This window comes from Bradyrhizobium sp. ORS 375 (assembly GCF_000239775.1).
GTDB lineage: Bacteria > Pseudomonadota > Alphaproteobacteria > Rhizobiales > Xanthobacteraceae > Bradyrhizobium.
Genome location: NZ_CAFI01000483.1, coordinates 1 through 49,596 on the forward strand (window position 1 = coordinate 1; position 49,596 = coordinate 49,596).

Below are 49,596 nucleotides of genomic sequence, written 5' to 3' on the forward strand. Positions count from 1 at the left end.
GATCCCGCGCTTCACAGCGCAAAGACCATGGTGTTACCTTTGAAACATTGTCCGCCGAAGTCTTCTCGTCCGATCCCAGAACCAAAAGCCGAAGCTCTCAATCCCGAGACCCGCAAGGACTCCGCCGTCCACGTTTCTCTTTCTTCATCTTCACTTGTCAAACAGCCCGCACTTGTTAGTTCGCGAACTCAGTCGCTCCGAACTAATTAGTGCACCTTCTTCGGTCTCTTTCGCCGTCGAAGTCTCCGTTGCCGGGGCGCTTCAAATAGCTGATTTTTCGAGACCGTCAAGAGCTTTTCTGAAGAAAAACTCAAGAGCCAGTCGGAAGAAGAAACATCAAGGAAAACAACGTTGGTCCCGGAAGTTCGGGGGCCTCAGTCATCAGTGATGTCCGGCTGGCGTGGTGGTGAGATAGTGCGATGCCGCATCCCGTGCAAGAACTTTTTGCGACGGCTGTGAAGAAATGTGGACAGCGTCCTCGCACCCCGCTTTGCGCGCCGTCACATGCCGCATCCGTTCCATTTTGGAACGGACCGCGCGCGCAAGCTCAGAAATTGCTCGCCTTCGATTGCACCAGCGCACGATACGAGTGCGGCATGCGCATGCAGACGAGATCTTTTCGCCGCGCGACGTTGGTCGGATAGACGCTGTCGAGATTGCTGGTGTCGATCTCGAGCGTCGCAATCCCCTCACCGCGATCGACAATCGCCTCGCGGCGCGGAAACGCAAACGTATCCGGACCGAACACGCCGCTGAGCCCGCGATCCTCATTCGAGGCGTCGCACACATTCGCGAATGCGAAGTAGGCGTTGTTCTCACCGCCGCGAACACGGAAGTGATGCCAGTGATGCGCATCAGCCCCGGTCGGGATCGGTGACGGCTGCGCGACCTCGGTCCCGGCGTGCGCCGCACTGAAGGTGCCCTTCACCGCCGAGGGACACACGATCAGATCGCAACCGCGCAAGGCGAGCACCCGGCCCGCCTCTGGAAACGCCGCATCGTGGCCGATCAGGATGCCGATCCGACCCATCGGGGTATCGACGACCGTCCATTCGTCTCCCGCCGTGGCCCAGCTGCGCTCGGCCGTCGTGAGATGCGTCTTGCGGTAGGTGGTGATTTTACCGTCGGGCGTGACCAGGACGGCTGAATTATAGATGGTGTTCCCGTCTCGTTCTGCAAGGCCGCAGACCAGCGTCAGCCCCTGCCCCGCGGCGATCTCGGTCAGCGCCCCTGTGATGCGGCCGGGGACCGGCTCGGCGGCTTCGGCCGGATCGGTCAGCCCCGTTGCCGCAAGTTCCGGGAAGACTACCAGCTCGGCGCCCTCTCCCTTCGCCGCAGCCGTCAGTTCGGCCATACGGGCGAGATTGGCCGCGACGTCGGCGCTCGGCGCGAACTGCGCCACGCTGACGCGGGAGCGTTTGCCCACCGGCCACGGTTCGTGGCCGTACAGGCCGAAGAAATCGCGCGGGTTCCAGCTGTAGGTATTGGTGAGCAGCTCAGGATAGAGCTCCGGCCGGCGCTGCGCGAACACCGGCTCGCCGAGCACCTTGCGTGCCCGAGCCCATGCGAGATCGATCTCGGCGAAGGCAACGCCGTCGCCCTTGTCGATCACGGCCGGCAGGCTGCCATCAGGCGCGATGACGCAGCTGCCGCCGGAGAACTGCACGGTGCGCTCCAGTCCCCAGCGGTTGCTCTCGATCACGTAGCAGGAGTTCTCGAAGGCGCGGCTGATCCAGTACGGCGCCGGCGTCCGCTCGGCGAGCCAGTTCGAGATGTGGCAGATGATGTCGGCGCCGCCGAGCGCCATCAGCCGCGCCGTCTCGACGAAATGGATGTCCATGCAGATCAGCAGCGCGATGCGGCCGATCGGCGTCTCGAACACCTGGTGCTGCAGGTCGCCGGCGGACGCCCATTTCGGCTCGGCGATGTAGGGATGCGTCTTGCGGTGCCGGCCGACCACGCCGTCGGGGCCGATCAGCACGGCGCTGTTGGTGTAGATGTCGTCGTCATCGACCTCGGGCATGCCGATGACGATGTAGCAATTGTGCCGTCTGGCCAGTGCCGCGAAGCGGTGCGTGGTCGAGCCCGGCACCTTCTCGACATACGGCGCCACTTCCGCGCGGTCGTACCAGCAATAGCCTGTCGTCCCCATCTCCGGCGTCACGATCAGCTTCGCGCCCGACGACGCCGCCTGCTCGCACAGCGCGAGCAGGCCTTCGATATTGCGCTCCTTTTCGCCCAGTGACGGCTCGAACTGGACGGTGGCGGCCTTGTACGTCATCGGCATCGTCGGCGGCCTCAGACCAGGAAGTGCTTCTTGATGGCGGCGCCGAGCGTGTATTTCGGATCGACCATGTTGCCAAGCCGGACGCGGCCGGCCTGCGTCAGCAGCATGTAGGCGTCGATCTCGTCGAAGCCGTAATCGGCGGCCATCCAGCGGCACAGCTCGCGATAGGCGATACGCGCCGCGTCCTCCATCGGCCGGGCCGAGCCGATGGTCATGATGAAATCATTCGTCTCCAGCCTGGGCCAGGCGATGCTCCAGCCCTTGATCAAATCGACCTGCACCGTCGTGACGGTCGGATGCTCGATCGCGACGCCGCACAATTCGCCGTCGCCTTGCGCGGCGTGACAGTCCCCGAGATAGAGCAGCGCCCCCTTGGTGTTGACCGGAAGATAGATGATCGCGCCGGTGCCGACATCCGGCAGGTCCATGTTGCCGCCGTAGTAGTCGGGCACGAGCGAGGAAATCGCCTCGATCTCCGGCGAGGTGCCGATGGTGCCGATGAACGGCTCATAGGGCAGCGTGATCTTGTCGTTCCAGACCGTGCCCTTCTCGGCCGTGATCTCGAGCTTCTTCACGCGTTCGGGCAGCGCCGGATTCAACAACGCCGTGTTCCCCGTTCCGACCAGTCCGCCGAACTCCGGCATGATCACGGTGGTGCCGCGCGGCTGCGGCCCGCGCGGGACGATGCTTTCGATGTACACCGCCAGCGTATCGCCCTTCTCGGCGCCGTTGACGTAGATCGGACCGTTCTGCGGATTGAGGAACGGGAAGTTCAGGATCTTGGACGGGCTGTCGGTCTCGTGCTTGATTGCGCCCTCGAAGGCGTCGTGCGTCTCGGCGGAGACCACGGCGCCGGGATCGATCGTCAGCACCGGCTCGACATAGGGACCGTAGACGTAGTGATACTTGCCCTGGTCCTTCTCGGTGATGGTGTGATGCGCGCCGCGCGCGCCCTTGGCGACGCCCCTGCGGGCCATGATCGATTCCGACTGCCAGGCCATGCTCGTTCTCCTTGTGCTCGTTGTTCACGTTTCTTCAGACTGCGAGGTGGCGCCGCATCTCGGCGGCGTCATCGAGCGCCTCACGCTCCAGGCTCGCGGTGATGCGGCCCTTGTCCATGACGTAGGCGCGCTGCGCCATGGCGCGGATCATGTCGAGGTTCTGCTCGACCAGGATGATGGTAACGCCGGTCCTGCGGTTGAGCTCGACCATGTTGCGGGCGATGTCCTGGACGATGTTGGGCTGGATGCCCTCCGAAGGCTCGTCGAGCAGGATCAGGTTGGGATCGGCGATCAGCACGCGGCCGATCGCGAGCTGCTGCTGCTGGCCGCCGGACATCGTGCCGGCGCGCTGGCTCCAGCGCTCCCTGAGGATCGGAAACGCACCGATGACGCGCTGCCGCCCCTCCTCCGGAATGCCGCCGCCCTTGATGGCAGCGCCGACCGCGATGTTCTCGCCGACCGTCAGCCGCGGAAACACGTCGCGGCCCTGCGGCACATAGCCCATGCCGAGCCGGGCCCGCTTGTGCGCCGGAAGGTGCTCGACGGCCTCGCCGCGATAGACGATCGAGCCGCTCATTGCCGGCACCAGCCCGATCAGGCTCTTCATCAGCGTCGACTTGCCGACGCCATTGCGGCCGATGACGGCGACGATCTCGCCTTCGCGGACCTCGATCTCCAGGCCTTGCAGCACCGGCTTGCCGCCATAGCCAGCGCGAAGCCCGACGGTGGTGAGGATGACTTCCTTACGCATGCGCCTGCCCCAGATAGATCGCCGCGACCCGCTCATCGGCCACGATCTCGTCGATCGAGCCCTGCGCGAACACCTGGCCGAGATGCAGCACGGTGACGCGCTGCGCGACCTGGCGCACGAACGCCATGTCGTGCTCGATCGCGAGCACGGTCATCCCGGCGGCGTTCAGCCGCCGCACCATCTCGCCGGTCATGTGGGTCTCCTCCGGCGACATGCCGGCGGTCGGCTCGTCGAGCAGCAGGAGCCGCGGCTTCAGCGCGATCGCCATGCCGATCTCGAGCCATTGCTTCTGGCCATGGCTGAGATTGCCGGCGAGCTGCGCCTGCTCGGCTTCGAGGTTGAGGAAGGCGAGCAGGCGATCGATCTCTTTGTCGAGCGCGGCGCCATGCAGCCGGCTCTGCAGCGCGATCTCCAGGTTCTGCCGCACCGACAGGCCCTTGAACACGCCGGGCACCTGGAACTTGACCGACAGCCCGCGGCGGATACGGGCAAAGGATTTCAGCGTGGTGATGTCCTCGCCAGCGAAATAGATCTGGCCGCTGCCGGGATGATGCTCGCCGAGGATCAGCCGGAACAAGGTGCTCTTGCCGGCGCCGTTCGGTCCGATCAGGCAGTGGATCTCACCCTGCTCCAAGACGAGATTGACGGAGTTCGTCACGTGCAGGCCGCCGAAATGCTTGTTGACGTCGCGCAGTTGCAGAAGCGCCATCACGCGGCCTCCTGCTTGCGCCGTGTGACGAGCTTGGTGATCCCCTTGATGACCCCGAGCACGAGGCCATTGGGCGCGATCAGCACGGTCAGCACCAGCAGCACACCCATGAACACCAGCGCATATTGGCTGCCGTAGATCGTCAGCGCCTGGAAGCCGGACAGCACCACAAGCGTGCCGATGACCGTTGCCGTGAGATCGCTGCGGCCGCCGACGGCGACCCAGATCAACGGCAGCGATGCAGCCGTCATGCCCATGCTGGAGGGCGTGATGTACTGGCCCCACACCGTGTAGAGCACGCCGGAGAGGCCAGCGAGAGCGGCGCCGATGACAAAGGTGATCAGCTGATATTTGCGGATGTCGTAGCCGAGCATTTCCGCGCGCTCGGGATTTTCCCGGATGGCAACGATCACGTTGCCGAACGACGAATTCATCAGGATGCGCAAGCCGAGATAGACCAGCACGAGCATGGCGAGCACGACGTAGTACAGCCCGACATCGGCGAACAGCGGAATCGGCCCGCCGAACCAGGGGATGGTCAGCGGCGGCATCGCGCTCATGCCGTTGAAGCCGTTCAGCCGTGCCGCACCGATGCGCCATTCGGGGCCGGCCGTCTGCGCCATGAAGCGCTCGAGCATCAGGGTCACCGCGAGCGTGACGATGCCGAGGAACACGCCGGCGATGCGGCCGAAGAACATGAAATAGCCGAGCAGCGCGGCGACCAGCGCCGCCATGCCGATGGCGAGCAGCAGCGCGATCCAGGTGAAGCCGTAGGCCGCGCCGAAATTGATGGTGAGGATGCCGTAGCCATAGCCGGCGATGCCGAAGAAGGCGGTCTGGCCAAACGACAGCGAGCCGCCATAGCCCCAGATCAGGCTGAGGCTGAGCGCGATGAACACCCAGACGAAGAAGTAGACGGTGTTGCCGACGGTGTAGCCGTCGCTGAACAGCGGATAGGCCAGCGCGCCGGCGAGCACGAGCGCGAACAGCGCCCAGAACGCAGGCCCGCGGCCGAGCGTCTGCGGTCCTTCGAGACGGCGGAACAAGGACACCAAACCGGTCATCGCGGCGCTCCTCAGGTCCGCTCGCGCAGCACGAAACCGGAGATGCCCTTCGGCAGCACCCGGACGACGATGATGACGGCGATCAGAAGGCCGATCTGGCCGAACAGCTGGCCCTGCCAGGACGTCATGCCGGATTTCACGATGGCGAGGATGCCACCGGCCGGCGCGGTGCCGAGGAACACATCGGCGCCGCCGATGACGACGGTGACGAACGCCTCCATGATGAAGGTCGCGCCCATGGTCGGCACCAGGGTCATGGTCGGCGCATAGAGCCCACCGGCGAGGCCCGCGAGTCCTGCCCCGCAGGCGAAGGTCAGGCTGTAGATCAGGCGGGTGTCGACGCCGAGCGCAGCCGCCATGTGCGGCACCTGGATGGTGGCGCGGGCGAGCACGCCGAAACGGGTCCAGTTGAACAGCGCATAGAGCGCGGCCAGCACGGCGAGCGCAGCAACGAACAGCACGATGCGGTAGATCGAATAGGAATAGGCGCCGACCTGGAAGCTGCCGAACGGCGTGCCGACGCCGGCCATCGTCGATCCGACTAGGATCAGGGTGCCCTGCGTCGCGATCAGGCTGAGGCCCCAGGTCGCGACGATGGTGTCGAGCGGGCGTTCATAGAGATGGCGGATCACGAGCAGTTCGACGAGCACGCCGACGAAGGCCGAGGCCAAGGTGCCGCAGAGAATGCCGAGCGGCAGCGGCAGGCCGGCATGCACGGTGGCCGCGGTGACATAGGCGCCGCACATGATGAACTCGCCATGGGCGAGATTGATCACGCCCATCATGCCGAAGATCACCGCGAGCCCGCAGGCCGAGAGCACCAGGAAGGCGAACGCGTCGCCGAACTGGTAGAGCGCAGAAAATGCCAGGGTTGCGATGTCCATGTCTTCGATCGATGTGGGGGTCGGATGCGCGAGGGTGTGAGACAGCGGGCCGCTCCGGCGTGAGGGGACGCCGGAGCGGCCGCGGCCGCCGATCAGGGCTTCGGCGGCGGGTTCGACGGCGTGTACTGCGCCATCGGATCCTTCTTGGTCAGGTCACAGCCGGCCTCGCCGAGCCAATACGGCTTGATGTCCTCCCAGACCTTCGGGAAGGAGATCGAGTGGTCGGCGCCGACCTTAGCGAGGTAGATCGTGTGCGACATGTGCTGGCTCTTGGGGTCGATGCAGACCTTGCCTTCCGGCGCCTCCATGCAGACGTCGCCCATCGCGATCACCTTGCGTATCTCGTCGCGGTTGGTCGACTTCGCCCGCTCCACCATCTGCTTGTAGAGATAGAGCGCAAGATAGGAGTTCTCGGCCTCCTGGTTGACATAGGGTTCGTTCGGGAACTTGGCCTTGAACTTGGCGAGGAATTCCTTGCTCTTCGGCGTATCGATTTCCTCGATGTAGTTGGTGGTGACGTACATGTCCTTCAGGCTCGGCGGCTTGAAGCGCTTGTGCTCATAGCCCTGGCCGACGTTGACCGAGGAGGCCATCGGCAAGTTGACGTTGGCCGACGCCGCCTGTTCGTAGTACGAGGCCTGCGCGGTGCCGACCAGCAGGGTCACGACGAAGTCGGGCTTGGCCTTCTGGATGTTCTGGATGCTCTGCGAGAACTGCGACACGCCGAGCGGGATGAACTCCTCGCCGGCCATCTCGCCGCCGTTCTCCTTGACGATCTTGCGCACCCACTCGGCCGAGATCTGGCCGAAATTGTAGTCGGCGGCGAGCGTGTAGACCTTCTTGCCGTAGGTCTGCATCATGTAGGGGATGAGCGTCGAAAACTGCTGCTCGGGCACCGCGCCGGTCACGACCATGTGGCCGTCGCAGACGCCGCCTTCATACTGGTTGTTGTAGAAGGCGAAGCCGTTGAACTGGTCGACGATCGGCCGGTAGGCCTCGCGCGAGGCCGAGGAGAAGCCGGCGAACACGACGTCGACCTTGTCCCGCTGCAGCACGCGACGCATGAACTCCTGATAGCGCGTGTTGTCCGACTGGGTGTCGTAGGTCACGAGCTCCAGGGGACGGCCCATGATGCCGCCGGCCTTGTTGATCTCCTCGGCCGCCAGCTGAATGGCATGGACTTTGCCGATCGTCGCGGCGGCGAAGTCGCCGGACTGATCCTCCAGCACGCCGAGCTTGATCGGGTTTTCGGCTGCAAATGCGCCTGACGCAAGGACAAGCGTCCCCGTAAGGGCCGCGGCGCGCAGCCCTCGCAATCCAGATCTGGTCATGTGATGCTCCTACATCGCTTGCTTGTTGCCGCCGTCCAGCGCGATGCTGGCCGTGCGTTCAGGCGTATCGGGCGGCCTCGCCCGCCTTCTCAGGAACTCCTCGCAATAGAGCTCCAGACTTTGCCGCGCCCGCATGCTGTCGCGGCGAAGCGCGGAATAGGCATCGTCGTCGTTGAGACCGGTCTCCTGCATCAGCAGGACGACGGCGCGGATCACGGCGCGGCGTCCACGGCGGCGGCTCTCCAGGTCCTGCAGCTTCTCGTACATGTCGGTGCGCAGCAGAAACTGGTTGATGCCAAGGAACAGCGCCGTGTAGACGGCGCCGCCATGCACCGGCTTGCGCAGGAACGAGGTGGCGCCGAGATTGACGAGGGCCTTCAGGCGGCTCGGCGCCTCGACGCCGACGAGGCCGATCACCGGCACCGGCGGCAGCCTGGATGCAGGGTTCACTTCGAGTGCGACGGCGCCTTCGAGATCGCCGTCGACGAACAGAATGTCGCGCTCGGGCAGCAAGGCGCCGACGTCGAGCTGCGCGCGGCCCTCGATGATCTCAGGGTACTCGCAGGCGACGCCGAGCTTGGCGAGCGTCGTCTCCAGCGTCGTCTCCCAGCCCGCCCGCCGTGTGATCACCAGCGCGCGGCCACCCTTGAAGTTCTGCAGCAATCGGAAGGTCATGACTTCACCATTCGGAGCAGCGGTGGACGCATGGATGTCGCGAAGCGTGGCGACGACTGCACGAGATACGGATCGGGCGCGATCGGTTGCCGCGCTTCGAGGAGCAACTCGAATTGCCCATCCGTCGAGGAGCGGCCGATCCGCGGCGTGAGCCAGGCATGATAGGTCTGGGGATCGATCCGGACTTCGCCCTGCGGCGCCAGCAGGCGCTGGTTGGCGACGGCGCAGCGCACCAGCCGCGACTCGTCGCTGCCGGCCTGAGCCAAGGTCGCGGCGAGCAGCTTCACGGCGATGTACGAGGCTTCCGCGTCGGCCGAGACCACCGGACCGTCGGGAAACGCGGCCGTATAGGCCTGCATGAAGGCGGCATTCTCCGGTGAGCTCAGAGAGGAGAAATACACGCTCGACGACAGATGGCCATCGACCGCCTCCGTGCCGATCTCCTGCAGCTCCGGCTCGGACAGCGTACAACTGGCCACCGGGATCTCGTTCGCCTGGTCGATGCCAGCGGCGCAGCAGGCGGCGCGGAAGGCCCGGAAGAACGCGTAGGCACTGGTGCCGATCAGGTTGTTGAAGACGAAGTCCGGACGCTGCTCGAGGATCGCGGCGATCACCTGGTCGAACTCGGTGTCGCCGACCGTCAGATAGCGCTCGGCCAGCACCGTGCCGCCGCGCGCGGTCAGCGCCTCGCGGAAGATGCGGTTGTTCTCCCAGGCCCAGATGTAGTTGGAGCCGACGCAGAAGGCGCGCTTGCCGACCCGCGAGGCGAGGTAGTCGACCAGCGGCAGCACGTGCTGGTTCGGTGCCGCGCCGGTGTAGATGACGTTGTCGGAGCTCTCGAAGCCTTCGTAGTGCGAGGGATACCAGAGCAGCCCGTCGAACTTCTCGAAGCAGGGAATGACCTCCTTGCGGCTCGACGAGGTGTAGCAGCCCACCACCTGGCGAATGCCTGCGCCCAGCAGGTCGCGCGCCAGCGTGCGATATTGCGCGAGGTCGCCGGCCGGATTGACCACGACCGGCTCCAACGCGATCGGGCCCTCCGCGGCGTTGATCTCGGCCAGCGCGAGCTGGGCGCCATTGAGCATCGAGCGCGCGACCACGCTGTACGAGCCGGTCGTCGAGAACATCACCCCGATGCGAAACGTCGTCCGTATCATCCCGCGTCCCAAAAACAAAAAAGCGCCCGTCGGCTGTCAAGCCGAGGGCGCCCTCGCCACCAACCAAACACGCTTGAGATCAGCGCGGTGTTGGAAATGGTTTGATCGTGTCGCGTCTCAGGGCCGCTGTGCCCAACGCGTGGACATTACGGTCTCTTGAAACGCCTATCCTGTCAAGCGCGTTGTTGCAGCGATGCCTGCATCAAATCTTGCCCGCATGCAGCAAAATGATGCAGCTGCGACATTCTATCCTGGCGCCACGGCCGGCGGACATCGGACTACTTGGCCGCCTGCTTGGCGGCGACGTCAGGGCCGTCGCGGCGGTGTGCTGCGCGCCGGAGCCGTCAGGAAGCGATCGAGTTCGACGATCGCCTCGGCCTCTCGGGCGCGCCGCAGCTGCCTCGCCTGCTCGATCCCAGGCGGCAGGCGTTTGGCCATGTCGCGCGCCTCGCGCGCCGCGCGTAGCAACCGCTCCGTCAATGTCATCGTCTGCTTGACGCGCCGGCGCCGTTTCTTCTGAACTTCTTCTTCCATGCGAGATTGCATCCGGTTTCATTGGTGCGCGTCAGCAACCCTAAATAAGGGCTCGCATCGCGCATCAACATAAGTGAATCGGCGGCGAATTAGGCCGTCGGCGGGGCTCGGGGGGGCGCGCCGGAGAACGCCGATGCTAGCCGCTGCGGCGTCCCTCTCACGTATCATTTGATAGGACGATGCAGGTTTTGCCGGAGGGCGCTGAGGAACCAATCAAGACGATGTCAGGTTCAATCCGGGCCAGGAAAGGGGGTCCCATGAAGAACAAGCAATTCGCCGCGCTGCCCTTTCGGATCGAGGCCGCGCAGCTCAGCATCCTGCTGATCACCACGCGGCGAAAGCAGCGCTGGTCGGTGCCGAAGGGCTCGCCGATGCTGCGCAAGGGCCCGCACCGGGTCGCCGCGATCGAGGCGTTTGAAGAGGCTGGCCTGCGCGGCAAGATCGGCCGGCAGCCGCTCGGCCGCTTCAAGCACAGCAAGCGCAAGGGCAAGCGCAAAATCCTGTGCGACGTCGATCTGTATCCGCTGAAGGTCAAGAAGCAGCACGGACGGTATCCCGAGCGCGGCCAGCGCAAGCTGATCTGGCTGCCAGCCGCGGAAGCCGCGCGTCGCGTGCACCGGGCCAAGCTGCGACGGCTGATCGAGAGCTTTGCCAGCCGGCACGCCGAGCAGCGCTGAGATAGATCACGCGAGCGCGATGATAACGCCCTCGTCGGCCCGCAACTGGATAGGGCCGCTGATGGCGCCGCGGCGACGGCCGGGATCGGTCGACAGCAGGCATTCGCCCTGCTCGTCCCCTGGCCATCTCCGCGGCTCGTGCGTGATGTTGAGCAGAACGAGAATGGTGTTGCGCCCCAGCGTTCGCCGGAAGGCAAGAATATCGTTGCGCGATCGGAGCGGCTGGTAGTCGCCCTGCGTCAGGCACGGCGTCCGCCGGCGCAACGCCACCAACGCACGATAGAGATGCAGCAATGAGGTCGGCTCGTCCTTCAGCCGGGCAACGTTGTTGGCGGGATCGCCCTGCGGCAGCCACGGCTCGCCATCGGTGAATCCGCCGTGCGGGCTGTCGTCCCAGCGCAGCGGTACCCGTTCGGGATCGCGGCCGAGGCCGTAGCCGCCGACCAGCTTCTCGAAGGGGTCGACGACCCGGTCGGCGGGGATCGACGCCTGCGTCATGCCGAGCTCGTCGCCCATGAAGAAGAACGGCGTTCCCCGCAGCGTCAGCAGCAGCATCGCCAGCACGCGCGCCTGCGCCGCGCCGAGCTTGCTCGCGGCGCGCGGCTTGTCGTGTCCGCCGATCACCCAGACCGGCCAGGCTCCGGCGGGGATCGCATTGTAGTATGCGTCGATCGTGGCCTGCAGCGCATGCGCGGTCCATTCCGAATCGAGCAGCGCGAAGTTCAGCGGCAGATGCAGCCGCGGTTCGTCATTGCTGTAGAAGTGCCCGATGCGATCGGTCTTGCCCTGCACCTCGCCGCACAGCAGCCGGCCGCCGAACTCGTCCACGACAGCGCGTAAAAACTCGATGCAGTGCATCGCCTCGGGCCGGTCGTCGGTGAAGACCGGTCGCTGCCGCTGCGGCGGCGGTTTGCCCTCGGCGTCGGGATCGGCCGGATTGTCGCGCAGCAGCTCGTCCTTGATCAGCACGGCGCTGGCGTCGACGCGGAAGCCGTCAACGCCGCGCCTGAGCCAGAAGCGCATGACGTCGGCGATCGCGGCCCTCACTTGCGGATTGCGCCAGTTGAGATCGGGCTGCTCGACCAGGAACGAATGGTAGTAGTATTGCCGGCGCGCCTCGCACCATTCCCAGGCGCTGCCGCCAAAGCGGCTGATCCAGTTGGTCGGCGGCCCGCCATTGTCGGCCGGATCGGCCCAGAGGTACCAATCGGCTTTCGCATTGTCGCGGCTGGAGGCGCTCTCCCTGAACCAGGCATGATCATCGGCGGTGTGGTTGGGCACGAGATCGATGATCAGCCTCATGCCGGACTGATGCAGCCGCGAGACGAGCTGATCGAAATCCGCCAAGCTGCCGAAGCCGGGATCGATCGCGCAATAATCGGAGATGTCGTAGCCGAAATCGCGAAACGGCGACGGGTAGATCGGCGTCAGCCAGACCGCATCGACGCCGAGCCATTGCAGATGATCGATGCGCGACAGCAGCCCTGGAAGGTCGCCCTTGCCGTCACCGTCGCTGTCCTGGAACGAGATCGGCGCGATCTCGTAGATCACGGCATCGCGCCACCAGGAACTGTCGGGCTGTTTCGTCTCCTCGGACATCGTGGGATGGGCGACCTGCGGGAAGGATGAGCTGCGCCGCATGGAGACGTGCGACATGCAACCAATCCGCACAATCGTTTGAAGGTTCCAAACGCGTCCGGCGTTCGCCGCTCAGCGCTCCGCGAATTTGATGGTCGACACCGGCCAGCGGCCGTCGTGACCGCTGATCGTGATGCGCAGGCCGTGCAGCTCGTCGAGATACACCTGCTCCACGGTTCCGGCCTTGCCATCGCTCAGGGCCACGCACTTGCCGATCAGCTCGGTCTGGGCATGTTCGAACTCGTACAGGATGGTGAAGGCTCGCGTCTTGACGGCAACCATAAGGGAACGATGTGAGGGCTGATGAGGGGAGCCGCGACGCTGCGGGACAGGCCGGCGCTGGCCGGTAGATCGGGGCTCCAGCCTGTCGCGTCAAGTTCTCATCAACCGATCGTGCGCGCCGTTCGATCTGCGCGCACGACCTGCTCAACGGCACTCGAAATTGGCCGCATCCTCGAGGCTGCCACTGCCCTTGTAGGTCTGAACCTTCGGGAACGCGCAGAGATCGCGCGTGCGCCCCGGCCAGGGCACGTCGGGCGCGCGCCGCGCGGTGGCGCGGATCGTCTCCGGCGCGGCCGCCTTGCCTTCCACCCAATGGTCCAGCGCGGTGAGCAGATCGAACTGATCCGTCGCGGGTCCGCCGCCGCAATGATTCATGCCGGGAACCAGGAACAGCCGCGCGAACGCATCCGTGTCGCCGTACTTCTTCTTCAACTGGTCGACATAGTCGATCGTATCCAGTGCGGAGAAGATCGGATCCGCCGTGCCGTGATAGAACAGCATCTTGCCGCCCTTCGCCTTGAACTTGTCGAGATCGGTCGAGGTCGCCGCCTCATACTCCATGCCGGCGTCGAAGCCGCCGGCGCCCTTCATCACCTTGGGCACGTCGCGGTCGATGTCGAAATTGCGCACCCAGGCGACGAGATCGGTGGGCGTCTCCGGCGGGCTCATGAAATCATACGGCACGCCGCCGGCGATCAGCGTCAGATTGCGCGCATTCGGCGGGCTGGACTTCGGCGTGCCGAGCTTCCAGGCGCGCCAGCCCGGCGCGGCGAGGCCGGGGTCGTAGGGCCAGCGGGAATAGATCAGCCCGCCCATCGCATTGCGGCTGCCGTCGAACATCAGCTTGATGGCCTTCAGCTTGGGCGCGGACAGGCAGTGACCGCTCTCGCCGTCCTTGCAGGCGAGCACCGCCGGATCGAACCGGCAGGCCATGACGTCCTGGACCATGCCATCCTTGGCGCCGTCAGCGCCGTCGCAGGCCGCGGTCACGCCATCAGCTACCAGCTTCAGGTCCTCATCGGTCAACGCACTGCCGACGTCGGCCTTGCCGTCAGGTCCCGGGGGCGCGATCGCCAGCAACGCCTGCTCCTGCACGATCACGTCGATGCCGGCGAGCGGCACGCGATAGGCCGGCGCGCCGGCGATGACGCCGTCGAACAGCTCGGGAAAGCGCTGCGTCACCGCCATCGCCTGACGGCCGCCATTGGAGCAACCCGCGAAATAAGAGCGGCGTGGCGCGTTGCCGTAGATCTTTTCCGCCGCCGCCTTCGCCGCTTCCGCCACCGGCGGAATCGAGCCGTAGCCCTTGTCGCGCCGCGCCTGCGGATCGAGGCCGAACTGATAGGGCCCCAGCGGACCGGGCTCCTCGAGATGGCCGGAATCGGTCGACGCCGCCGCATAACCGTTCGAGAGCGCATTCGGAGGCGTCGCGCCGGTGAGCAGGCCGAGCGCCGGGCGCAGCACGCCATCGACGCCGCCGCCGCCTTGGAAGACGAACTTGCCATTCCACGTCGCGGGCAATCGCAGCTCGTAGCCGATCGCGTAGGGCTTGCCGTCGATCCCGGTGCGCTCGTTGATCTTGCCGCGGATCAGGCAGTGATCCGGCGCCGGACTGGTGACACCCGCGGGAGCGGGCGGCGCCAGCTGCACGCCGCCGGCCGCGACGAATTCCGCCGTGACCACGCGGCCGCTGCCGGCGAAGCCCTGCGCCAGCGCGGCGCAGCTCGCCTTGAAATCCTCTGCCTGCGCCGCTGTCATCGCCGACGACGACAGCAACATGGCGGCCAGCGCGATCATCCGGATCTGCATCAGTGTCGTCCTCCCATCCTCCGGGCCGAGGCCCGGCACGCGCCATCATTGCGTCGCGGCGCGCTTGATCGTGTCAGACCATAGCCAAGCCTGCGCCCGCCGCAAGCGGCCGTGCGCGCGCGCGCAATTGAAAACGTCCGCCGAAGCATGTCATCTGTCGGCACGACACGATCGAGGGACATCATGGCTGCGGACATCCGGTTGAATGCGTTTGCGATGAACTGCGTCGGGCACCAGTCGCCCGGGCTGTGGCGGCATCCGCGCGACCGCTCCTCCGGCTACAACCGCCTGCCCTATTGGCTCGACCTCGCCAAGACCTTGGAGCGCGGCCGCTTCGACGGCCTGTTCCTCGCCGACGTGCTGGGCGTCTATGACGTCTACGGCGGCAATCCGGACGCGGCGCTGCGCCACGCCATCCAGGTGCCGGTCAACGATCCCCTGATGCTGATCTCGGCGATGGCCGCCGTGACCGAGCATCTCGGCTTCGGCGTCACCTGCACCCTGTCCTACGAGCCGCCCTACCCGTTCGCGCGGCGCATGTCGACGCTCGATCATCTCACCGACGGCCGCATCGGCTGGAACATCGTCACCGGCTATCTCGACAACGCCGCGCGCGGCATGGGCAAGGAGCGCCAGAGCGGCCACGACGACCGCTACGACGTTGCCGACGAATACATGGAAGTGGTCTACAAGCTCTGGGAGGGCAGCTGGGAGGATGACGCCGTGAAGCGCGACCGCGCCAGCGGCATCTTCACCGATCCGGCAAAGGTCCACCGCGTCAGCCATCACGGCGAGAACTACCAGCTCGACGCCATCCATCTCTGCGAGCCGTCGCCGCAGCGGACGCCGGTGCTGTACCAGGCCGGCACCTCGCCGCGCGGCCGCGTGTTCGCCGGCCGCCACGCCGAATGCGTGTTCATGTCCGGCCCGTCGGCCAAGATCATCGCGCCGCGCGTCGCCGCGATCCGCCAGGCGGCCGTCGAGGCCGGCCGTGCGGGGAGCGACATCGTGATCTTCAGCATCGCCACCGTCGTGCTCGGCGAGACCGACGCGGAGGCCGAGGCTAAGTTCGCCGACTATCGCCGCTACATCGACCACGAGGCGTCGCTGACCTTGATGTCCGGCTGGACCGGCGTCGACTTCTCGACCTATGAGCTCGACCAGCAGGTCCGCCACGTCCTGAACGATGCCGGCCGCAGCGCCATGGACAACGTCACCCGCGCCGATCCGGATCGGGTGTGGACCGTCCGCGAGGTCGCCGAGCATGTCGGCATCGGCGGCATCGGTCCGGTGTTCGTCGGGTCGCCAGCGAAGGTGGCCGATCTGATCGAGAGCTGGGTTGAGCAGACCGGCGTCGACGGCCTCAACCTCGCCTTCGCGCTGTCGCCGGAGAGTTTTGCCGATGTCGCCGACATGCTGGTGCCGGAACTGACGCGGCGCGGCCGCTACAAGAAGGACTATCAGCCGGGCACGTTGCGCGAGAAGATGTTCGGCCGCGCGCGGCTCGCGGCGCCGCATCCGGCGGCAGGCTATCGGCCGTAGGCTTGGCTCGCGCCGCTCAGGTGGCCAGCCGTTGCAACAGCTGCGTCACCGCGGCTGCGATCGGCTTGACGATCGGCACGGCGAACTGCGGCTGCAGTCGATCGGCGGCCTCGGCCAGCGGCCCGCCGCCGATGATCACGGCTTCGGCGCCGTCTGAGATGCAGGCGCGCGTGGCGTCGGCCAGCGCAGCAGCGAGCCGCGCCGGATCGGCCGCGAGCGCAGCCGGGTCGCCCGGCGTGAGACGCGTCCCGGTGAACTGAGCCGACAGCTTCAGCCCTTCGGCAAGATCCGCGATGCTGGCAACCAGCGCCGGCGTCACGGTTGCGACACCGAAGCGCCGTCCGCCCTGCCCGGCCGCCTGCATCGACGCTTCGCCGATCCCGATCACGGGCCGCGCGCACAGGCGGCGAAGCTCGTCCGCGCCGGGATCGCCGAACGCGGCGACGATGATGCCGTCACAAGCCTCGACCTGCGCCCGTCCGATCTCGACCACCTCGGCCGCCGACGCTGTGAGCGACGCGGGATCGACGATCATGGCCGGCGCCCGCGTCGCGGTCGCGCCGACCACCTCCGCCCGGCCGTCACAGCAGGCCGCCGCAATCGATACCATCATCGCGGTGGTCGCCGCCGAGCTGTTGGGATTGATCAGGAGGATGCGAGGCATGCAGGCCTGGTGGCGAAGGAGGACGGGCTCTCCTCGTGAACCAATCGCCGCCCGTCCGTCAACTCCGGCCTTTGCCGTGCTCAGGCTCCCCGATCCGCATCGACAGCTCGACTTCGTCGCCGAACGGCACAGAGAGATAGCCGTTCGCCGGCGAACGGACGTAAGCGAGATACTCCGCGCTATAATCCGCATTGTCGGCGACGATGAACGCGCCGGCGCTCAGCCGGTTCTCAAGCAGCGCGAGGATGTCGCGATACAACGGCTTCGCGCCGTCGAGCAGCACGAGATCGATCGTCTCGGGAAGATCGCGGTCGAGCGTCTGCAGCGCGTCGCCCTCGCGGATCTCGACGAGTTCGAGCAGGCCGCCTTCGGCGAGATGCTTGCGCGCGCGGGCGACCTTCGAGGCTTCGAACTCGGTGGTGATCAGCCGGCCGCCGCCATTGTCGCGCAACGCCGCGGCCAGAAACAGCGTGGAGATGCCGAACGAGGTGCCGAACTCGATGATCGATGTCGCCTCGAAACTGCGCGCCAGCATATAGAGCAGCAGCCCGGTGTCGCGCGAGACCGGAAGCGGATAGTCCTTCAGTTGCGAATAGAGTTCGACATGGCCGGACTTGCTGCGCATCAGCTGCTCGCCGCGTTCGGCCAGGCCGGCAAAGACCGGGCTCGTCTCGGGCCGCAGCAGTGCGGCCTCGGCCAGCAGGCGGTCGAGTAGCGGGGCGACGGGTTGCGTGGTGAGGGTGATCATGGACGTTCTCCGTTATCCCTGGAGGTGGATCGTTTGCGTCACGATCAAAATACGACTAATCATTCGCATTCGCTAATCGCATTCCGGACCGCGCCATGGCCTCCGCTCGAAAAGCCCAGATTTCCGCGAGAAAACAGCCGCAGCAGGCGCGCTCGGCCGACCTCGTCGCGGCCATTCTGCAGGCGGCCGTTCAGGTTTTGACGACCGAAGGCGCGCAGCGCTTCACCACCGCGCGCGTCGCCGAGAAGGCCGGCGTCAGCATCGGCTCGCTGTATCAGTACTTCCCCAACAAGGCCGCGATCCTGTTCCGGCTGCAGAGCGACGAGTGGCAGCAGACCACGACGCTGCTGCACGGCATCCTGGACGATCAAAGCCGCCCGCCGCCGGTCCGGCTGCGCGCACTGGTCCACGCCTTCCTGCAATCGGAATGTGACGAGGCCGCCATCCGCGGCGCCCTCGACGACGCCGCCCCGCTCTACCGCGACGCGCCGGAATCAAAAGAGGCCCAGGCGCGCGGCCACCGCGCCATGCAGGCCTTCATGCGCGAGGCCTTGCCCGGCGCCCGCCCGGCCGAACGCGCGCGGGCCGCCGACCTGATCAAGATGACGCTCGGCCAGGTCGGCAAGCACTTCTCCGAAACCCCGCGCAGCCGCGCCGAGATCACGGCCTATGCCGACGCGATGGCGGACATGTTCTGCGCGTATCTGGAGAAGGCCGGCGCGTAGCAGAAGCGCTCGCGGCCGAGCTGCTCTCGATGATGCATCATCCTGTCGCCAGCCTCCTGCTCGTCACGCGTTCCTGACCGCCTCGGTCTTGATGAGCGTGCGATGGCCGAGCGCGGTATTGTCTGCCTCCGGCAGTGTGCTGACGCGGACGTCATGATGAACTGCGGGCCTGCTCATCGCGCGAACTCTTGCGGTCAGGCTCACGCACGCCTTGATGATGAGCGGCAGCGTGAGCACCGGGATCACGCAGGTCGCGACGTAGCTTTCGGCCAGAGGCGGCAAGCCGGCGCTGGCGGCGGCCCAGGCGAGGGTCACGTTGCGGTTGCCGCTGACGAGGCCGATCGTGCCAGCAATCTGCAGGCCAAGCCGCCCAAGCAGCACGGTCGTGAGCAGGCAAAGTCCGAAATTGACGATCACCGCGGCGGCCAGCATTTCGAGGAAGCGAAGGCGATCGCTGATCCACTGCCCGGCAACGCCATGGGAGGTGGCAAGACCGACGATGACGAGACCCAGCACGGCCACTCCGGTTGCCGCGAGCTGGTCCGGAAGAACTGACGAGACGCGATCGCGATAGACGGAGCTGAGCTTGGCGAGCGCGGCCGCCGCGCCGATGATCATGAAAAGCCGAAAGGCGATCCGGCCCACGTCGAAGCTCACCCCGAGGCCTAGCAGCGCGGCAAAGCCGGGTATTGAAATGGGAGCCGCCAGGGTCAATGTGAGCGAAACAACGAGCGCCAGGCGGGGCTTGAGTCCGATCATCGCAGCTATGGCCGCGGCGCTGCCGACCGGCGGTGCGAGCAGAGACAGCAGCACGCCAATCCGCAGGGCGGGATCAAGCTGCATGCGTTCGAGCAGGACCGCGGCGCTCAGCGGCAGCACGAGTCCGACCCAGACGATCGCGAGACCCAGCAACCAGCCCGAGCCGTTCTTGTCCGGCGCCGCAAGGCCGGACGTCAGGAACGAGCCGAGCGTGAGCAGGAAGGCGGACAGCGGTAAAAGCCGATAGCTGAACTCGCCCAGCGGCGGCACCAGCAGTCCCATGCCGAGGGCAGCAACGAGAAGAATCGGTCCCTTGCCGCCGATCCATGACAGAAAGCGTCCGCAGTTGCGCATGTCGTCTCCTGTCCGCGCATCGCGAAGCGCGCGTGTGATGTCCAATGACGAGAGCGAGGGGCATGCGCGCCGTAACCGTTCGCGCGTCTGCCGCTGATGATCCTGCTGGACCCGGGCCTGCGGAGCCACTTGACGATTTCGACAGCTGTTGTTTCCAATAGCTGCGCTTCGCCGGAAAATGCTCTTAGCTGTGAAACGTCAAACGCGAAGGAGCGACGAAGCGATATGAGCCTGCCGACCGGTGACACATGGAACCCGTTACGCAGACCGGGCGCGGCAGACGACACTTGTTCCGCAGCCGCCGGGCTGAATGAGGGAATGATGCCGTCGATTTTGTTTGTCGATGACCATCCGATCTATCGTGACGCGGTGAGACGCACCCTGGAACAAGACATCCCAAATCTCGCGGTGATGACGGCGGAGAGCGTCGGCTCCGCGCTGGAGCTGCTCAAGGCGCACGAGGTCGATCTCTGCCTTGCCGATCATCGTCTCCCGGACGGAGACGGTATTACGCTGCTGTCGGAGATCAAGAAGGACTATCCGCTGCTCGCACTCGGCCTGCTCTGCGCCGAGCTATCGACCTCCATCGTTGCGGCTGCGAAGGCGCTTGGTGCGGTGCTCTGCTTGTCCAAGGACAAGACGGCGGCCGAGCTTGTCACGGCCATCAACATCGCTTTCGCGGGCGGCCAGGTCTATGACGCCGCAAGCGACGATCGTGAAGCCGCGGGCCTGTCGCTGCGCCGGCGCGAAATCTTGATCCACGCGAGCCAGGGACTGCTGGACAAACAGATCGGCGAGAAGCTCGGTGTGACCGAGAGCACCATCCGGGCGCATTGGGCGCGGATCTTCGAGCAGCTCGGCGTCGCCAACCGCACAGAAGCGGTCACCAAGGCGTTGCGGCAGAGGTTGATCTAGATGATCGAGAGCGTCGCCCAGGACCGCGCTGTACTCATCGCCCGTGAACGGCTGAACATCTTCTTCAGCACGACCTATGTTTTTCCGCGATTTCGCCTGCTGCAGTTGTTGTCGGTTGGCGGAGCAGCCTATGCAGGGCTGCTGGTGCGGCTGCTATGCGACGTCTCGATCGATTGCGTCCTGGTCTGGGTCGCGGCCGTGTTCATCGCCGAATGCCTGGTCACCGAGATCAACGCAGCGTACCGGCGAGCCAATCCGGATGTGACCGCGCGCAGGCATTGGGCGTGGGCCAAGACGGCGCTGTGCGGCATGGTCGGAATCTCCTGGAGCCTCGGACCGATCCTCCTGCACGTGCCGGAGAGTCCGGCGTCGATCATCGTTGCAACCTGCGCCCTGATCTATTTCGTGACGGTCGCGACCGGAATGGTCGGCGCCGACTATGCGCCAAGCATGTACGTGGTGACGCTCGGCGCGATCTGTCCTGCGGCCATCTGGCTCGCAAGCTTCGGCCACGGGCTCGAGCTGACGCTCGGCCTGTGCCTGCTGGCGCTGCTGCCGGTCATGGCGGGCTCCGGGCTGATCGCGTTACGGAAGTCGCGCGTCGAGATCAACAACCGGCTCGAGATCGCGGAACTGCTCAAGACCAGGGACCACCAGGCGCAGCAGATCGAACGCCTCTTCGCCGAGCGCACCCGCTTCTTCAGTGCGGCCAGTCACGACCTTCGACAGCCACTCAATGCAATGGGTCTGTATTTCGAGCTGCTCTCGCGCGCCGCCGATCCCGCGGAGCAGGCCGACATCATCATGAAGCTTCGCGAATGCGCCAGCAGCCTGCTGCGGCAGTTCGATGCGATCATGGGCGTCTCGGCGACCGACATGCAGATCCGCGACTCCCAGGTTCGTCCGGTTCGGATCCAGGACCTGTTCGACCGCATCGCCGCCACGCTCGATCCCGAAGCTCGACGCAAGGGATTGCGGTTGCGGGTCTGCCCGTCCCGCGCCGTCTGCGCTGTTGATCCGGCGCTGCTTGAACGCGCCCTGCTCAACCTGGTCGGAAACTCCATCAAGTATACGAGGACAGGAGGTATCCTGCTCGGCGCCCGCCGGCGTCGCGACGAAGTCCAGGTCTTGATATGCGACACCGGCATCGGCATCGACGCGAAGCATCAGAAGGCGATCTTCGATGACTTCTTCCAGGTCGACAATCCCGAGCGCAATCGCGAAAAGGGGCTCGGCATCGGGCTTGGCATCGTGCGCCGGCTCTGCGACGCCATGCACTGGCGGATCGCGCTACGCTCGGTCCCGGGGCATGGAACCACCTTTCTCCTGGGACTTCCGTCGCTCCCACAGAACGCATGCGAGGTCGAACACCAGAAGCGGCCGGAGGTGCCATCCGCGTCCACCTCGTCCGAACGCCCCGGCATCGTCGTGATCGATGACGACGCGCTTATCCGCGATTCGCTGCAGCGGCTGCTGAGCGGCTGGGGCTACGACTGCATCGCGTTCGCCTCCGGCGGCGATGCCTTCGATTTTCTTGCTCGACATCAAACGGCGAAGCGATGCGTCGTGCTGGTCGACTATCGTCTCGCTGGCGGCGAAAACGGCTTGGGAGTCGCCGACCAGATCATTCTGCAGCACGGGGCTGTCATCCGGATCGGTCTCATGACCGGCGACATCGGGCCGGAGATTGCCGAGGGTGCACGGCAGCGCGGATTATCGGTTCTCCGCAAGCCGATCCAGCCGATCCGGCTGAGCGCATTCCTCAACTCGGAGGCGGCCTGATCCGCGACGCTGTCGATGCGCAAGCCTGTTGACCGACGGGGATTGTCAGCCGATGTTCGGCCGTGCGGCCCGCTCGGCAGAAGATGCGGGCGTAGTCGGCGATGTCGACAAAGACTTCATCCTCCCCGGCCCGCACCTGCCCCATCCCCCGCAGGATGTTGACCAGGTCTCCCTGGCCTGATGGGATCAGGAGCGTGGTACACCCCCGCTTTCCGGCCGCGAAGGCGGCGAGTTGCAGCAGATGGGCGATGATTGTCGTGCGGTCACGCTCGGCGCAATCGGCAATGCCGAGTTCCGTGAACTCCCAATCCTCCGTGACCGGATGGAGTTCGACAGCCGCAAGCAGTCTCGAAGGTGCCCAGCATCCAAGAATGATCGCATCGTGACGATTCAGCCGCTCACAATGCTTCGTGACAGCGTCGTCCGACATCGCGCCCCCGAAACGGGCGCGCCGGGCGTCGAAGCCGAGGTTCACATAGAAAGGGTGGAGCAATTCCTTGACGTCGACATCCGTCAGCGTTCCGAACCTGAGGATCGCATGCGCGTTGAGCGTGACATCGCTGGCGCTGGAATTTTTCATGGGCTGCCTCGTGACTCTGTGGGGATTGCCGCTAGCAGCAGAGATCGTCTGCCGCTCAGTCGCATCACACCACTTGGCGATTTCGACAGCTGTCGTTTTCGATGACCGCATAGGAAGCTGATCGGCCAAAGAGCGCGCCAGCCGCGCGGGACACCCGGATACGCCCGCTCTCCTTCTCGCTGGGGGCTTAAATTGCGCAGCCGTGCGGAGCCTCGAGCACCGCCGAGGTTTACGTCAAATTCGAAATTCACCCGCAATCCCAAGCTGATTTGCCCTGTCCAGTCCTTCTGCGAAAAATATTCTTGTTTCTTTTTTTCAGAATTCATGGTTGGATATCCCCGTCCCGCCCGATCGAGGGGCGCTTTCGCGAACGTCACGGAACGTTGGTGTGGGATGCGGTGGCCGGTTCTCGTCGCAGCGTGCGTCATGCGCGCGGACGAACGAGGGGAGCCGGACGGCGAAGTCGCGTGGTCCTGATACTCCGACGCTAGTATCACGCAGGCGGCGATGCTGCGCATCGCGCCGGCAACGGTGGCCAGAAAGCCCGGCGCACCGGGGAGAGCGCGTATAAGCCGTAAGCCCATCGCGCAGGGAAGGCCGGATGTCCGGCTGATCCTGTGGTGACCGCCGCGTGCTCTCCTTTTTGCACGCGGGCCATGGGTGTCAGTCGACGCCCTGCCTTCCCTGCGCCCTCTCTTCCCGGGAGGGACGAACGGCAGACACATCTCGGACGCTCAGGGCGCCGCGAGCCTGCGGACGGCTGCCTTGCTTTCCCTGAAGAAAACAAAGTTCTCGCGACGCGACCGAATGAAGAACTTTCCTCTCCATCCGAACCGATCTGCAAAATTGCGCGGGCCAACTGATCCTGCGAATGATCCGAGGATATCTGCATGCCATCGCACGTCAGGAGATTTCCCGATGACAAGATTCCTCGGCGGCTCGCGCCAACAGCGGCTCCTCGTCTTCGCTCGCCGCAGCATCCTGATGATGGGCGTCGCCCTGCTCGGCGCGCTCGCCACGTCGCGCGCAGATGCGGCCGAAACGCTGCGCATCGGCTATCAGAAATCCTCCACCCTGATCGCGCTGCTCAAGACCAATGGCGAGTTGGAGAAGGCGCTGGCGCCGCTCGACATCAAGGTGTCGTGGCATGAATTCTCCAGCGGCCTGCCGCTGCTCGAAGCCATCAACATCGGCAGCATCGATTTTGGCGCCGACGTCGCCGACACCGTGCCGGTGTTCGCGCAGGCCGCCGGCGCCAGGCTGGCTTATGTCGCCGAGGAAGCCGCCTCGCCGTCGGCGCAGGCGATCCTCGTGGCGACGGCCTCACCGGTGAGGACTTTGGCCGACCTCAAGGGCAAGAAGATCGCGGTGACCAAGGGTGCCGGCAGTCACTATCTGCTGCTGTCAGCGCTCGCCAAGGCAGGCCTCGCGTTCAAGGACATCACTCCCGCTTACCTGCCACCCGCCGACGGGCGCACCGCCTTCGTCAGCAACAATGTCGAGGCCTGGGTGGCCTGGGATCCGTTCCTCTCGAGCACAATCCGTCAGTCCGGCGCGCGTGTGCTGGCCGACGGCAGCGACGGGCTCGCCAGCTATAAGCGCTATTACCTGGCCTCGGCCGATTATGCCGCGAAGCATGGCGACGCGCTCAACGTGATCTATGGCAAGCTGGTCGAGACGGGCAAATGGGTGAAGGCCAACCCGGCCGCGGCGGCGAGCCAGCTCGCCGCGCTCTGGGGCATCGATGCCGCCACCGTCGAGGAGGCCAACAGCCACCGCTCCTACCAGGTCGGCGCGGTCACAGCGGCCGGCCTCGTCGAGCAGCAGAAGATCGCCGACGCTTTTCTCGCCGAACGCGTCCTGCCTGTGAAGGTGGACACATCTGCGTTGGCGATCTGGACACCGAAGGTGCCGTGATCCAGAGAGGAACCAAGCATTGTGCTCCGCAACGACGCCGAGCACGAGGCCCGACGACGAGCCTGAAAAGGAGACTTCCGTGACTGCCCATCTTCTCCCGCCGACCGACCGCACCACCGAGCACCCCGCGCATCGCATCTTCGTCGACCGCTGGTCGCCGCGCGGCTTCACCGACGAGGCGCTGCCCGAGAGCGAGCTGCTCACCTTCATCGAGGCGGCGCGCTGGGCCCCCTCCTCCTACAATTCGCAGCCCTGGCGGTTTCTCTACGCGCTGCGCGGCTCCGCGGAGTTCGACACCTTCCTGGCGCCCCTGATCGAGTTCAACCGCGGCTGGGCGCAGCATGCGGCAGCCCTCGTCTACGTGCTGTCGAAGAAGACCTTCATCCCGGCCGGCAAGACCGAGCCGGCGCCGACCCGCACGCATTCCTTCGATGCCGGGGCCGCCTGGGCCAATTTTGCCAACCAGGCGGCGTTGTCCGGCTGGGCCACCCACGGCATGAGCGGCTTCGACGTCGCCGCCGCGCAGACCGCGCTCGGCGTGCCCGACGGCTTCGCCGTGGAGATCGCGATCGCGGTCGGCCGCAAGGGCGACGGCGAGAAGCTTCCGGCCATGCTGAAGGAGCGCGAGAAGCCGAGCGCGCGGCTCGCCATCGCCGAGATCGCCGCGTCGGGCCTGTTCCCGAAGAGCTTCGGCGGCTGAGGGTCTGACCTGAGGGGCGGCGTGACAATGTCGCCCCTGCTGGACGGTCGATCGGTGCTCGCGGCCACCTTCGAGACGCCCGCCTTCGGCGGGCTCCTCAGAGGATGAGGGCGGAATTTGTGGAAACGGTGAATGCGCGAACGCCACTCTCCACGCCTCGAACAATCGCTCCTCATGGTCAGGAGCGCCGCCCTGCGGCGCGTCTCGAACCACGAGGCCCCGCTGTTTCCCACCGCCCCTGACGCCCGGTGAAATCTGTGGCAGAAAGCAGGACCTTCGTCAGACGAGAGCCGAGACCCGCATGCCGCCGCCGAAACCGCCTGCCTTCGAGACCCTGAGCCTGCATGCGGGCCAGCATCCGGATCCCGCAACCGGCGCCCGCGCGGTGCCGATCTATCAGACCACGTCCTACGTGTTCGACGACACCGAGCACGCCGCCGCCTTGTTCAACCTCGAACGCGCCGGCCACATCTACACCCGCATCTCAAACCCGACCACGGCCGTGCTCGAGGAGCGGCTCGCCGCACTCGAAGGCGGCGTCGGCGCGGTCTGCACCGCGAGCGGCCAGGCGGCGCTGCATCTGGCGATCGCCACGATCCTCAACGCCGGCGACCATATCGTCGCCTCCTCGTCGCTCTATGGCGGCACCATCAACTTGCTCGCCCATACGCTGCCGCGCTTCGGCATCACCACGAGCTTCGTCAAGCCACGCGACCTCGACGGCTTCCGTTCGGCCATCAAGCCGAACACGCGGATGATGATCGGCGAAACGCTGGGCAATCCCGGCCTCGAAGTGCTGGACATCCCGAAAGTGTCGGCGATCGCGCACGCGGCGGGCATCCCGCTCCTCATCGACAACACCTTTGCGACGCCCTATCTCAGCCAGCCGATCGCGCTGGGCGCCGACATCGTGATGCATTCGGCGACCAAATGGATCGGCGGCCATGGCATCGCCATCGGTGGCGCGCTCATCGATGGCGGCCGGTTCGACTGGCGCGCATCGGGCAAGTTCCCGCAACTCACCGAACCCTATGCGGGCTATCACGGCATCGTCTTCGACGAGCAGTTCGGCACCGCCGCCTTCATCATGCGCGCCCGCACCGAGGGTCTGCGCGACTTCGGCGCCTGCCTGTCGCCGACCAACGCGTTTCATCTGCTGCAGGGCGTCGAGACGCTGCATCTGCGCATGGAGCGCCATGTCACGAACACGAGCGCGGTGCTCGCCGCCCTCACGGCCAACAAGGCGGTCGACTGGGTGCTGCATCCTTCGCTGGAGACGCATCCGGACCATGCGCTCGCCAAGCAGCTGCTGCCCCGCGGCGCCGGCTCGATCGTCTCGTTCGGCATCAAGGGCGGCCGTCCCGCGGGGCGCAAGTTCATCGAGAGCCTGAAGCTGATCAGCCACCTCGCCAATGTCGGCGATGCCAAGACGCTGGTGATTCATCCCGCCTCGACCACGCATCAGCAGATGGACGCGGCACAGCTCGCGGCTTCCGGCATCGGCGAGGAGCTGATCCGTCTGTCGGTCGGCGTCGAGGCCGCCTCTGACATCATCGACGATCTCGGACAGGCGCTGCGCGCCTCGCAAAAGGTGTGAGTCATGCAACTGTCCATCGATGACCGTGAGGTCTTCGCCGCCACCGGCGGCCGTGAGTTCGATCCGTCTCTCCCCGCTGTCGTGCTCGTGCACGGCGCCGGCTTCGACCATTCGGTCTGGGCGCTGCACAGCCGCTGGTTCGCACATCACGGCTTTGCCGTGCTGGCGCCCGACCTGCCCGGCCATGGCCGCTCGGCAGGACCGGCGCTGCCGACGATCGCGGCAATGGCGGACTGGATCGTCGCGCTCCTGCAGGCGGTGAACGCAAAGCCTGCGCATCTGATCGGTCATTCGATGGGATCGCTGGTCGCGCTTGATGCGGCGGCGCGTCATCCGGAGCACGTCGCTGCGCTGAGCCTGATCGGCACCGCCGCGACCATGACGGTCGGGCCGGATCTTTTGGCGGCGGCGGAGGCGAACGACCACGCTGCGATCGACATGGTGTCGATCTGGGGCCTCGGCTTTGCGGCCGAGCTCGGCGGCAGCCGCGCACCCGGACTTTGGATGCATGGCGGCGCGCAGGCGGTCCTGGAACGCTGCGCCCCTGGGGTGCTGTTCAACGATCTTTCCGCCTGCAACAACTATCAGGATGCGCTGAGCTCGGCGGCCAAGATCAACGTGCCGGCTCGCCTGATCCTCGGCGAGAAGGACATGATGACGCCGGTGAAGGCGGGCAAGGCGCTGGCGGCCGCGATCGCGCAATCGCGCACGATCGTGCTGCCCGGCGCCGGTCATACGATGATGGCGGAATGTCCCGACGCGCTGCTCGACGCCTTGATCGATTAGTTCGTGCACACGTGCGGTTCCGCGCTTGGATCAAACCGGCGCCGCGACGTTTGCGTCGACGGGAATTAGGAACACGCTTTGGCGCGCCCGATTGGTGGTTGGTGAAACCTCAAGGAGCGCAACAATGCGGAAGACAATTCTCACGTTGATGGCTGCGACCGTGATCGCGGCAGGCTCGGTCGGCGCAGCCTTCGCGCAGGGCGGCGGTGGTGGAGCCGGCGGTGGTGCGGGCGGAGGAGCCGGCGGCGGCGCAGGTGCTGGAGCCGGTGGCGCTGGTGCTGGCGGTGCTGGTGCAGGTGCGGGTGGTGCTGGCGCGGGGTCGGGTGGAACGGCCGGCGGTTCAGGCGGCGGCTCGAGTGCGGGCGGCGCCGGTGGCGGCGGCGGACTGAGCCATCCCGAGCGTGGTGGCCAGGGTGCATCGAGCCCGCCCGGCATGCGCAACGAAACCACGCCGCCGTCGAACGGGGTCACTCCGCGGCGCTGACGCAAGAATGATCCCGCAGCGGCCTCTTCGAGAGACCGCTGCGGCGTTATGGCCGCAATGCGACCATGTGCCACCGATGCGGCGACGCGGTGACACGTTGTGGCGAAACGTTGCTCCCCGTATCTGGAAAACAGAAAGGAGCAACGTCGATGGACTTGCGAACATGCGTCCTGGCCGGCACGGTTGGAATCCTGACACTTTCTCTCGCCACTCCGATGACCGCCGCCCCCCTGCTGCCGACCTCCCCGGCTCCGGCGGCGGCCTTCGGCACCAGCGGTCCGCACAGCGTCGCGTACCGCCACTGGCGCGGTGGCCACGATTGGCACCCCGGCCTCGGCCGCCGTCACGGCTATCAGTACGGCTATCGTCCGCATCACGACAGCAAGGGCCCGGCCGTTCGCGCCGCGATCACCGGAAGCGCCGCGCTGGGCAGCGCCATCGCCAACAGCCGCGCTCAGGCAGGCGCCGCCGACATCGCCTGCGGACAGCGCTACCGATCCTACGATCCGGTCTCGCGCACCTATCTCGGCAAGGACGGCCGCCGCCATGCGTGCCGATAGCCCCAGCACCACGCGGACACGCGCGACAATCGGTCCACCGTGAAAACTGAAACCAATTGCCTGACGTTCGCTTTGAGCAACACCCAACACCACGGGAGAAATCAAATGATCACCTTCAAGGCCGCCGCGACCCTGGCCATCGCCGGCGCGATCTCTTTGTCCACGCTGCAATCAGCGTCTGCGGGCCCGCTGACATCGCTGCCGGCAGCGGCAAAGCCAAGCGAGACCTCGCATGCCGTCCAGGTCGGCTATCGAGGCTGGCATCATCATGGTGGCTGGGGCGGCGGCGCGGCGATCGGAGCCGGACTTCTCGCCGGTGCCGTGATCGGATCGGCCATTGCCGCCCCCAGCTATTACGGCGGCTACGCGCCGTACCCGTCCTACGGCTATGGCGGCTATCGGTATGCGAGCCAACCGTATTACGGCTATGGCGGCTACTACCCGGTGCACGCCTATCGCCCTTATTACGGCGGATATGGCTACAGCTACGCGCCGCGCCCCGTCTATCGCAGCTACGGCTACGTCCATCACCGTCCGTGGCGGCACAGCTACGGCTATTATCGCGGTCCTGGCTGGGGCCACCATCATGGCTGGCACGGCGGCCGACATTTCGGCCATCGCTCCGGCCATGGCGTGATCCGCACGCATCATCGCTGGTGATGCGAATGCCGGTGCGGGCGGCTGGCCCGCTCGCACCGGTCGTTCCGACGGACTCAGGAGTCACTCCCGGCCGACGAGAAATTCATTCGCGCAAATTCGTTCGCGCTTGGATCATCTGGCGATCGATCCGCGCCACCTCCGCCGCCGGAATCACGTACTCATCGTGATCGCGCCAGGCGAACACGACGAATGTCGCGAACGCCCCTATTGCGCCGAGCGCGACCATCCACCAGATGTGCCAGATCAGCGCGAAACCCATGACGGTGGCGAAGAACGCGCAGACGAATCCGGTCGGGGAATTCCGTGGCAGTTCGATGTCCTGATAGTCCTTGTCCCTGGTGTGAAGCTGCTGGTTCTTGGCGTTTTCCTTGATCCGCCAATACGCATCCTGCCCCGTCACATTCGGCAGCACCGCGAAGTTGAACACCGGCGGCGGCGACGAGGTGGCCCATTCCAGCGACCGACCGTCCCAGGGATCACCAGTCGTGTCACGCAGCAGCTCGCGGTCGCGTATGCTGAAGGCGAGCTGAAGAATCTGCAGGATGACGCCGATTGCAAGGAGCGCCGTACCGACCGTAGCCGCCGCCAGCCAGGGGCGCCATTCGGCGACGTCGTAATGCTGCATACGCCGGGTCATGCCGAGCAGGCCGACGACGTAGAGCGGCATGAAAGTCGCGTAGAAGCCGATCAACGTGAACCAGAACGCAGCCTTGCCCCAGCTCTCATAGAGACGGAAGCCAAACGCCTTCGGAAACCAATAGGTCACGCCCGCGAACACGCCGAACAGCACGCCGCCGATGATGACGTTGTGAAAATGGGCGACCAGGAACAGGCTGTTGTGCAGCAGGAAATCCGCCGGCGGCACCGCGACGAGCACGCCGGTCAGTCCGCCGATCATGAAGGTGATCATGAAGCCGACCGACCACAGCATAGGCGTCGTGAAGCGCACCCGCCCGCCATACATCGTGAACAGCCAGTTGTAGATCTTCACGCCGGTCGGCACCGCGATGATCATGCTGGCGATGCCGAAGATGGCGTTGACGTCGGGGCCCGCCCCCATCGTGAAGAAGTGGTGCAGCCAGACCATGAAGGAGACGACGCAGATCGCCATCGTCGCCAGCACCATCGAGCGGTACCCGAAAAGCGACTTGCTGGAGAACGTCGCGACCACCTCGGAGTAGATTCCGAACGCCGGCAGAACCAGGATGTAGACCTCGGGATGGCCCCAGGCCCAGATCAGGTTCATGAACATCATCATGTTGCCGCCGGCCTCGTTGGTGAAGAAATGGAAGCCGAAATAGCGGTCGAGCATCAGCATCGTCAGCGTTGCTGTCAGGATTGGAAAGGCCGCGACGATCAGCAGATTGGAAGCGAGCGTGGTCCAGCAGAACATCGGCATGCGCAGATAGCTCATGCCTCGCGTGCGCAGCTTCAGCACGGTGGTGACCAGATTGATGCCGCTCACAAGCGTTCCCACCCCGGATATCTCCAGAGCCCAGATATAGTAATCCACGCCGACACCCGGCGAATAGGTCAGCTCCGACAGCGGCGGGAACGGCAGCCAGCCCGTGCGGGCGAACTCGCCGACGACGAGGGAGACGTTAACCAGCAGCGCGCCCGTCGCCGTCAGCCAAAAGCCCACGGAGTTCAAGGTTGGAAATGCAACGTCCCGGACACCGAGCTGCAGCGGCACGACGAGGTTCATCAGGCCGATCACGAACGGCATCGCCACGAAGAAGATCATGATCGTGCCGTGCGCCGAGAAGATCTGATTGTAGTGCTCCGGCGGCAGATAGCCGTTGGAATGAAACGCGACCGCCTGCTGCGTGCGCATCATGATCGCATCCGTTCCACCGCGGATCAGCATCACGAAGGCCAGCAGGATGTACATGACGCCGATCCGCTTGTGATCGACGCTCGTGATCCACTCGCGCCAGAGATAAGGGAGATATCCCTTCACCAGGATCCAGAGCAGGACGCCGACGATGGCCAACAGCACGATGCCTGCGGCCACGAGGGGAATCGGCTGGCCGAACGGGATCGCCGACCACGTGAGCTTGCCAAGCATGCGGCCTCCCTGTCAGCGGTGCGAGCGCACGCGCGGCGTGGAATGCCGGCCCCGGCCTCGTGCGATCAGCATCAGAGCAAGTCCGCCGAGTCCCACGGCAACACCGATCTTGCTCAACTGTCCGGCCGGCGGCAGCTTCTTGCGACCGAGCCAACCGCCGCTCACGGCAGTGCCCGCCGCGATGGGCGCGAGCACGGCGCCGGAGCTCCGCGGCGCGCCCTTTGCGCGCGCCAGCAGGAAGCGGAAGGCCGAGCTCATCAAGCGCTCTGTCGGGAAGCGGGCCAGTGCGTAGGAGATCTGTCCAAGCCGCGCCGGCCAACCGACGGCGACCTCATCGCGCGGCGCATGGATCAACTGTACGAAGGTCTCGGCGACGTCCTCCGGTCGGTACAGCAGCGGCCCGGGATCGAGATTGCGGCCGGACACGTTGGCACCGTGCACGAAGCCGGGCGTGTCCACCATGGCGGGGAACACGCTGCAGACATGAATGTCGTTGTGAGCCGCAAGCTCCTGCCGCAGGCTCGCGGAGAAGCCGCGCAACCCGAACTTGCTGGCGGTGTAGGCAGCCGCGAACGGGGTTGGCGCCCAGCCGCCGAGGGAGATGTTGTTGATCAGAGTTCCCTGCCTCTGGCGCAGGAACACCGGAAGCACTGCATAGGCGCCGTTCATGGTGCCCAGCAGATTGACCTCGATGGTCTTGCGATGAAGCGCAAGGTCGGCGTCCTGGTAGGCGCCGAACACGCCGGTCCCCGCATTGTTGATCCAGACGTCGATGCCGCCGAAGGTCTGGACCGCCTGCTCCGCGAGATGCTGCACCGCGGCGGCATCGGTGACGTCGGTGCCGACAGCAATCGCGCGTCCGCCGAGCGCCTCGCATTCGGCCGCGACGTCCTTCAGCACAGCCTCGCGCCGGGCCGCCAGAACCAGGCTTGCCCCCTCCCGCGCCAAGGCGAGCGCCGCAGCACGACCGATGCCGCTCGACGCGCCCGTGATCACGACGCGCTTTCCCTTCAAATCCCGGATCAACCGTCGAGCCTCGGGCGAGCGATCCAGCAGCCAGCCGAACGCACGGCGCAACTGCGTGGTGCCACCGGTCTCGAACCAGCGGCCATGAGCGAAGATGACGCGTTCCGGCGCCAAGGCAATCAGACGCGCCGCAGCCAATTGAACAGCGCGGCCGCCGAGGCGCAGCAGCCCTCGGAGGTAAGCAGGAGCTTTGCCGTCCGGGGCCGTGATGCCGAGCAGATGCGCAGCGGCGCGCGGCAACACGCCCAGCCCCTCCGGCGCAAGGTTCTGCACGAGATCCGTCAGCACCAACGTGCGACTGGGCCGGTGGAACACGGCAACCTCACTGAACAAAGGTGCCGTGACGAGCACGAGCTGGAGGTCTTCGGACCATTCGTCCGGAGTCACGTCGGTCAGCTCGCGATCGATCCGCAGACCGCTGCGGCGAACCTGCTGCCGTTCGCTGAGGCCCGGGGCTGCATAAACGCGCGCGTTCGGCAAGGCCGCCTGCCAGTCCGGCAGGAACATCCAATGCGCGACGTTGGGCGCGAGCAGATATTTGATCGGTCCGAGCTGTTCCAGCTCCTCGCGCAACGCATGGGAAAAGCGCGTCGGCGAATGCAGCAGGAGATCGCCGCTCGAAAGACGAATCACAGTCATACGAACCGGCAGCGGCAGGCCGGCGGCGCTGATCCGGCCGGCGTCGACGATCCAGACATTGTCTGCGACCGGCCGCAAATGGCCGATGGTGTGTGGCTGAGTGGAATGGTTCATGAGAGGTCCGCCGACGAGTTGCCCGTCAACAAACCTTCTCACCGCCGCATGGTTTCAATCGCCGCGCAGAAGTTCCCTGGCCGCGCCTCAGCCCTGTCCAGCATGCCCCTGCTCCACGACGCATCAGCGCAGATAGCTGGCGAGGTTCAGGCTCTGGATCTTGGAGATCGCGGTGTAGGACGCGGTAAGCTGGGCCTGATAGGTCGACAATTGCGCCGTGACGGCGGCAACGTCAACGCTGGTCAGATCGGTCGCGAGACTCTCGGCATAGCTCTTGAAATCCGTCTGCTGCGACTTGGCACTCTCGATCCGCGACGCGGAATCGGACAGCTTCGCCTGCACCGTGGCGACGTCGTCGACGGCCTGGTCCGCGAGCTCCAGGGCGGAGCTGATGTCGGCCCCGGACAAGGTCGAGCTGTTCGCGACGAACTTCAGAACCCGCATGACCTCCTCGAAGGCGGAGTTGTCCGCCGTCACGCCGTAGGTGACGGACTGGCCATCGGAGACGCGCACCGAGGCGAGCTCGCTGTCGCCCTGGTAGTAGCTCGTGTCGACCGTGCTCAAGGAGCCGGTTCCCGTCGCAAACGCAGAGGTATCGACCGCTGCTGTCGAGGTCCGCGCGCCGCCGAACACGTACTGGCCGTCATACTGGGTGTTGAGAATGCCGGCCATCTGCTGCAGCAGCTGCTGCGCAGAGCTGATCGCGGATGTCGTGCCCGTGGTGGTTCCGGAGCTCGCGGCGCTCAGGGCTGTGCGCAGCTGGCTGACGATGTCGGAGACCTGGCCGACCGCAGAATACATCACCTGGACCTTGCTGTCCGCGAGGGTCGCAGCGTCGATGTAGGACTGCGCGCGGCTCACCGACACCTGCAGATTCACGACATGCTGGGTCTCGGCACCGTAGCCCGCGAGATACTCCGACTTCAGCCCCGAGGCCTCCTGCACCTGGAGATTGGCCATCGTCGCCTGCGTCCGCAGTGCGCTGGTGATCATCTGGTCGGAATTCGCAAACGTCGCGATCCGCATGGTCATGATATCCGCTCCGGACTAGGTCGACTGCACGGCCGTGAGCAGCGACGAGAACATGCTGTTGATGACGGAGATCAGCTGCGAGGCGGCGGCATATTTGTTCTGCAGCGAGCTCAGCCGCGCCGTCTCCTCGTCGATGTTGACGCCCGACTGCGACAACAACGAGCTGGCATAGCTCGACTGTGCCGTCGACTTCGCCGTGTAGGCGCTGGCGGCCTGCGACGCCTTGCTGGCGACATTGGCGACGATCGATGCGGCATAGTCGGCGAACGATCCCGTCGTCGCACTCAGGCCTCCGGCGGAGGAGAAGGTGGTGGAGCCGGTCAGCTTGTCGTAGAGCTGGTTGATGACGGTGGCTGAGCCGGCCGTCAGAACCTGGCTTCCGGCCGTCAGGCTCGTGGAGCTGTCGAGGGTTCCGGTGGGCAGGCCGGACGCTCCGCTGAGAATGCCGCTGCTGACGGCGAAATTGGCTGCGCCCGTGCCGGTGACGAGGTCGTTCATGCCGAAATAGTCGGAGAAGCCGCTGCCACCGACCGCGCTCGTCATGTCGCTGATGGCGACGCCGTTCGACGACGATGTTGCGCTGATCGACAGATGCCCGCTCGAATCGATCGAGGCAGACACGCCCGAGATGCCGTTGAGGGCCGTCACCAGATCACCCACCGTCGCATAAGACGACAAATCGAGATCCTGGTACGAGACGAGGTTGCCGCTCTGGTCGGCCACGGCGATCCGGACCGTTCCCGAAGCCGAGAACGCCATCGTGCTGCTCACGCTGGCCGACCCCGTCAGGCTGTTCGGCGCCGGAACCGCGGAGGCCCCGTTCGTGATTCCATTGAGTGCGGATTTCAGCTGGGTGGCGAGCTGGTCGAGCTGGCTCTGCACGGCCGGAAGCGTGTCGTCCCGCAACGTGATCAGCGCGCCGATCTTGCCCGACGTGATCTGCGAGGTGACGTCCACCCCGTCCACGGTGATGCCGCTGAACCCACCCGCTGCGTAGCTGGTCGCAGAGGAGACGTTTGCAGACGCCGTATAGCTCAGCGTGTGCGCCGAGCTGTCCACCAGCGCCCGCCCCGAGGAGGTGTACACCTGAAGGTCGCCATTGGACGCGGTGTAGTAGCCGACGTTCATGTAGGAGGACAGGTCCTGCAGCGCAGTGTTGCGCTCGTCCTCGAGATCCGCCGTCGACTGACCGGAGGCCGCCATCTTGCGGATCTCAACATTCAGGTCGGCAATCTGCTGCAGATCGTTATTGACGCTCTTCACAGACGACGCGATGTCCTTGTCGGAATTGGAACGTAAGGTCTGAACGCCGCTGGAGGCGCTGCGCAACTGGCTCGCGAAATCGTCGAGCGCACTGACTACGGCCGATTGCAGCGAGACGCTGCTCGGTGAGCTTGCCAGCGCGGACAACGCGGTCTCGAGGGAGGCGAGCGAATTGGCAAGCGAGGTTCCCGTGGTCGACGTGCCAGAGGTCGAGGCGCTGCCGAACAGCTGCTGCAGCTGGTTCAGATAGCTATTGGTCGAGTCAGCCGCGCCAAGATCGGAGTTGGCGCCGATCAGGGATTTCAGCAGCAGCTTGTCGACATTGCTCGAGATGCCGGTGATGGACACACCGGTTCCGATCCCTCCGGTGACATCAGCGACCTGGTTGGCCGTCTTCTGCGTGTACCCTTTCGTGTCGGCGTTCGAAATGTTCGACGACGCCACGCTGATCTGCAGCTCCGTGGCGGAGATGCCCGTGAACGCGACCAGACGTGCTATATCGAGCGACATTCACCCCACTCCCGGTCTTGGCTCGCCATCACGCGCTGAGGTTCGTTCCACACGAGGTTGCCCGCGCGGTCCGCCGTCCGCTGGACCCGTAGGGCGACGCGTTGGCGATCTGCTCGCGGATGGCCTGCATCACCGCCTCGATGCGGCGGTTGCTTGCGTCGATGGCCGCGCGCAGGCGCACGAGGTTCTCGTCCATCGCGCTGCGAAGGTTCAGAATATGCTCCATCAGCTGCTCGCGCAGCACACGGTCGCGCACGTCGAGGCTCGCGGTGCGCCTGGCGCATTCGGCGACCCTGTGCTCGAACAGGCCCGCCAGCCGATTCTTGTCGTCGAGCTGCTTGGAGCGCGAGGCCGGCAGGCCCTTGGCGAGCTCCATGTTTTCCTCGGATAACACCGCGATCAGTTCGTCGATCAGCGTGATCAACGTCCGCACCTCGTCGTCGGTTGCCGCCGGCTGACAGCCCTGAATTGGTCGTTTCATCCTGTCGCTCCCAATCTCATTGTCCGTGCACTGGCCGACGACCCGCCTGGGCGACCTTCGCGTAGGTGTTCAGAGCCGTCACGCGGACGGCAGCCACCTTGAACTCTGCTTCGAGCCGTGCGCACTCGCGCAACAGCTTTCGTCGCACCGTTTCGATGTCGTCCATCAGCGCCAGCAGCTGCGCACGGTCGTCCCGTCCGGCCGCCGCGGCGCGCAGCCGCAGCCGTTGCAGCTTCTTCAACAGCGCTTCGCCTTCGCCGGGCCGTCCCCTCTTCAGGTCGGCCATGTCTCACCTCATCGACGAGATCAAAGTGTCGTACATCTTGTTCACCGCCGAGATGACCTGCGACGCCGCGGAATAGGCCTGCTGTGCCGAGATCATGCTGCTGAACTGGCCCGTGGTGTCGGTCGTGCTGGATTCCAGTTCACCGCCATAGACGGTGCCTGCACCATTCTGACCGGAGGTCTGCAGCGTGGCGTTTCCGGATTCCGCCGTCGACGTGTACATCCCGTTGGAGTTTGCCATGAGGCCGTTGGGATCAGCGAACGTGGCGACCGCAAGCTTGTAGATCGGCACCGTCTGACCGTTGGAATAGGTTGCCTGCACGATCCCGTTCTTGCCGACCGAGATGCTGCTCAAAGTGCCGAAAGAGACACCGTCGGACTCGGCGCTGAAGTTCGAGACGCTCGGCGTCGTGCTGCCAGACGCTTTCTGGGTAAGACCGTTCGTTCCACCACCCGTGGTACCGAAATCGAGCGCGATCGAGCTGGCCGCTGCACCGTTGTTCCAAGCGATGTCGAGACTGGTCGAAGACACCGTGTTGAGCGAACCGTCGGAATTGAAATCGATCGTATAGGTGCCGCCGGTCACCGTACCATCGCTGGCTGTTGCGGGCGCGATCTGTGCCGTCCATTCATTGGCCGTCGCGCTCTTGGTCCAGGTCACGTCGAGCGTGTGCGCCTGACCGAGCGAATCATAAACCGTCATCGAGCTGCTGAAGACGTCTCCGCTCGCCGCATCGGCCGGCAGGTTGGCGGCGAGCGACGTTTTGGTGGTCGCTCCGCCATTCGTCAATGCAACGTTGGTATCGACCGGCTCCAGGCTGCTTCCAATGACATTGCCGCTCGCGTCGGTGCGCCAGCCCTCGAGATAATAGCCGTTGTTCTGCAGAAATCCCGCATTGTCCTTGGTGAATGCGCCATTGCGGGTGTAGAATGTCCCGCCGCCGGACGCAGTCGAACTGGTCACAACGAAGAAGCCGGCTCCTTTGATGGCAACGTCGGTGGCATTGGTCGTGGTCGCCAGGAGTCCTTGCTGGGTGATGTTCGCGCGGCCGAACGCGGCTACGCCGCCCGACGAATAGGCCCTTGAGTTGCTCGCCCCTGTGACCAACTGCTCGAACATCCCGGAGGTCGTCTTGAAGCCGACGGTATCGGCGTTGGCGATGTTGTCGCTGATCATGGCAAGAGACGAGCTTTGCGCGTTGAGCGCAGAAATCGCAGAGGACAGGGCACCGGAAAGACTCATGTTCTACTCCACTGATTCGGTCAGGACTTGACGCCAATGATGTTTGCGGCACTGACAGGCACCCCGCCGACCGTGAGTGACGGAGTACTTGTCGAGGTGTCGATGCCGGTGACGAGGCCTGTGATGGTCGTGTAGTTCAGGACCGAATTTCCGACGCGATCGGTCGCGGTGACCTCGACTGTGTAGGTGCCGCCGTCACTCAGCTGCTCTCCTTCAGAGTTCTGTCCATTCCAGGTGACCGTATTGACGCCTTTGTCGCCGCTACCGGTTCCCGTCCAAACGGTCTTTCCGGCAGAGTCTTTGATCGTGATCGAGACGGTGGATGCAGCTGCGGAGAGCGAATAGCCGAAGGTCGCCGAACCGTTGGAAAGCACGGTCGTGTCCGAGACGGCTTCGACGGTGTGTCCGATGTAGTTGACCGAATTCAGCGTGACCAAGCTGGAGAACGAGCCCGCGAGCGAACTCAGGCTGCTGTTAATCGATTGTTGCCCGGTGAAATTGGCGTAGGATGTCATCTGGTTGATGAAATCGGTAACGCTCGTCGCATTCAGCGGATCCTGGTTCTGCAACTCGCTCACCAGCAGCTTCAAGAAGTCTGTCGAGCTGAGATTGGTGCGCGAGGATATGCTTGACGATGTCGATGATGTCGTCGCACTTGACGAAGTGGCCGCGCTGACTGTCATTGTAGAACTCCGGCTTCTGTTCGATAGCAGCGGCGCCGCAATCGAAGGCGTTTGCTGATCAAACGGCCGGAGCGCCGAATCCAGGCGCACGATGTATTGAATTAATCAGTTGATCCCGCGGCAGAATTTGCCGCCGCATCGTTGAGCATAGGCGGCAAAAATCGCCGCCGGCAACGCGCCGGTCCTCTTCAGCGATCAGCTGACGGCATTGGCTTCGAGCTGAGGATCAGCGTTGAGAGCTCGAACGATCCAGCTGTCTCAGGAGCGGAGATCAGGCGCGGTGATGCGTCACGGCCGGCTGCACGCGACCGGCGCGGCAAGGCGGCAGCGCGACGCGACGGCATCGTTGGACGTTCAGCGTGCAATGGAAAGGTAAGCGTCCGACGCCGGCTCAGCCGGGTTGGTGGGCATCTGCAGACGCCGGCGGAGCATCCTCCGCCGCCATGCGGCTTGCCGTGGCCAGGATCCGCGCGGTCAAGCCGGTCGGGGCGCGGACTGGCGGAGACGACAGCGCCTCACGGACGAGCCGTGCATCGGCGATCAACCTCCGGGCTTCCGGAGATGACGCGAGCAGAGCATCGGCCGCCTGGCGCTGCTCGGCCGGCCATCGGGACACGTCTTCTCCCAGGCGGTCGACCAGATCCTCGAATTCTCTGACGTCCATCGTCCGCTCATCCAGCGTGTCCGTGACCGTCATAAACCATTCAGGCGGCGAACCAAATTGATATCGGCAACCACGGCGCTCGAACCCGAGGCGAGGCTTGAAAACCCCGTAGTTTCCGGGGCATATCTGCACGACAGCCTGCAATGAGTACCGCAGCCCCCAGACGATGCTACCCGTTTCTGGTCGGTTTCGAGAGGTTTCCGCGATGCACGCGGTCTTTGATTCGTCGCCTACCGGCGGTTGCTCGAATCAGCCGGACCTCGCCTCGTCCGCGCCGCCACCTCGACGATTTCCCAGGCATCACGCAGCTCCAGCAGGCTGTCGATGATCCGCTGCAGGTTTTCGCGCATGTACGGACGGCCATGGGCGCGCAGAACGGCGAGGATGAGCGCGTTGTAAGTCCCGAACACCTGCTCGGCGACCGCCCCGCCCCGCCCCGTATCGAGGTGCAGGCTCAAACCGCGCAGGATTGCGACGGCGCGGGTCAAATGGCCATGCCCTTCCTCGAAGCGGCGGGCCTCCTGGGCCTGCAACGATTTCTGCAGATCGTTCGCCGCCCCGTTGAGCAGCATGATGACGGCGCGCAGTGGCGGAACCGCCACCGCCGCGCCACGATAAGCCTGACTTGCACGTTGCGCCGTCGCATTCTGTGTCATCAGTTACTCGAACTCGCGTTGAGGAGGGCTTTCAAGTAGGTCAGCGTGTTGTTCGCGCTCTCGATCGCGGCCTGATATTTGGCGTATTGCGCCGTGAGCTGGGTCTGAAAGGTCGCCGCTGCGCTCTTGATGTCGTTTGCTTTCGACGTCAGCGTCTCATCCTGCGACGTAAGGCTGTCGATCAGCTTCTGCAGCGACCCGGTGCTCGACGACGCCGTTTTCGCGATCTGATAGATCTGCGTCGCAAGCCCCTGCGTCGAAGTCACGGTGATCGACTGCGTCGTCGAGCCGCTGTAGGTGAAGGCCATGCCGGCATAGATCGTCCCGGAATTGCCGACGATGGTGTTGCCACTGACGGTAAACAGGGAGCTGTCGCCGGCGACCGACGCAGCCGTGAGATTGCCGGACGAATCCACTGTGAGATCCAGCGAAAATGACTGCGGCGAGGTCCCGGTATTGACGACGCTGAGCTGACTCGACGAGGTCTTGGTCTGCGCCGACAGCAGCGTCGTGACGCCGCTGAGATTGGTGCTGAGGATCGTCGACAAAGTCCCGGTATCGAGTTCGAGCTCGTTCTTCTCGTTGAACGACAAGCCCAGGTCCGCCATCGTCAACCCGCCGACCGAGGTGCCCAGCACGGCCTGCAGCGTGTTCATGATGTCGCGCATCGTGCCGTCGCCGAACAGCACCGCGCCGGATGCAGCGGTTCCGTCGGAATTGGACGTCTGCTGGGCGATAACAGCATCACGGAATGCGTTATAGTTGGTCACGAAGGTCTGCAACGCCGAGGAGACCTGGCTCGTGTCGGTGCCGATGCTGATGTTCAAGGTCGTTCCGGATGGCGTCGCCTGCAGCAGGTCGAACGTCACACCGCTCAGCACGTCCGAGATGTCGTTGGTATTTCGCGTCAGAGCGATGCCGTCGAGCGTGAATTCCGCCGCCTGAGCCGTCTGCAGCACGGTGGCGAAGGCGCCCGAGCTGTCGGTCACCCCCAGCTTGCTGAGAATGTCGTCACCGGACGAGCTTGCATAGGTGATGTCTGCGGCGTCCTGCGTCCCCGTGAGCACCAACTCGTATGATCCGCTAGAGACCTGGACGATCGAGGCTTCCACATTCGTCGTGGACGTCCGGGCATTGATCGCGTCAACGACGTCCTGCAGCGACATGTCGCTCGTGATCGTGATATCGGATGTGCTGCCACCGGACAGGCCGAGCGCAAACGTGCCCGCATAGCCGAGCGCCGCGGTCTGGCTGGACTGGGTCGCTCCCGCGACCTTGTGCGCGGTGGCGATCTGGCCAATCGTCAGCGTGTGACTTCCCGTCGCCGCGCCGTTGTTCACCGACATCGACAGGGCCGATGACGCGCTGACGTCGCCGGTCGCGCTGATCGTGGCCGCCCGGGTCGCGAAGGCGTTGGTCGCAAGCGAGTTGATCATCGACGTCGCCAGTGACGAGAGTCCTGACGACAGCGTCTTCAGCGCCGTCTGCAGCGACTGATACGCTGTGATCTTGGCCTGGTTGGACGTGATCTTGGTCGAGATCTGGGTTGCCTGGGTAAGCTTGGCATTCACCGCGGACTGGATCAGTGCCGTCCAGTCGATCGTGCTGGTGGTGCTCGTCCCCGACGTGGTCAGCGAGCTCGTCCCACTCGTCGACGAGGATGACGACGACGCCGTGCTCGTGCTCGAAGTCGCGCTGCTCACGGTCATCCGACATTCTCCGCAGAAAGACCCGGGCCGGCCTGACGCCGGCCCGGGAGATCACGGCTCAACCCAGCAGCTTCAGGAGATACTGCGGGATCTGGTTGGCGGCCGCTTCGGCCGACACGGCGGCCTGGGTCTTCACCTGGGCCGACGACAGCTTCGCCTGCTCCGAGGCGATGTCCACGTCCTTGATCGCCGAGTTGGCCGACTGCAGGTTCTGCGTCTGCGTCGAGATGGAGTCGGACGAGAAGTTGAAGCGCGATTCCTGAGCGCCGATATCCGCGCGGGCCTTGGAAACCGTGTCGATCGCGGTGTCCAGGGCGGTGAGCGCGGTGGTCGCGCCAGCCTGCGTGCTGACATCGAGCGTGGAAACGCCGAGCGTGGCCGAGGTCAGATCCGACAGCTTGATGTTGATCGTGTCTGTTGCCGAGGAGCCGACCAGAACCGAGACGCCTGCCGAGAACGTGCTGGTGCCATCGAGCAGGCTCTGGCCGCTATAGCGCGTGCCGGTCGCGATCGAGTCGATTTCACTGATGAGCTGCGAGAACTCCGACTGGATGTAGGTGCGACTGGTTCCGACCGTCGTGCCCGAGGCCGACTCCGAGGCGAGCGACTTCATGCGCGCCAGGATATCGCTGATGTTGGAGGCGCCGCCATCGGCCGTCTGAAGGATGGACGTCGCCTGCGCGGTGTTGGTCGCCGCCTGCTGCAGCGTGGTGATATCGGACGAGATGCGGGTCGAAATCGCCAGACCCGCCGCGTCATCCGATGCCGACGTGATGCGCGAGCCGCTCGACAGCTTGGAGAGTGAGCTGGTCTCCTGGTTCGAGTTGATGTTCAGGTAGCGGACGGCGGAATTGGCGGCGATGTTGGTCGAAATGGCGGGCACGGTGGGAACTCCATTGCTGATCGGCGGCACACGCCGGATCCTGGAAGGGACTGACGGCGCGGATCAACTCCGTCTGCCCGATCAAACGGAGCGACCTGTCGGCATCAGGCGAAAAATCTGCAGCGCCGGAACGATCGTGGTTAGCAATCGGTGAAGGCGCCGCGGATGTCGCGCTCGTGGCGCCTCAACAGGTCGCGCAGTTGTTGGCGCCCCCGCTTGAGAAGCGACTCCACTGCAGCGACGGTCGTGTCCATCACCCCGGCGATTTCGGCGTTGCTCATGTTCTCGTGGTACGAGAGGATCACCGCGACGCGCTGCTGCTCGGGGAGACGCTGCATGGCCGCCTCGAGAAGATCGCTCATCTCGGCACGCTCGATCACGCTCGCCGCGTCCGGCTTGCCGTCGGCCACCTCGGGCACGACGTCCACGTTCTCGGTCCGAGGCTTGCGGCGGATGTCGATGCAGCGATTGCTGACGACACGATAGAGCCATGTCGAAAACTTCGCCCGTCCATGCTGCCATCGTCCACGATGGGTCCACACCTTCAACATCGTGTCCTGGACGACGTCCTCGGCATCCGCCGCATTGCCGACGATTCGGAGCGCGATCGCATAAGCACGGTCGATGTGCCGCTCGACCAGCAGACGAAAGGCGAGTTCGTCCCCGGTGGCCAGGCGATCGAGCAGCTCGCTGTCCTCGTCGAACACGACGGGTTCGCCCGGCGGCATGCAATCGGGAACGGTGCTGACGGATTCGCTCCACGGCATCGTTACGGCCTCGGCAGGCGCCGGCCCGCTCGGGGCCACGCCATCGGCGGGCACACAGACGTCCAGCGCGCAGCTCATTTCCGCATCTCCAACCCGCAATGCCGAATGCGCTGGCCGCAGACGGCTTCCGATCGTTGAACGCCGCGAACGGAATTGTCAGGCGGAGTATTTGCGTTATTTCTCAAGCTATTACATGGAGCGTTTTGCCTACCTCCAGGCAATTTTTGCCGCCACTCGATCAAGCACCATACGTTCATCGAGGAGATTGAGCCGCTTGTCGGCATGACAGAATTCATTCCGAAGGACGATGCCAGCAGGAGAAAACGCAGCCACAACACGTACTAACAACGCTCACGAGCCGATCCCAAGGCGAGCGATTCGGCACTGCCCGATATCCGGATCTCGCCGCAGGACGGCGACCGCCCCCCCCGGCACATTTTTCCGAATCATCGAGAAGAAACTACCCGATTTTCTCACTCTGTCAGTCACCCGTCCGAGCGATGTACTAATCTCATGATGATATTTTTTGTAACTTCTTGCGCCTGATTTTTCGAGCTCATCCGTTATCGTCGCGGCGGAGGTGGAAATGAAGCGACCAGCCGCCGCTGCTCCATGTGTCTGTCTATGTCCGAGCCGTCCACGCGTGTTGCTGATTGTTTCAACAAGCGCCGGCGCTACGCGTCCGCAGGTCTTCAGCAATATCTCGACACGCTACTCTCGTTTTCCGTCTCAGACCGCGACTGCACCCGTATGAGCCGGGCGAATGCGGCGGCACCGGATCGATACGCCTGATTGGACGGCGTCAGCCGTTCTATCGTGCAGGAGGATCCGCATGACAGGACGAGACACAGAGGCCATCGACGCTGACCCGGCGCAGGGCATGCACGCCTGCGGCGTCAAACTGAGCCGTCAACAAGGGCGCCGCGTGCAATGGCTGTCGCAGACAGCCGGACCGCTCACGCGTTGGAGCGACCGCATCTCGGCGGGCGACGCACGCACCATCGTCGTGATCGATCCGCCGACCGGCACGGGAGCCGAACTGCTGTACGGCTCGCTGGGCCAGCGCGACGTGGTCTTGATCCCGTTCGGCGAAAATCCCGCATTCGACTTCCTCAAATCGAAGCTCGCGGAATTCGGAACCGTGGGCGCATCGGCAGAGGGCCCGCATCAATTGTGGTGGGGTGGCCTCGCGTGGCCGATATCGGAGGCGACTCGTAAGGAGACGGCACTACGCATCGTCTCCTGCCATTCCAAGACCCTTGGCGACCTGCACACCTATCATCTCCGACACTCGCTGGAGCGGCTCGGCCTCGCGTTCGACATCGAGGCGATCGAGTGTCGAAGCCGACAGCTGACCGCAGCGGACAAGGCGGGCTTCGTCGCCCGCATGTGGCAACGCCACGGCGGGCGGCTGCTGTACGTCGATCCCGACGTCATGTTTCAGGCGCTGCCCAATCTTGTCGATCTCGCCGGCTGTGACTTCGCCGTCCACAAGTGGAATGGCTGGGAGATGTCGGCGCGCACCCTCTATTTCGGTGCCTCGCGGGCGGCGGCCACGATGCTCAGGACGTGGCAGGAGATCGCATCATCGTACCCGGACGTCTGGGACGGCTATCTGATCGATCAGGCTTGGAGTGCCGTGAGCTCACAGATCGCGCTCGACACCGTCTGGCTCCCCCGCTCCTACCACGCCATCGCGGGTGAAGCTGCAAGCAGCCATGCGACGATCGTTCACAATTTGAAGCCGACGATCAGCGAACTCGGTCCTAATCCTGAATTTTCGGCGATGGTCCGGTCGGCGCGGCGGTCCGGTCGCGCGGGTCCCGCAGATTCGCTGCTCGTCGTCGGCTCCGACGCGAACTCGGACAAGGTGGTCACCGTCGTCCTGCGCGACGAGGCAGGCAGCGTACGCGCAATTGCTGACAGCATCGATGCGCTGACGCGCGTCTTCACCGCCCGTTGTGGCGGCTCCGCCCGCCTTGAGCTCTCGCTCTGCGGATCGCCGTCGGACGTTCGCGCCGCGCGCGAAGCCGCCGCCCGCGCCGGCAATGCAGTTGTTGAGCTGATGGCCGGGCAGGCGCTGACGCCAGATCTGTTTCAGGCCGCGGCGGCAGCAGACGCGACGCGAACTCCCACCAACATCAAGACCGCCCGCCGCTGAGGCCAACGAGGCAGACCATGTTCGACACCATCATCCTTCTGACCGGCAGCCGCGATCAGCACCTCGCGCTCACCGCCTTGCTGAGGGCACACAACCCTGCCCTTTCCTTTCGCTGCGTGGTCAGTTTGGCGGAGCTCGAGGCCATCGAGCGGGACGTGCTTGGCCGGTCGCGGCTGCTGGCCTTCACGACCAGCGTGATCGTGCCGGCTGACATCCTTGCGGCGCTCGGCCACGATGCCTACAATTTTCATCCGGCATCCACGGACTATCCGGGCTGGGCTCCGGCGCATTTTGCGATCTACGACGGCGCCAGCCGCTTCGGTGCGACCGCTCATGTGATGGAGCCGCGTGTCGATTGTGGAGCGATCGTCGGCGTCGAGACGTTCGATATCCCGGGCGGCGTCGACGTCCGCGGCCTGGAGCAGATGGCGTTCGTGCGTCTTGCCTACCTGTTCTGGCGGATGTCGCGCGATCTCGCCTGCCAACCGGGCCCGCAACCGGTCCTTCCGATCGCCTGGACCGGAATCAAGAGCACCAAGCAGATGTATGCCGAGATGTGCGACATGCCGGCCGACATTGACGCCGCCGAAATGAAGCGCCGCATCGATGCGTTTCACGACGACTTCCGCGGCATTCCGCTCACGGTGACGCTGCACGGCCGGCGCTTTCGGCTGGACGGCGCAGCGTGCGCGGCCGCCGCGCCTGTCGCGCTGGACGCACCTGCGCGGGCGATGGCGATGGCGATGGCGTCGTGAGCGGAATGATCCTTTCGAAGGACCGCTCGACCGGATCATGCCCTAACGCTTCAGTGGCTCGATCACAGACTGTTCGAGCCGCGCCTCCCAGCCGTGACGCTCCAGCTCGGGATCGTCATGTTCCTCCTCCGGCCAGCCGACGCAGAGATAGGCGATCAGCGTCCAGTCCGACGGCAGCTCGAGCTGCCGGCAGACGGCCAAGGGATCGAGGATCGACACCCAGCCGACTCCGAGCCCCTCCGCACGCGCCGCCAGCCAGAAGGTCTGAATCGCCGCCACCACCGAGTAGCGCAGGGTTTCCGGCATGGTGGCGCGGCCGAGACGGTGACCGGTCGCGGCGCCCTCGTCGGCGCAGACGGCGAGATGCACCGGCGCCTGCGTGAGCCCTTCCAGCTTCAAGCCCGCATAAAGAGCACGCCGCTCACCATCGTATCCTGCGAGCGCCGCCTGGTTGGCTGACCTGAAATTCTCGATGACAGCTGCGCGCCGCACAGCGCTCTCAACCAGCACGAATCGCCAGGGTTGACAGAAGCCGACCGACGGCGCGTGGGCGGCCAGCGCGAGCAGATGCTCGATGAGCTCCGGGGCCACCGGATCCCGCCGAAAGCGTCGGACATCGCGGCGCCAGCGCACCAGCTCAGCAAAGCCTTCCTTGAACGACGCATCGAAACGCGGCGGCGTGGGCTTCGCGGTGCTCATGCACTCTCTCCGCTCAGCGCGTGCAGAAACGAGCCGGTGACGGTGCCGCGCCGCGCACCACGCTCGGCGGTGGCCTGTCCCGTCGCATCACGGCAGTCGATCAGGGGATCGTCGCCCTCCTGCAAGATCGTTGCATAGTGGAACTCGTGACCGTGAACCACCGCCCCTCTTCGGCCGAGGCTGCAGTCGGCCAGCAGCGCAGCGCGGCGATAGCCGAGATGCAGGCGACGCCTGGCGAACGAGGTCTCCAGCGACAGCAGCCCCGCCATCGCGTGCCGCGTGCCGTCAGCATCTTCCAGCCCGTCTCCCAACGTCATGTAGCCGCCGCACTCGCCGTGAACCGGAACGCCGCGCGCCGCCATTGCGCGGAGGCCTTGCAGGAAGGCTCGCGCCGAGGCCAGCCGTCCCGCATGCAATTCGGGATAACCGCCGGGCAGCCACACCGCATCGGCCGAGGCGTCGGGGGCCTCGTCATTCAGCGGCGAGAACGGCACGATCTCGGCCCCCTCGGCGCGCCAGTGCCGATGGAGGTGCGGATAGTTGAACGAGAACGCTGCGTCGGAGGCCAGTGCGATGCGCTGCCCCGGTGGACTGATGCCGAAGCCGGATCGGGCAACGGCTCCACCCGGCGCGCGCAGCGGCCGCGCCAGGGCAAGCACGGCGTCCAGATCCACCGACGCGCAGATCTGTGCCGCCAGCCGGTCGAGATGCGTCTCGATCGCACTGATCTCTTGGGCCTGCACCAGGCCGAGATGGCGCTCGGGCAACGTCAATTGCCGGTCGCGTGCCAGCGCGCCCAGCACGTTGATCCCGACGGTTTCGAAAGCAGGCGCGATCAGCGCCTGGTGCCGCTCGCTCGCAACCTGATTGAGGATCACGCCGGCAACCGCGATGTCGTCGCGAAAGCGCGCGCAGCCGAGCGCGACGGCGGCGGCCGTTTCCGTCTGGCCGCTGACATCGAGAACCAGCAGCACCGGCCAGCCGAGCAGAGATGCGAGATCCGCGGCCGAGCCACGGGCGGCGCGGCCGGGCTGCGGCGCACCGTCGAACAGGCCCATGACGCCTTCGACGATGGCGACTTCAGCGTCGGCGGTGACGCCGGAGACCAGTCCGGTGAGCTGCGACGCCGACATCGCCCAGCTGTCGAGATTGTAGCTCGTCCGCTCCGCGGCGACGGAATGAAAGGCGAGATCGATATAATCCGGACCGGATTTGAACGGCTGCACGCGTAGGCCGCGACGGACAAGCGCCCGCAGCAGTCCGAGCGTGACCGTCGTCTTCCCCGCCCCCGAGCGCGGGGCTGCAATGATGAGTCCCCTGGGCGCCGTCGCCGTCATGGCCGAGGCCCCGCCGCCCGCCGCCAAAATGTGCTATGCGAGCGGCCATGACGGGATCCGCTGTTACGCCGAACCGACCGCTGAAGCGGGGCTGGACCACCGGCAGCTGCGCGACCGCGGCCGCGCGCGCCGCCTATGAGCTGCTGATCACCCGCCATTGCCCGGCCATGGTCGAGATCGCCCTGCCCGGCGGCCGTCGCGCCAGCTTTGCGGTGGCGATGCACGAGACCGCCAATGCGAGCGCGACCGCCGCTGTCATCAAGGACGCCGGCGACGATCCCGACGTGACGCATGGCGCGTTGATCAAGGCGACGGTGCAGCGCGGTGCTGACGGAACCGGAGTCATCTTTCGCGCCGGGCCTGGCGTCGGCACGGTGACCCGGCCCGGGCTGCCGCTGCCGCCGGGCGAGCCGGCAATCAATCCCGTGCCGCGCGAGATGATTGCGACCGCGATCAGCGAAAGCGCTGTTGCGCTCGACGGGCCGCGCGACGTTGTCGTCACCATCTCCATCCCAGGCGGCGAGGAGCTGGCGAAGAAGACGCTGAATCCGCGGCTCGGCATCGTCGGCGGCCTGTCGATCCTCGGCACCACGGGGATCGTCGTGCCCTTCAGCTGCGCGGCATGGATTCATTCGATCTATCGCGGCATCGATGTCGCCCGCGCGAGCGGCCTGCCGCATGTTGCTGGCGCGACCGGCAGCACGTCCGAGAAGGCCGTTCAGCAGCTCTACGCTCTGCCCGAAGCGGCGCTGATCGACATGGGCGATTTCGCCGGCGGCATGCTGAAATATCTGCGCCGCCACCCGGTGGCGCGCGTGACGGTGGCCGGCGGCTTCGCCAAGATGACCAAGCTCGGCCAGGGCCTGCTCGACCTGCATTCGCGCGCCGGCGAGGTCGATCTCTCCTGGCTCGCCGACGCATTGCGCGAGGCCGGTGCTCCCGACGCGCTGGTCACGGCGGCGCGCGGCGCCAATACGGCGCTGCAGGTGCTGCAGGACGCCGACCGCGCGGGCTTCCCTGCTGGACAGGTGGTGGCGGACGCGGCGTGG

At 65.3% G+C, this 49,596-nt stretch carries 48 protein-coding genes; 16 read left to right on the forward strand and 32 right to left on the reverse strand.

Features of this window, described 5'->3' with window-relative positions; genetic code table 11:
• Positions 1–547: 547 nt before the first annotated feature.
• The 10 genes from BRAO375_RS33610 to BRAO375_RS33655 form a co-directional block, all read right to left on the reverse strand.
• Positions 548–2,287 carry a nitrilase-related carbon-nitrogen hydrolase gene (locus BRAO375_RS33610; RefSeq protein WP_009031876.1) on the reverse strand — a complete coding sequence of 580 codons (1,740 nt, stop codon included), beginning with the start codon at positions 2,285–2,287 and terminating at the stop codon, positions 548–550.
• An 11-nt stretch (positions 2,288–2,298) separates the two neighbouring features.
• Complete coding sequence (locus BRAO375_RS33615; protein ID WP_009031877.1) at positions 2,299–3,288, reverse strand: acetamidase/formamidase family protein; 990 nt, start codon at positions 3,286–3,288, stop codon at positions 2,299–2,301.
• Between the two features lie 34 nt (positions 3,289–3,322).
• Positions 3,323–4,039 (reverse strand): ABC transporter ATP-binding protein, encoded by a 717-nt coding sequence (locus tag BRAO375_RS33620; RefSeq protein WP_009031878.1) that lies wholly within the window; start codon positions 4,037–4,039, stop codon positions 3,323–3,325.
• Entirely contained in the window at positions 4,032–4,748 is a 717-nt protein-coding gene (locus tag BRAO375_RS33625; protein WP_009031879.1) for an ABC transporter ATP-binding protein, read from the reverse strand. The genes BRAO375_RS33620 and BRAO375_RS33625 overlap by 8 nt, the downstream gene beginning before the upstream one ends.
• Positions 4,748–5,812 carry a branched-chain amino acid ABC transporter permease gene (locus BRAO375_RS33630; RefSeq protein ID WP_009031880.1) on the reverse strand — a complete coding sequence of 355 codons (1,065 nt, stop codon included), beginning with the start codon at positions 5,810–5,812 and terminating at the stop codon, positions 4,748–4,750. Before BRAO375_RS33630 ends, BRAO375_RS33625 begins: the two co-directional genes overlap by 1 nt.
• Before the next feature lie 11 nt (positions 5,813–5,823).
• Positions 5,824–6,696 carry an ABC transporter permease subunit gene (locus BRAO375_RS33635; protein ID WP_009031881.1) on the reverse strand — a complete coding sequence of 291 codons (873 nt, stop codon included), beginning with the start codon at positions 6,694–6,696 and terminating at the stop codon, positions 5,824–5,826.
• 92 nt (positions 6,697–6,788) lie between these two features.
• Positions 6,789–8,027 (reverse strand): urea ABC transporter substrate-binding protein, encoded by a 1,239-nt coding sequence (locus BRAO375_RS33640; RefSeq protein ID WP_009031882.1) that lies wholly within the window; start codon positions 8,025–8,027, stop codon positions 6,789–6,791.
• Between the two features lie 9 nt (positions 8,028–8,036).
• Positions 8,037–8,702, reverse strand: a complete 666-nt coding sequence (locus tag BRAO375_RS33645; RefSeq protein ID WP_009031883.1) for an ANTAR domain-containing response regulator — start codon at positions 8,700–8,702, stop codon at positions 8,037–8,039.
• Positions 8,699–9,859, reverse strand: coding sequence for a transporter substrate-binding domain-containing protein (locus tag BRAO375_RS33650; RefSeq protein ID WP_009031884.1), 1,161 nt, complete (start codon positions 9,857–9,859; stop codon positions 8,699–8,701). Before BRAO375_RS33650 ends, BRAO375_RS33645 begins: the two co-directional genes overlap by 4 nt.
• 306 nt (positions 9,860–10,165) lie before the next feature.
• Complete coding sequence (locus tag BRAO375_RS33655) at positions 10,166–10,393, reverse strand: hypothetical protein (protein WP_009031885.1); 228 nt, start codon at positions 10,391–10,393, stop codon at positions 10,166–10,168.
• 257 nt (positions 10,394–10,650) lie between these two features.
• Between BRAO375_RS33655 and BRAO375_RS33660 the strand changes: the two genes are divergently transcribed.
• Positions 10,651–11,070 (forward strand): NUDIX hydrolase, encoded by a 420-nt coding sequence (locus BRAO375_RS33660; protein ID WP_009031886.1) that lies wholly within the window; start codon positions 10,651–10,653, stop codon positions 11,068–11,070.
• Between the two features lie 6 nt (positions 11,071–11,076).
• On the opposite strand, the gene BRAO375_RS33665 is transcribed toward BRAO375_RS33660, so the two are convergent.
• From BRAO375_RS33665 to BRAO375_RS33675, 3 genes are all read right to left on the reverse strand, one after another.
• Positions 11,077–12,669 (reverse strand): alpha-amylase family glycosyl hydrolase, encoded by a 1,593-nt coding sequence (locus BRAO375_RS33665; protein ID WP_035643480.1) that lies wholly within the window; start codon positions 12,667–12,669, stop codon positions 11,077–11,079.
• Positions 12,670–12,780: 111 nt separating this feature from the next.
• Positions 12,781–12,990, reverse strand: a complete 210-nt coding sequence (locus BRAO375_RS33670) for a hypothetical protein (RefSeq protein ID WP_009031888.1) — start codon at positions 12,988–12,990, stop codon at positions 12,781–12,783.
• A 144-nt stretch (positions 12,991–13,134) separates the two neighbouring features.
• Positions 13,135–14,799 carry a tannase/feruloyl esterase family alpha/beta hydrolase gene (locus BRAO375_RS33675; RefSeq protein WP_009031889.1) on the reverse strand — a complete coding sequence of 555 codons (1,665 nt, stop codon included), beginning with the start codon at positions 14,797–14,799 and terminating at the stop codon, positions 13,135–13,137.
• A 183-nt stretch (positions 14,800–14,982) separates the two neighbouring features.
• Between BRAO375_RS33675 and BRAO375_RS33680 the strand changes: the two genes are divergently transcribed.
• Positions 14,983–16,341 carry an LLM class flavin-dependent oxidoreductase gene (locus BRAO375_RS33680; RefSeq protein WP_009031890.1) on the forward strand — a complete coding sequence of 453 codons (1,359 nt, stop codon included), beginning with the start codon at positions 14,983–14,985 and terminating at the stop codon, positions 16,339–16,341.
• A gap of 16 nt (positions 16,342–16,357) precedes the next feature.
• Here BRAO375_RS33680 and BRAO375_RS33685 read toward each other — a convergent pair whose 3' ends face one another.
• Together BRAO375_RS33685 and BRAO375_RS33690 are read right to left on the reverse strand one after the other, a co-directional pair.
• A complete protein-coding gene (locus BRAO375_RS33685) occupies positions 16,358–17,005 on the reverse strand; it encodes an aspartate/glutamate racemase family protein (protein ID WP_009031891.1) in 648 nt (215 codons plus the stop codon).
• Positions 17,006–17,063: 58 nt separating this feature from the next.
• Entirely contained in the window at positions 17,064–17,753 is a 690-nt protein-coding gene (locus BRAO375_RS33690; RefSeq protein WP_009031892.1) for an O-methyltransferase, read from the reverse strand.
• Between the two features lie 95 nt (positions 17,754–17,848).
• On the opposite strand from BRAO375_RS33690, the gene BRAO375_RS33695 reads away from it, so the two are divergent.
• Positions 17,849–18,478 (forward strand): TetR/AcrR family transcriptional regulator, encoded by a 630-nt coding sequence (locus tag BRAO375_RS33695; RefSeq protein WP_009031893.1) that lies wholly within the window; start codon positions 17,849–17,851, stop codon positions 18,476–18,478.
• Positions 18,479–18,541: 63 nt separating this feature from the next.
• On the opposite strand, the gene BRAO375_RS33700 is transcribed toward BRAO375_RS33695, so the two are convergent.
• Positions 18,542–19,720: a hypothetical protein gene (locus tag BRAO375_RS33700; protein ID WP_175345408.1), complete on the reverse strand. Its 1,179-nt coding sequence runs from the start codon at positions 19,718–19,720 to the stop codon at positions 18,542–18,544.
• Between the two features lie 96 nt (positions 19,721–19,816).
• Here BRAO375_RS33700 and BRAO375_RS33705 point away from each other — a divergent pair, with 96 nt between their 5' ends.
• Positions 19,817–20,506: a response regulator transcription factor gene (locus BRAO375_RS33705; protein WP_244423418.1), complete on the forward strand. Its 690-nt coding sequence runs from the start codon at positions 19,817–19,819 to the stop codon at positions 20,504–20,506.
• Entirely contained in the window at positions 20,507–22,288 is a 1,782-nt protein-coding gene (locus BRAO375_RS33710) for an ATP-binding response regulator (RefSeq protein WP_009031896.1), read from the forward strand.
• Here the strand turns inward: BRAO375_RS33710 and BRAO375_RS33715 are convergent.
• Positions 22,269–22,868 carry a hypothetical protein gene (locus BRAO375_RS33715; protein WP_009031897.1) on the reverse strand — a complete coding sequence of 200 codons (600 nt, stop codon included), beginning with the start codon at positions 22,866–22,868 and terminating at the stop codon, positions 22,269–22,271. The two genes, BRAO375_RS33710 and BRAO375_RS33715, sit on opposite strands and share 20 nt — an antisense overlap.
• Before the next feature lie 984 nt (positions 22,869–23,852).
• On the opposite strand from BRAO375_RS33715, the gene BRAO375_RS33720 reads away from it, so the two are divergent.
• From BRAO375_RS33720 to BRAO375_RS33750, 7 genes are all read left to right on the forward strand, one after another.
• Positions 23,853–24,785, forward strand: coding sequence for an aliphatic sulfonate ABC transporter substrate-binding protein (locus tag BRAO375_RS33720; RefSeq protein ID WP_502689001.1), 933 nt, complete (start codon positions 23,853–23,855; stop codon positions 24,783–24,785).
• A gap of 79 nt (positions 24,786–24,864) precedes the next feature.
• Positions 24,865–25,485, forward strand: a complete 621-nt coding sequence (locus tag BRAO375_RS33725) for a nitroreductase family protein (RefSeq protein WP_009031899.1) — start codon at positions 24,865–24,867, stop codon at positions 25,483–25,485.
• Between the two features lie 301 nt (positions 25,486–25,786).
• A complete protein-coding gene (locus BRAO375_RS33730; RefSeq protein ID WP_009031900.1) occupies positions 25,787–27,082 on the forward strand; it encodes an O-acetylhomoserine aminocarboxypropyltransferase in 1,296 nt (431 codons plus the stop codon).
• Between the two features lie 3 nt (positions 27,083–27,085).
• Complete coding sequence (locus BRAO375_RS33735; RefSeq protein WP_009031901.1) at positions 27,086–27,868, forward strand: alpha/beta fold hydrolase; 783 nt, start codon at positions 27,086–27,088, stop codon at positions 27,866–27,868.
• Positions 27,869–28,074: 206 nt separating this feature from the next.
• Positions 28,075–28,257 (forward strand): hypothetical protein, encoded by a 183-nt coding sequence (locus BRAO375_RS37810; RefSeq protein WP_175345409.1) that lies wholly within the window; start codon positions 28,075–28,077, stop codon positions 28,255–28,257.
• Positions 28,258–28,501: 244 nt separating this feature from the next.
• Positions 28,502–28,912 carry a BA14K family protein gene (locus BRAO375_RS33745; protein WP_009031903.1) on the forward strand — a complete coding sequence of 137 codons (411 nt, stop codon included), beginning with the start codon at positions 28,502–28,504 and terminating at the stop codon, positions 28,910–28,912.
• Positions 28,913–29,017: 105 nt separating this feature from the next.
• A complete protein-coding gene (locus BRAO375_RS33750) occupies positions 29,018–29,572 on the forward strand; it encodes a hypothetical protein (protein WP_009031904.1) in 555 nt (184 codons plus the stop codon).
• A gap of 82 nt (positions 29,573–29,654) precedes the next feature.
• Here the strand turns inward: BRAO375_RS33750 and cyoB are convergent, their stop codons facing one another.
• From cyoB to BRAO375_RS33790, 8 genes are all read right to left on the reverse strand, one after another.
• Complete coding sequence (cyoB, locus tag BRAO375_RS33755; protein WP_009031905.1) at positions 29,655–31,640, reverse strand: cytochrome o ubiquinol oxidase subunit I; 1,986 nt, start codon at positions 31,638–31,640, stop codon at positions 29,655–29,657.
• 12 nt (positions 31,641–31,652) lie between these two features.
• Positions 31,653–33,419, reverse strand: a complete 1,767-nt coding sequence (locus BRAO375_RS33760; protein ID WP_009031906.1) for an SDR family oxidoreductase — start codon at positions 33,417–33,419, stop codon at positions 31,653–31,655.
• A gap of 123 nt (positions 33,420–33,542) precedes the next feature.
• Positions 33,543–34,451 (reverse strand): flagellin, encoded by a 909-nt coding sequence (locus tag BRAO375_RS33765; protein WP_009031907.1) that lies wholly within the window; start codon positions 34,449–34,451, stop codon positions 33,543–33,545.
• A 15-nt stretch (positions 34,452–34,466) separates the two neighbouring features.
• The gene (flgK, locus tag BRAO375_RS33770; protein ID WP_009031908.1) at positions 34,467–36,224 is read right to left on the reverse strand and encodes a flagellar hook-associated protein FlgK; all 1,758 of its coding nucleotides are present in this window, start codon (positions 36,222–36,224) and stop codon (positions 34,467–34,469) included.
• Positions 36,225–36,252: 28 nt separating this feature from the next.
• Positions 36,253–36,705, reverse strand: a complete 453-nt coding sequence (locus BRAO375_RS33775) for a hypothetical protein (RefSeq protein ID WP_009031909.1) — start codon at positions 36,703–36,705, stop codon at positions 36,253–36,255.
• Positions 36,706–36,721: 16 nt separating this feature from the next.
• Positions 36,722–36,991, reverse strand: a complete 270-nt coding sequence (locus tag BRAO375_RS33780; RefSeq protein WP_009031910.1) for a hypothetical protein — start codon at positions 36,989–36,991, stop codon at positions 36,722–36,724.
• A 3-nt stretch (positions 36,992–36,994) separates the two neighbouring features.
• Positions 36,995–38,233 (reverse strand): flagellar hook protein FlgE, encoded by a 1,239-nt coding sequence (gene flgE, locus BRAO375_RS33785; protein WP_009031911.1) that lies wholly within the window; start codon positions 38,231–38,233, stop codon positions 36,995–36,997.
• 20 nt (positions 38,234–38,253) lie between these two features.
• Positions 38,254–38,859 (reverse strand): flagellar hook assembly protein FlgD, encoded by a 606-nt coding sequence (locus BRAO375_RS33790; protein ID WP_244423420.1) that lies wholly within the window; start codon positions 38,857–38,859, stop codon positions 38,254–38,256.
• On the opposite strand from BRAO375_RS33790, the gene BRAO375_RS38935 reads away from it, so the two are divergent.
• Positions 38,843–38,974 carry a hypothetical protein gene (locus tag BRAO375_RS38935; RefSeq protein WP_283806110.1) on the forward strand — a complete coding sequence of 44 codons (132 nt, stop codon included), beginning with the start codon at positions 38,843–38,845 and terminating at the stop codon, positions 38,972–38,974. The genes BRAO375_RS33790 and BRAO375_RS38935 overlap by 17 nt on opposite strands.
• Positions 38,975–39,307: 333 nt before the next feature.
• Here the strand turns inward: BRAO375_RS38935 and BRAO375_RS33795 are convergent, their stop codons facing one another.
• From BRAO375_RS33795 to BRAO375_RS33815, 5 genes are all read right to left on the reverse strand, one after another.
• Entirely contained in the window at positions 39,308–39,613 is a 306-nt protein-coding gene (locus BRAO375_RS33795; RefSeq protein WP_009031913.1) for a hypothetical protein, read from the reverse strand.
• Between the two features lie 197 nt (positions 39,614–39,810).
• Positions 39,811–40,236: a flagellar export chaperone FliS gene (locus tag BRAO375_RS33800; protein ID WP_009031914.1), complete on the reverse strand. Its 426-nt coding sequence runs from the start codon at positions 40,234–40,236 to the stop codon at positions 39,811–39,813.
• Positions 40,236–41,945, reverse strand: a complete 1,710-nt coding sequence (gene fliD, locus BRAO375_RS33805) for a flagellar filament capping protein FliD (protein WP_175345410.1) — start codon at positions 41,943–41,945, stop codon at positions 40,236–40,238. Before fliD ends, BRAO375_RS33800 begins: the two co-directional genes overlap by 1 nt.
• Before the next feature lie 58 nt (positions 41,946–42,003).
• Positions 42,004–42,828: a flagellin gene (locus BRAO375_RS33810; protein ID WP_009031916.1), complete on the reverse strand. Its 825-nt coding sequence runs from the start codon at positions 42,826–42,828 to the stop codon at positions 42,004–42,006.
• Positions 42,829–42,968: 140 nt separating this feature from the next.
• A complete protein-coding gene (locus tag BRAO375_RS33815) occupies positions 42,969–43,673 on the reverse strand; it encodes an RNA polymerase sigma factor (protein WP_009031917.1) in 705 nt (234 codons plus the stop codon).
• 928 nt (positions 43,674–44,601) lie between these two features.
• Between BRAO375_RS33815 and BRAO375_RS33820 the strand changes: the two genes are divergently transcribed.
• Both BRAO375_RS33820 and BRAO375_RS33825 read left to right on the forward strand, forming a co-directional pair.
• Positions 44,602–45,756 carry a hypothetical protein gene (locus tag BRAO375_RS33820; RefSeq protein ID WP_349546117.1) on the forward strand — a complete coding sequence of 385 codons (1,155 nt, stop codon included), beginning with the start codon at positions 44,602–44,604 and terminating at the stop codon, positions 45,754–45,756.
• A 17-nt stretch (positions 45,757–45,773) separates the two neighbouring features.
• Positions 45,774–46,511 (forward strand): formyltransferase family protein, encoded by a 738-nt coding sequence (locus tag BRAO375_RS33825; RefSeq protein ID WP_009031921.1) that lies wholly within the window; start codon positions 45,774–45,776, stop codon positions 46,509–46,511.
• Between the two features lie 42 nt (positions 46,512–46,553).
• Here BRAO375_RS33825 and bluB read toward each other — a convergent pair whose 3' ends face one another.
• Together bluB and BRAO375_RS33835 are read right to left on the reverse strand one after the other, a co-directional pair.
• Positions 46,554–47,210, reverse strand: a complete 657-nt coding sequence (gene bluB, locus BRAO375_RS33830) for a 5,6-dimethylbenzimidazole synthase (protein WP_009031922.1) — start codon at positions 47,208–47,210, stop codon at positions 46,554–46,556.
• Positions 47,207–48,547: a cobyrinic acid a,c-diamide synthase CobB gene (locus BRAO375_RS33835; protein WP_009031923.1), complete on the reverse strand. Its 1,341-nt coding sequence runs from the start codon at positions 48,545–48,547 to the stop codon at positions 47,207–47,209. Before BRAO375_RS33835 ends, bluB begins: the two co-directional genes overlap by 4 nt.
• Positions 48,548–48,582: 35 nt before the next feature.
• Between BRAO375_RS33835 and BRAO375_RS33840 the strand changes: the two genes are divergently transcribed.
• Positions 48,583–49,596 (forward strand): cobalt-precorrin-5B (C(1))-methyltransferase (locus BRAO375_RS33840; RefSeq protein ID WP_052536185.1); only part of this gene is annotated, 1,014 nt, incomplete at its 3' end.

What these genes read in the sequence shown, in the direction of transcription:
- BRAO375_RS33695 (WP_009031893.1), top strand. Translation starts at nt 17,849, where the DNA reads ATGGCCTCCGCTCGAAAAGCCCAGATTTCCGCGAGAAAACAGCCGCAG.
- BRAO375_RS33765 (WP_009031907.1), bottom strand. Translation starts at nt 34,451, where the DNA reads ATGACCATGCGGATCGCGACGTTTGCGAATTCCGACCAGATGATCACC.
- flgE (WP_009031911.1), bottom strand. Translation starts at nt 38,233, where the DNA reads ATGAGTCTTTCCGGTGCCCTGTCCTCTGCGATTTCTGCGCTCAACGCG.
- BRAO375_RS33750 (WP_009031904.1), top strand. Translation starts at nt 29,018, where the DNA reads ATGATCACCTTCAAGGCCGCCGCGACCCTGGCCATCGCCGGCGCGATC.
- bluB (WP_009031922.1), bottom strand. Translation starts at nt 47,210, where the DNA reads ATGAGCACCGCGAAGCCCACGCCGCCGCGTTTCGATGCGTCGTTCAAG.
- BRAO375_RS33690 (WP_009031892.1), bottom strand. Translation starts at nt 17,753, where the DNA reads ATGATCACCCTCACCACGCAACCCGTCGCCCCGCTACTCGACCGCCTG.
- BRAO375_RS33730 (WP_009031900.1), top strand. Translation starts at nt 25,787, where the DNA reads ATGCCGCCGCCGAAACCGCCTGCCTTCGAGACCCTGAGCCTGCATGCG.
- BRAO375_RS33660 (WP_009031886.1), top strand. Translation starts at nt 10,651, where the DNA reads ATGAAGAACAAGCAATTCGCCGCGCTGCCCTTTCGGATCGAGGCCGCG.
- BRAO375_RS33800 (WP_009031914.1), bottom strand. Translation starts at nt 40,236, where the DNA reads ATGACACAGAATGCGACGGCGCAACGTGCAAGTCAGGCTTATCGTGGC.
- BRAO375_RS33685 (WP_009031891.1), bottom strand. Translation starts at nt 17,005, where the DNA reads ATGCCTCGCATCCTCCTGATCAATCCCAACAGCTCGGCGGCGACCACC.
- BRAO375_RS33615 (WP_009031877.1), bottom strand. Translation starts at nt 3,288, where the DNA reads ATGGCCTGGCAGTCGGAATCGATCATGGCCCGCAGGGGCGTCGCCAAG.
- BRAO375_RS33795 (WP_009031913.1), bottom strand. Translation starts at nt 39,613, where the DNA reads ATGACGGTCACGGACACGCTGGATGAGCGGACGATGGACGTCAGAGAA.
- BRAO375_RS33655 (WP_009031885.1), bottom strand. Translation starts at nt 10,393, where the DNA reads ATGGAAGAAGAAGTTCAGAAGAAACGGCGCCGGCGCGTCAAGCAGACG.
- cyoB (WP_009031905.1), bottom strand. Translation starts at nt 31,640, where the DNA reads ATGCTTGGCAAGCTCACGTGGTCGGCGATCCCGTTCGGCCAGCCGATT.
- BRAO375_RS33825 (WP_009031921.1), top strand. Translation starts at nt 45,774, where the DNA reads ATGTTCGACACCATCATCCTTCTGACCGGCAGCCGCGATCAGCACCTC.
- BRAO375_RS33645 (WP_009031883.1), bottom strand. Translation starts at nt 8,702, where the DNA reads ATGACCTTCCGATTGCTGCAGAACTTCAAGGGTGGCCGCGCGCTGGTG.
- BRAO375_RS33720 (WP_502689001.1), top strand. Translation starts at nt 23,853, where the DNA reads ATGATGGGCGTCGCCCTGCTCGGCGCGCTCGCCACGTCGCGCGCAGAT.
- BRAO375_RS33815 (WP_009031917.1), bottom strand. Translation starts at nt 43,673, where the DNA reads ATGAGCTGCGCGCTGGACGTCTGTGTGCCCGCCGATGGCGTGGCCCCG.
- BRAO375_RS33665 (WP_035643480.1), bottom strand. Translation starts at nt 12,669, where the DNA reads ATGTCCGAGGAGACGAAACAGCCCGACAGTTCCTGGTGGCGCGATGCC.
- BRAO375_RS33775 (WP_009031909.1), bottom strand. Translation starts at nt 36,705, where the DNA reads ATGAAACGACCAATTCAGGGCTGTCAGCCGGCGGCAACCGACGACGAG.
- BRAO375_RS33705 (WP_244423418.1), top strand. Translation starts at nt 19,817, where the DNA reads ATGAGCCTGCCGACCGGTGACACATGGAACCCGTTACGCAGACCGGGC.
- BRAO375_RS33680 (WP_009031890.1), top strand. Translation starts at nt 14,983, where the DNA reads ATGGCTGCGGACATCCGGTTGAATGCGTTTGCGATGAACTGCGTCGGG.
- BRAO375_RS33735 (WP_009031901.1), top strand. Translation starts at nt 27,086, where the DNA reads ATGCAACTGTCCATCGATGACCGTGAGGTCTTCGCCGCCACCGGCGGC.
- fliD (WP_175345410.1), bottom strand. Translation starts at nt 41,945, where the DNA reads ATGACCGTGAGCAGCGCGACTTCGAGCACGAGCACGGCGTCGTCGTCA.
- BRAO375_RS33675 (WP_009031889.1), bottom strand. Translation starts at nt 14,799, where the DNA reads ATGCAGATCCGGATGATCGCGCTGGCCGCCATGTTGCTGTCGTCGTCG.
- BRAO375_RS33635 (WP_009031881.1), bottom strand. Translation starts at nt 6,696, where the DNA reads ATGGACATCGCAACCCTGGCATTTTCTGCGCTCTACCAGTTCGGCGAC.
- BRAO375_RS33835 (WP_009031923.1), bottom strand. Translation starts at nt 48,547, where the DNA reads ATGACGGCGACGGCGCCCAGGGGACTCATCATTGCAGCCCCGCGCTCG.
- BRAO375_RS33620 (WP_009031878.1), bottom strand. Translation starts at nt 4,039, where the DNA reads ATGCGTAAGGAAGTCATCCTCACCACCGTCGGGCTTCGCGCTGGCTAT.
- BRAO375_RS33760 (WP_009031906.1), bottom strand. Translation starts at nt 33,419, where the DNA reads ATGAACCATTCCACTCAGCCACACACCATCGGCCATTTGCGGCCGGTC.
- BRAO375_RS33640 (WP_009031882.1), bottom strand. Translation starts at nt 8,027, where the DNA reads ATGACCAGATCTGGATTGCGAGGGCTGCGCGCCGCGGCCCTTACGGGG.
- BRAO375_RS33780 (WP_009031910.1), bottom strand. Translation starts at nt 36,991, where the DNA reads ATGGCCGACCTGAAGAGGGGACGGCCCGGCGAAGGCGAAGCGCTGTTG.
- BRAO375_RS33715 (WP_009031897.1), bottom strand. Translation starts at nt 22,868, where the DNA reads ATGAAAAATTCCAGCGCCAGCGATGTCACGCTCAACGCGCATGCGATC.
- BRAO375_RS33630 (WP_009031880.1), bottom strand. Translation starts at nt 5,812, where the DNA reads ATGACCGGTTTGGTGTCCTTGTTCCGCCGTCTCGAAGGACCGCAGACG.
- BRAO375_RS33670 (WP_009031888.1), bottom strand. Translation starts at nt 12,990, where the DNA reads ATGGTTGCCGTCAAGACGCGAGCCTTCACCATCCTGTACGAGTTCGAA.
- BRAO375_RS33710 (WP_009031896.1), top strand. Translation starts at nt 20,507, where the DNA reads ATGATCGAGAGCGTCGCCCAGGACCGCGCTGTACTCATCGCCCGTGAA.
- BRAO375_RS33650 (WP_009031884.1), bottom strand. Translation starts at nt 9,859, where the DNA reads ATGATACGGACGACGTTTCGCATCGGGGTGATGTTCTCGACGACCGGC.
- BRAO375_RS33610 (WP_009031876.1), bottom strand. Translation starts at nt 2,287, where the DNA reads ATGCCGATGACGTACAAGGCCGCCACCGTCCAGTTCGAGCCGTCACTG.
- flgK (WP_009031908.1), bottom strand. Translation starts at nt 36,224, where the DNA reads ATGTCGCTCGATATAGCACGTCTGGTCGCGTTCACGGGCATCTCCGCC.
- BRAO375_RS33625 (WP_009031879.1), bottom strand. Translation starts at nt 4,748, where the DNA reads ATGGCGCTTCTGCAACTGCGCGACGTCAACAAGCATTTCGGCGGCCTG.
- BRAO375_RS33745 (WP_009031903.1), top strand. Translation starts at nt 28,502, where the DNA reads ATGGACTTGCGAACATGCGTCCTGGCCGGCACGGTTGGAATCCTGACA.